Here is a 55,194-nt window from a genome sequence, read left to right as displayed (position 1 = left end):
TTTATTCTGGACCATGCAACAGAAGCTACCTTTGCCTGATACTATTGATGGACTTTTGTCAATGCGTAACTCCTATAGAATCTCTTGAATCGTATCTGGTTGGATTGCCCATACGGGATCACCTGGCAACCAACCAGGTGGGGACAGCAGGAGCAACCCCACATACATAGCAGTGGCGATCCACAATAACCAAAAAATCCAGTTTTTAGGCTGAGGGGGAACTGATGGCAAAGATGTAGATGGATCAATCGATGAGGGGGGTATAGATGAATCTTTCATAGCTACTCAGATATCTGACGGCCCAACCAATAACGCAGGAGTGGCGTAACCCAGCGGATGATAACAAATGCGATCTTACCTGGCTTGATAGTAGGCTCTACACAATCACGGGCATAGATGAGTTTGCCACTCTCAGGAGAAAAGCGATAGAAGCTCACACCGCGCCCATTGGGAAATGCCATACCACTAAGTTCTACGTGCCAGATGACACCTACGGCCCGATCGTCTCCGGTCACATCATCAATGACAAACTGCAAATCTTCAGGCACGGCCTGGCATGACTCTTCAAATAATCCCTGGACCGCCGCTCGGCCCATAAAGGTAGCAGAAAAGTTTAAATCCTCGTAGGTGCATTGTTCATCGACCAGGGCAATGGCCTGAGGAATATCCCGATGATTAATGGCTGTGTAGATTGCTTGGATTGTAGTAGCAGCTTGACTCATAAAGTTATGTTAACCCTTGTCCACCTTCAGAATAAGGGATTTGCCCTAGGGGAAATGACAAGTTTCAACTTGGATGGGGTGTCACTTTGTCCTCATTGCGCTATAACAACAACGTGAGTTGTTTATAAATGCACCACATGATAAGGATATTGACTATTCTTCGAAAATCTTCCTGATGCCTCACTGTGATTGTTGTCACAATCATCTGTGATTGTTGTCAAAATTCTCCTGCGTATTTGAAAACCCTATTGTATTTAGGGTTTAGATGCTTAGGAAGAACTTTAATCTTCTTGAAGCTATCCTGAAATCTTCTGAGGATTACTATCATTTTATAAAAGAGGTTAAGTGTTTTTGCCAGAATGGACTTAATCGTTTGTGATGAGTCTGTCCGAATGTTCCCGCCGTTTAATCAAAACTCCCATAGGCGACAATCTCGTCGTAAGTCCAGTGTGATAACTGATGTAGTGACATCTACTTCTGAAACCCCTGATCAGCTCGTAGATGCAGGATTAGCATTAGCGAAACAGCAGATACATAGGGAGGCCATTGGTTATTTTGATAGGGCCTTGGCTCTGAGTGCTAACCACCCTCGAGCTCTTAAAAATCGAGCTTTAACCTATGTGCATTTGGGGCAAACCCGAGAAGCTTTGGTAGATCTAGATCGATTGATTGATTTGGATCCTCAAAATCTCTGGGCCTATGCCAATCGAGCAATTATTTTTCGTGATCTGGGTCACTATGGTAATGCCGTTGGTGACTTTGGCCATTTGATCAAGCATGATCGACCCAAGCGTTGGCAGTGGCTGATTTCCCGTGGAACCACGCTGAAGCTCATGGGGCATTATGACGAGGCGTTGCAAGACTTTAATCTCTCTCTGAAGTTAAAGCCTAATAACAGCTGGGCTATCAGTGCCCGTGATGAAATGATGCTGCAATCGCGGCACTACTCTTAGTCAGTGGTCAATTTCATAGACCACTGACTAAGAGTAGCCGATAAGGGCTCAAAGCCTGGAAACAATCAGCTAGGTGGAAATTCTCTAAGATGTGAGCAAAATTTTCATAGTAAAGAGTCTGAAAATTTTGCTACAGCTGATGCAATATGACACAGAAGAGATTTTGAAGAGGAATTTATGTTGTGTATTCGGCGTTGATTTTGACATAATCGTAGCTGAGATCACATCCCCAAGCTTTACCAATTCCTACTCCACTGCCTACACTAATTTCAATTTGGACGGGATGGGCGAGGGCTTCAGTCGCGATCGTGTGACGCCCGCGAGCCTGTTCCTCAGTGGTTGTGATGTCGTTAGACTGAGCAGAATTTTGTAGAATTTGTTGGGCGAATGCTTGTGAGCTTAGGTCTGAGCATTGCTTGAGGTAGGTGTGGGCAGCAATGGGATCAAAATTGTGGGGTTGACCGTGGTCGAGTAAAACAAATTCTCCCAAGGAAATCGTTAATTGGGATTGATCAAGGGAGACACCGGCTCGACCTATGGCCCCTGCAATTCGTCCCCAATTCGGATCGCGACCAAAGATAGCTGACTTGACCAGGGAAGAACCGGCAACGGTGCGAGCAATTTTTCGAGCATCTTCATCGGTGGCAGCTCCAGCGACATTGACTTCGATCAGGCAAGTGGCTCCCTCTCCATCACGGGCAATGCTTTTGGCTAGGTAAATGCATAGCTCGGTCAACATTGCTTCTAGCTTGTCAGCATCGGGGCCTGGCGATGTGATGGCTGCTGTGCGTGATTGACCATTGGCTAGGGCAATCACGGTATCGTTAGTACTGGTATCGCCATCAACGGTGATTTGATTAAAGCTGCGGTCCACCGCGCGTGCCAACATACTTTGCCAGAGCCCCGGTGAGATGGCTGCATCGCAGGTAATAAAGGACAGCATGGTGGCCATATTTGGGTGAATCATGCCTGATCCTTTAGCAATGCCTCCGATACGCACAGGGCGTTCGTCGATGGTGGTTTCCAAGGCATAGGTTTTGGTTACCAGATCGGTGGTTACAATAGCCTTAGCTACAGCATCGTTTCCCTGTTCAGATAGTTGTGCTACAAGCGTGGGTACATGAGCCAAAAGGGGATTCATTTTAATCCGCTGACCAATGACTCCGGTGGAGGCGATCAGTACTTGATCGAGGTTAGTACCAATGCCCTTAGCAGTAGCCGTTGCCATGGTCACAGTATCGTCCCAGCCTTGCTGGCCAGTACATGCGTTGGCCTGACCTGAGTTACAAAGGATGGCTCGGGCGGAGGGTTGGTTTTCTAGCTGCTGTTGGCAAAAGTCGATACAGGCGGCACGTACCTGGGATTGGGTATAGACGGCGGCTGCGATCGCATCATTTTCTGACACAATCAGCGCCAAATCCGGCGCACCCGATGCCTTTAGCCCAGCACTGATTCCAGCGGCAGTAAATCCCTGGGGTGCAGTTACCCCACCTGTAATCACTTGCCATTGACTATCACCCTGTCCCATCGTCATGTCCTTGTCAAAGCTATTTGGTTACTTTATCGAGAGCTATCTGAGTGTATCCTCAATGCCTACTTTTCCCTATCAATACTTTAGAAGGAGATCTTTTAATCTGTTGATGGTGTTTCTGGCAACGACTCCTCGACCAATAAATCACCTAGCACATTGTCATAACTATCAATCGCAGTGTTAAGCTCTTGACCCTGTTTTTCCAACAATGCCAACATGGGGGTAAGACTTTTATCTGGCAAAAGACAAAAGTGATCAATCACAAACTTTAATGTGGTACCCAGCTGAATGTCTTCTCCCGCTAGCGGTGCCAAAGCCTGGGGTCTGATCTGAATCTGTTCTCCATTACGAGAACAGTCTCTCACCCACCAAGCAAGAAACTCTAATGTGAGCCAGCCCGCACGATCATAGGACAAAATCACATCTGTATTAGCCCAGGCTTCATGGGCCAATCCCCCTTGGGTACGACGTAGGAGCGCATGGGGGAGATCTCCCATTTTTCCTGGAAGTTGATAATTCTCCAGTGGTATTTTGTCCAATGGTTTTAAGCCTGTATTGACTTCCAGCACTCCTCGAAAACGATAGAGTGCTTGGTGGAAAGATTTCACCTGCTTTGGATAATCATCAGCCATAAAAATCTCTCTTCTAGATTAGAAGACCTATAGATTAGAAGACCTATGGTCTACCCCATCATTTGATTAACAAAGTTGGTGTAGACTTCTCCCTTGAGAAATTCAGGGCGCTCTAAGACCTGTTGATGAAACCCAATGGTGGTAGGCAAACCCGTGATTGCACATTCTCTCAGAGCTCGTTTCATTCTCTGAATGGCCGTATCGCGATTGGGGCCCCAAACAATCAGTTTTCCGATCAGAGAGTCATAGTAAGGAGGAATGTCGTAGTCTGTATACACATGAGAATCCATGCGTACTCCAAGACCACCGGGAGCTAGATAACCATTAATACGCCCAGGGTTCGGTCGAAAATTATGATCAGGATCCTCAGCATTAATACGACATTCAATAGAATGTCCTTTGAGGATAATATCGTCCTGGGTGAATGACAATCGTTCGCCCTGGGCAATCCGGATTTGCTCACCAATCAGGTCAATCCCTGTCACCATTTCTGTGACCGGATGCTCTACCTGGATCCGAGTATTCATTTCCATAAAGTAGAAATTACCTTGGCTATCGACCAGGAATTCTACGGTACCGGCTCCCACGTAGTTGATAGCCTTAGCAGCACGTACGGCAGCATCACCCATTTTTTCCCGTAGTGCTGGATCAAGGGCAGGACTGGGAGCTTCTTCCAAGAGCTTTTGGTGACGACGCTGAATTGAACAATCTCGCTCACCCAAATGAACGACATTGCCGTAACTATCGGCCAAAATCTGAAACTCGATGTGACGCGGATTTTCGACAAATTTTTCTAGGTAGATACCACCGTTACCAAAGGCTGCTTCAGCCTCACCCTGGGCCGACAGAAAAAGCTTGGTCATATCCCCCGCTTCTCGAACCAGGCGCATACCGCGTCCACCGCCGCCTGCTGTTGCCTTAACCATAACGGGGTAACCAATTTCTGCTGCCAAAGCACTGGCCTGTTCCGGTGTATCTAATAAGCCTTGGCTGCCAGGTACCGTCGGCACCTTGACTCGTTGCATGGTGGCTTTGGCTGTGGACTTATCCCCCATGGCCCGCATCGCGGCTGCCGATGGACCGATAAATACAATTTTGTGGTCAGCACAGATATCTACAAAGCGATCATTTTCAGCCAGAAAGCCATAGCCAGGATGAATGGCACTCGCTCCTGTTGTCATTGCAGCAGCAATAATATTAGGAACGTTTAGATAGCTACGACTGCTTGGGGCTTCACCAATACAGATGGCTTCGTCAGCGAGCTGTACATGGAGAGCGTGGCGATCAATGGTGGAATGAACCGCGACGGTTGCTATTCCCATTTCCTCACAGGTGCGCAAAATTCGCAGAGCAATTTCACCTCGGTTCGCAATCAAGATTTTCGAAAAGCGCATCGGCCAGCCACTACCCTAAGGAAACTTTTATCTATGTGCATCATATGACGGAAGCTGATCGTACCACGCAGGCTATTTTCCCTAGGATAGTTGAACGAAATTTGGCAGATAAAATCTCATCCTTCGAGGAGCTGTTTATGGTTTACTGTTATATGCTGTTAGGCAGCTCCTAGCATATCTGCGGATGTGGTGGAATTGGTAGACACGCACGCTTGAGGGGCGTGTGGCTTATGCCATGCGAGTTCGATTCTCGCCATCCGCATTAATTTATTCAAGCGTTCTAAGCCATATCAGCCTGTGTTGCCTATGTGCTGTTGATGGGCTATGACACTTAAAAGCTTTAATACCTTTGGGGACTGTTCAAGCAGCAAATATCAGCAGAGCTCAAGTCAAGCGTATATCATGAAAATACTCATGAATTTTTGTAAACAGCTTTGACTTCAGCGCTTGGACCGTCGGCTCCCCAAATCACCGGCTGGCATTCTCTAGATATGCTATGGCAAGGGGATGAAACAGTTGTCAAGAGGGGTCTCCCCCATGACCAACTATCGCCAGCATGGCAGATTTTGATGTTGGGGGATGGATCTCCCACACGTCATCTACAATTGCTAACGCGTGAGCCCACCGAGGTTGATGTCATCGAAATGTCCCTAGTTGGCATGGCAAATGATGGCGCTCCTGATGTCATCAGCTATGTGCCAGGGCCTCGACTCAGACGACAGGTATGGTTGCGAACGGCTTCTGGTCAGAGATTGGCCTATGCTACTTCTTGGTGGGAAGCCAGTCACGTCGATGAGTACCTAAAGAATCGCTCCTTGCCGATTTGGGCTAGCTTGGCTAATTTGCGCACCGAGCTTTATCGCGATATTCAAGGTGTTTATTATGGCTGGAATCCAGCATTAGAGACTGCATTTGGTCAGAAGGGGCCATTTTGGGGGCGTCATTATCTATTTTGGCATCATGGAAAACCCCTTACTCTGATCTATGAAGTGTTTTCACCGTATCTAATGCGCTATTTAGGTCCGATGCGTTCATCCTTGTAGGGGCGTTGCATGCAACGCCCCTACACCATGCAGAACTAGCAACTATTTAAATCACATGTCCCCTGGCACCTCCATAGCAGAATTACGTATTGTGCTAGTTGAACCCGCTGGTCCATTAAATGTTGGTTCGGTGGCGCGGGTTATGAAAAACTTTGGTCTATCTCAGCTTGTCTTGGTTAATCCCCAATGCGACCCCTATAGTGACGATGCGAAACAAATGGCTGTGCATGCTTACGAAATTATTGAAGCGTCTCAAATGGTTGACAGTCTGCCAAAGGCACTGGTGGGATGTCAGCGCGCCATTGCAACCACTGCCCGCAGCCGAGATTTGCAAACACCACTCGAATCACCGGAACTAGCTCTACCGTGGTTATTGGAGTCATCACCAACAGCCTTAATCTTTGGACCGGAGGATCGCGGTCTCAATAATGATGAAATGCTTCATGCCCAACGCTTTATTAAAATTGCCACCCGTCCCCCTTATGAGTCTCTAAACTTAGCTCAAGCAGTTGCCATTTGCTGCTACGAACTGTCCCGTGTGGGGCAGCGACCACAGCCTTTAGGGAATGGCCCAGCAAGCGTTACGACAGCTACGCTAGATCAGCTAGACGGGTATTATCATCACTTGGAGTCGATTTTGTTAAAAATCGGCTATCTTTATCCCCATACAGCTCCAAGTCGTATGCGAAAGTTTCGACAACTGGGACATCGAGCTGCCTTGTCTGCTCAAGATGTTGCCATGCTACGCGGTATCCTACGGCAAATAGACTGGGCTACTGGCGATCAGGAAGCTGACCAATCAGGGTCCGATTTAAAAGTCCCTTAGCTGTGCTTTCCAGCAGCGGGCAACCATAGCAATATGTGTTTACACTTATGACGGATTCACAGCAGCCTTATTCGAAATCACGCCGACAGCAACGCCGACAGAGGCGATCTAAATCCTCTCCCTTGGGGGGTGGTAAACCAAGGACAGATAGATCTAAACGATCACGTGCCGTAAAACTGCCTCAAAACTCGACACAATCTGATCCGGCGACTGGCATGTTTGGCAATATGGTCGATCCGTCTCGCCATATGCGTCGTACTCGTCGTGGTTCTCGCTCTACTTGGCCACCTCAGCCCAAGTCCTCTTTTTTCCCTCAGCTACCCAAACCTTTGGTCTATGGTATTCGCTTACTGATTATTGGACTAGGGGTAGCAGCTATTGCCGGTACAGTACTATCTGTGCTCACACCTGCTGATGAGCAGTTGATTAGGGGGACCGCTGCCGAAACTCAGTCGGCGGTAACGGCATCTGCCGATGTTGACGATACGGTGCTGGTTCGTACTCAGGAGCTAACGACGTTAAAAGCCAAACTAGTTGAGCTGCAGGATCTCATTCCTGAACTGACACCAACTATTTATGTGTTTGATCTAGATACAGGCAACTATGTAGATGTTGCTGGTAATGCTGCTATTCCGGCAGCGAGTACCATCAAGTTGCCGATCTTAGTGGCCTTTTTCAAGGCTGTGGATGATGGTCGGATCACTGTAGATCAAGCTATGGCGATACAGTCGGGCCAAATTGCTGAAGGCTCTGGTGATATGCAAATACAACCGCCAGGGACACGGTATACCGCCTTAGAAGTGGCTACTCAAATGATTATCAATAGTGATAATACAGCTACTAATATGATGATCGATCTATTGGGTGGCGCTCCAGCACTGAATCAGCAGTTTGTTGATTGGGGGCTCGGTGCTACGGTCATCAACAATCCACTACCCGACATAGAAGGAACCAATACAACGAGTGCGCAAGATCTAGTACGTATGTTTGCCCATCTACATAAAGGTGAGATTGTTAGCCTGCGTTCCCGTGACCGAATATTTAATATTTTACAGCGTACCTACAATAAGAAGCTGCTACCCGCTGGTGTGAGTGAAGCGACTGTTAGTTATAACAAAACTGGCAATATTGGTGAGTTGCTGGGAGATGTGGCACTAATGGATTTACCCAATGGGAAGCGGTATGCGATCGCAACCTTGGTGCAGCGTCCCGATAACGATGGCCGAGCCCGAGAACTTATTAGGCGAATTTCCCAGACGGTTTACCAGACGATGAATAATGCGGTGCCCGTGCTCAAGCCTGTTGCCCCCTCTACTGAAACGGCACCCTCCTCTATTCCCCAGTCCGATAGTGCCCCCCCAAGTTCCCAAGAATAAGAGCCAAATAACGCCTAAATATCCTTTGTAAGCCTAAGTATTCCAGAAAAAATAGTGTTAATACAGTTGACAAGATAGACGTCTTTGATACACTCTGTCAGACAAGTTCGGGGGTTTAGTAGTCCATCTACACTCTGATACCTGTCAGCGCTAGAGAAATTAATGGTCCACACCCCTGTCGATATCAACGAGGTAAAGCAGTTAGCTGCAACCGGGCACTTTCGCTCCATTGCTCTGTGGCTTAACTATCCATTGGTACCCCAATCTATTTATGCCCGTGTTCAAACTGACAAATTCCCTGGCTATTTACAGATTTTGCTTGAGTTTGAGCGCCCTCCAAAGCAAGATGCGCTCATTCGATTAGTTTGCAATCGCATTTGTAGACTGGAGTCTGGCGTTATTCGTGGTGTGTATGTAGTGGGACGCTTGGTTGGTACCGATCAGCCCCTATGGCAACAGCGAGTAAAGCTGAGGCAACAAAAAAGTTTTCCTCAAGAATCTCCAAAAACACCAGTAGAACAGCCAAAGCCTCCCGAAGCCGTTGCCACCTCTCCGGTTGAAATACTTACCGCGACCAACTATGGCGGTGAGACCTTAAAAGCAGTTCCATCTTACCTAATCCCTAAGGAGTCCCATCCTCAGGAGCGGCGACGGCGACCCAATCGGAGTAATACCCCCTCCCCCTTAGTGCACATCCGTCCCGCTGATATCGACAGTGACCAAACTGCTGCTCAACGACGAGAGATCCGTCGTCGGTTTGCTCCCAAGGAAATCATTGAGCAACAGTTTAAATATATGAGAGCTATCGTGGTGACTGGCTCGGCGGCAGCAGCCTTTATTTTGGGTTGTATGACTGAGACTGTGATGTCTCAAAGAGGTGAAGTTACTAAAAAGTCAGAGCCTACCCTGCCCACATTTAAAAACGATGGTTGGCGTCCCCTGAACAATGTTGAGGCTCAAGAGATTGCCTATCGGTCATCTATGCGTGGCTCATCAGTATCTGCGGCACTAGAACCAGTGGCCGTCATGTCCCATGAGCCCAACAGTGATCCGGAGAATCCCACAGTCACACTCATGTTTGGCGGAGAAGTTCCGGTGGGAGAGGTTCCGCTCCAAACACCTGAGGCAGTTGGGCAAGTGCTGGGTGATTTGGATATGTTTCGAAAAGCTGATGTAGCCATGGTAGGGCTGGGTAATTCTCTAGCAGCTGCGGATACATCTCTTCAGGAAAGCTACTTTGATCGATCTCGTCCTGAAGCAGTAGATGCTCTACGTCAGGGAGGTATTGACATTGTCGGGTTAACCGGAGTCCAGACAATGGATTATGGTCACCAAGGCCTTACCGAAACGTTAAAAACGCTAGATAGTGCTGGAATTTATCGCGTAGGAGCAGGCCGCGATCAGCAAGAGGCTCGCCGCCCCGAGGTGCTCGAAGTCAAAGGACAGCGAATTGCTTATTTGAGCTATGCCCCTGACAGCGATGATGCCGCAACCCTAGGTAAAGCAGGACTTAATATTCAAGAACGAGATAGCATCATTGAAGATATTGCTGCTCTACGTGAAGCCGTAGATTGGATCGTTGTTAATTATCGGTGGTATGGCGATCTAGATATTGAGCCCAACACACAGCAAGTCAATTTATCCAGATCGGCAATTGATGCTGGTGCTGACTTAGTTGTTGGCTATCATCCCGATCAGATACAGGGGGCTGAGCTATATAAATCGCGTCCCATTGTTTACTCCCTGGGAGATTTTGTCTTTCACGACACCCCCTTAGCTGATCACGACACAGCTGCCCTGCGGGTATCCCTACGGAATAAACAGATGAAGGTTGAGTTCCTGCCTATTCGCATTAAGGAAGCTCGACCTCGACCAGCTTCCGGAGAAACAGCCAAAACTATTCTTAAACAAATTCGTCAAGCGTCTGATGCTTTACCTTTTCCGTTACAATTTCCAACAATCTTAGAAGTTGCTCCTCAAAAGAGCCCTTTGCTCAAGCCAGATAAGCCTGTAGCTCCGATCAAAACTCTGGGTGAGTTAGAACCGGGAACGCCAGTTAGTCCGGTTGATACCAGTGGGGATATGACTCCTGAATTAGATATTTTCGAGCCAGAGCCTTTTGAATGGGGGACCTTTGAGTTAGAGAATGAAGATATTAATGACTTAAATGGTTCTGAAGCAGATGGCTTTAATGGTTTTGAGGCAGATGGCTTTGAGTCAAATGGCTTTGCACCTAACACCCCAGATGCTGATTTAGAAGGGGGTTATGACGTTATTGCTCCTCCAGTATATGAACCAATTGATAGCGTGCCTAAGCGCAATGAACTGCCGACTAACCCCCTAGATACTTTTAATACTCAGCCTGATGAGTATGAGGTTAATTTATCGGCCCCCGATGATCTAGATCAAGTTGCCGAGCCGATACAATCGACACCTCTGCCCAAGGTTGATACTGTCCCCCAGACATTGCCCGATGCAACATTTATTGATGATGGAGCTGATGATGGCATCGATGCTTCTGGTATTGACGACTTAGTACCTGAGCAACGTGATGATACCCTCATCCCCGCCGAGAAAACTTTGCCAGGGTATGATGTTTTGGAAAATTGGGGAGAGAAATCATCACCCCACAAAGAATTTAATCCTATTCAGGAGCATCTAGATAGCTTAGAACCCAATGGTTCAGCTCATTCTGATAGCCTTTTGCCAGCAGTTTCTGTAGATGCTGACAATGACAGTCATGCTGAAAAAAGCACGGCCACAGAAGCTATTTCTCCCCACCATGAGCCGTTAGTAGGGCCATTGAGTCAACATTTACCAGATTTTCTTCCTCAGGCTGATAATTCAGCACCATCCTAATGGCTATATAGCAAAGCACTCTAAGCCTGTTGGTCTATGTAAAATTCTGTAGAAAGCTGATATTTGGACATGGTGGTCTGATGTATCAGTTTTTTTCTATAGGTTTCACATATAAATGTCAATCCCCATTAAACCAATAGCTTTAAAGCCTTCAAAGACCTTCCTAGCATAGCTTCTAGGAGATTTAGATTACCCCATATATAGTACCTTTGAACTCAGTATTTTTATCTTTTTGGATACAAGGGGTTTACCACTTCGTAAAAGATTCAGGTATACTTTTACTTTCCGAATAAATCCCTGTAGAAGTCTTCAAAATACGGGTAAGCGCTTAGCTTTTTGCGATAAAAGACACATTCTTGAGCCGTTTTATACTGATAGTGTTTAGGGGCTCAGAAGAAAGAACGTAGGCAGGTCAATCAAAATATACCGGCCTTGGATTTTGTAATCTTTGTGAGATTTATAACCGCTATGGGAAGGGCAGGAAAAGCACTTAAACATGTACTAACTCAGTACGGAATTAGTCAGAATCGTTTGGCTGTAACAATGGGCGTGGCCCGTTCAACAGTCAATCAGTGGGTTAATGAGGTTAGCGATCCTCTGGCAGACTCTGTGCCAGAGATCATTATTGCTCTAGAAACATTAGAGCCATCCGCCGCTAGTATTTTTGTGAGCATGTACTTGGAGCGTGGCGCTGAGGCCGCCGCTGAGCGCTGATAAATACTATTTTTGATGCGCTAAGGAATCCAGGTAGGATTGATGCCAGAAAAGGGAAAAACCTGGGGCTCGACTGGCTGTGGTTGTTTTTTTAAGCGCGCGTCAGACGTTTGGTAGAGCGGTAGTAACCAAATCTTTGCGGTTGAGATCGCAATGCCATCGTTTGCAATTGCTGAACTGTCTGCATCGACACTCGGTACGATTTCATCAAATAGTAGAGCCAGACCATCAGGGGCGAGGCTCATATGGGCAGACGGCTGAGGCGGTAGTGTCCACAATTCATCGATTTGGTCAGTTTTTAAATTCACCGCTGAAATTGAGGGTTGCACCTGATACGTGTCGCCCTCCAGTAGCTGACTGGTTAAGCAAAATAAGAGTTCATTGGTTGGGTCAAACTGGGCATCCAAAATCGACCCTGTGACGTTAAGCAGGGGTTTTTCATCCCCCTGGTTTGATACCCAAAATAAGGTCTGGGTGTAGCGTTTTTCTGGATCATCCTGGTTAAAGCTCACCATGGCAGCTGCTGAGCCATTGGCAGCCACATCCATGACCAATCCATATTGGGGCAAAAAGTCTAGTATGTCCCCACTTTGTTCATTTTGAGCATCACTTAAAGCAATAATAGCCGTGCCCTCTCCCTGCTGTAGGAGCAGGGACTGACTATCAGGTGCGATGATAAAATCCCCGCCAGGCTCAGTTTCCAGACGGCGGGGTTCCTTATTTTCAGAAATTACCCAAGGACCGAAGTCACCTGGGTTACTGCGACTGACCCGCTGGGCAACAATCGTCTGTCCATCGGGGGATAGATCAAATTTCAAATTTTGATAGTCATCACTATCCAACACTGTTTCAATTTGACCACTGGCAGCTTGGTTAAGTCCGGTCGTCACCGTGTATAGTTGCTGATTTTGCAGGGTGTTTTGACCACGCTCCACAGCTGCAAATAAGATGCGATCGCCCTGGGTATAAGGCTTATAGTCCATCACAGTCCATTCTTTTGGAGTCAAGGCTGCTTGGGACTGAGTACTCAGGTTGTATAGCATCAAGCGTCCCTGCTCTTCGCCATTAGTACCAATGTAAGCAAAGGCTCGTTCGCGCGACTTAAAGCTAGCTTCAAAGGGAGCGAACTTAGCCTCTTTTCCACTAAATCGATCGCTAGCTTTGGTTAAGGAAACCTTAAACTCATTGCCGTAGGGAGCTGGAAAATTTAGGGTATAAGCCATACGTCGCCCTGCCCAGCTAAACCTACCAGGCAGGGAAGGCTCAATGGTGAGGTTTTTCTCCACACTGTCCTGATCCATGGGACGACTAAATGTCATCAGAAAAGCAGTGTCCTCTGCGCCAATTTGGCGATTTTTCCAGCTAAAGTTCCTGACCTTTGAGGCGGCTGGGCCACCCAATAACACCATGCCACCAATAAAAATAGCCAACAGCACTATTAGGGACTGGGATAAACGGTCGATTGGTTGACGACGGGGAGTGCTCATGCAAACGAACTGACTAATATTCGTAGGGATTGCGGGGTTCGGGAATGGTTTCGAGTTTGGTTGGTTCGATGGTTAGTTGACGCTGACCATTGATGGTAGCGGTTACCATTTTTCCTTCTATTTCCAGCCAACTATCGGGTGCATAGGCTTGACGGGATACGGCTAACTGTACTGGTAAACCAACTGGATAGGCGTCAGCCGCGCAGCAAGTTAGAACAAAGCGAGAGACCATTAAATACTCTTCGGGCCATTCCTGAGGATGAATCACGAAGCCTGATAATTTAACGGCTTGGCCTGTGTAGGCATCAGGTTCTGGATAGACATTCAATGTACGGATCCAATCGATCACTGTCCGCTCCTCTGAGGCGGTTTGACGCACAAAGCGTTGAGGTTGAGATCTCGTCAGCGTCAAGCTGTCTGATACCCCCCGCTGTATAGCTGTATCACTGGCAAAAGCTTGGGGTGTATAAGTCAGGGCGACTACGGCAATGGTTAATAAAATCAGGCTGCTCAACTGGGGTGGTAACAGGGTGGTGTGACCGCCGCCACTGTAGGAGGGTCTCCGTTTACCTTGGGTGAGCTTAAAGACAGCCAACCCCAGCAGCACAATCCCTGCTCCATTTGCTAACCACATGTAATCAGGGTGGAGTAGCAAAAATAGTTTGCCCGTCAGCCAATATCTGAAAAAAGCTAGACTCCACGCAGCCAACACGAGGGCATCCAATAGCTCAGGTCGATACCAAGGAGCTCGATCGCGTTGTTTGGGAGTTTTGGGGCCACGGGGGCGTTTAGCTGACATAGAAATTTATAAATAAGGTCAAGATAAAACACAGCTGTGCTGCCAACACAAAGATGTAGAAAATCGCCCTGGGTTTAAATACCGTTAGTAATAGACCAATATTCTTTAGGTCGATCATGGGGCCAAATACTAAAAAGGCCAGCTGGGCTCCGGTGGTAAAAGTGGCGGCAAAAGATAGGGCAAAAAACGAGTCCACCGTGGAACAAATGGATACCACTGCTGCTAGCAGCATCATAGCCAAAATGGAGGTAATGAAGTTTTGGCCCAGAGCTAAAATCCAATCCCTGGGGACAGCAACCTGAACAAACGCGGCAATGGCACTCCCCATAATCAACACAGCCCCCAGTTCTTTCATCTCTTGGACCATATTGTCCAGCACCAGCTGCAACTTAACCGACACAGGTTTAGCGGGACCGCTAGCGATCATCTCTTGGGTAACTGGGTCGTCCATCTTGAGCGTCGTCCCACTGGACTGCATCAAGAATGTGCCTGAGCGAAGTAGGGGGCTAGCTGGCTCAGCCGAGCGAGGTTTGGGCATTTGTCGTGCCACTATCGGTTGCAATAATGGGCGCATATCGCGCTGATGGCTAAATACCCAAGCAATGGTGACAGCAATGAGTAATGTAAAGCCCACCCTGAGAAAGACAATTTCAGGCTGACCACGAAAGGCAACCCAGGTTGCCCAAAATACGACTGGGTTAATAGTGGGAGCAGCCAATAAAAAACCCACTGAAACCGAGGTGGGAGCGCCTTGCACGATTAACCGTCTAGCTACGGGTACATTGCCACATTCACAGACGGGGAAAAAAACGCCCATTAAACTACCCGCCAGAGCTCCTAACAAAGGACTTTTAGGCAATAGCTTGATTAGCGTACGTTCATTGACAAAGAACAACAGCAGGCTAGAAAACGCTACACCAATCAATAGAAAAGGAATGGCCTCCACTAAAAGGCTGAAGAAAAGCGTCAGGCCATTGCTAAATTTCTCCATGGGCAGGTTTTAGATACCGTTGAGGACCCTACAATTGGTCAACCATTCTACAAGAAATAAATGATTTATTGCCTCAGATTTTATGGGTATGGGAATGATAGTGATTGCTTACCAAAGAGAAATTTGACTGACACTGATATTGCCAGAGAAGCAAACGTCAACATCCGCACCGGGGTCTCGTTGGCGATCTTGGTACCCACCTGTATAGCGAAACTGTTCTGATTCTAAGCTAGATGGGGTAGGCAGAGGCTGGGTACACACTGGACAAAAAACAATTTCGGGTTCGGGTTTCCCCGGTTCGACAGAGGGTAAATTCACATTCCAAAATTGGCCAGGTGCTAAAGCTCTCTCCAACAAAATAGCCAAAACACGAGCCGCACGTTGAGCCGCAACTTCCCAATCAATCGATGTATTTCGAGCCTTGTAATGGGAAATGGAAATGGCAGGAATTCTAAGGAGGGTGGCCTCACGGGCAGCAGCTACGGTCCCGGAAACATAAATATCGGCACCAAGGTTGCCACCATTATTGATGCCCGATAGCACCCAACCCAGCTGAGGATAAAGGTGATGTGCCACACGGGTACAGTCAGCGGGGGTTCCACCAATGGCATAGCGTTGTTTGGCCTGTTGCTTGACAGAAATAGGCCCCCCGCGATTAATCTGATGGCTACACCCGGACAGATGTTGATCAGGCGCAACAATTCCTACGGCGGTTTGCATCGGGACATTTAGATGGGACAAAGCCTGATGTAGGGCTTGAATGCCGGGAGCATTGATACCGTCATCGTTGGTTATAGCAATCGTATTAGGACTCATCACAGATTAGCTTCACCCGAAAACACCAGGACAGCCGATCCAGTCATATATATATGGTTGTCAGAGGTAGACCAGTCGATCTGGAGGGGACCGCCCGGTAGTTCAATCGTGGCTTTGCGATCGCTCTTACCGTTCAATACAGCTGCCACCAAAGATGCACAGGCTCCCGTACCACAGGCTAGCGTGGCTCCAGCCCCCCGTTCCCACACCAGCATTTTTAGATAATCAGGACGCACTATCTGGATAAACTCGGTGTTGGTACGTTGAGGAAAGACCGGATGGTTTTCAAATAGCGGTCCAAGTTGAGCCAATGGGACAGCATCGGTATCTTCAACAAAAATGATGCAGTGAGGATTTCCCATGCTGACGCAGGTCACTTGATAGCTATGATTTGCGACCGTTATCGGCTGGTCGATAACCTTGTCGCCAGCCTCAGTCAGGAGAGTAGGGATATCTCCAGCTAATAAGCGTGGTTGACCCATATTGACGGTAATCTGACCATCGGTCTGGAGCGTCGGTACAATTTTCCCTGCCAGAGTATTAATGGTGTAGCTATAGGGTGTGACATGGCCATGCCCAGCCTTAGTTTCTAAGTACTCTAAATACTTCGCCATACAGCGAATGCCGTTGCCGCACATCTCTGGCTCTGAACCGTCAGAGTTAAAAATGCGCATAGTGTAGTCTGTTCCTTGCTCACCCGGCAGGGCAAAGATGACACCATCAGCACCGATACCAAAGTTGCGATCGCACAGTTTCACCGCCTGTTCAGGCGTCAATAAAGGTGACGATTGATGCCGATTGTCCAACAAAATAAAATCGTTACCCAGCCCGTGATATTTACTAAAAGGCAGACCCATGGCGTATGGAAGTTGGAGGTGATGTAGAACTAACACGCAAGCGTTGTACCGGAAGTAGTATAACCGGGTACGTTATTACTGTTTCATCCACGTTTATCCACGACTGCCATGGCTACCGAATTTGACACAGGTTTACCCAGCATTCGCCAAGTACAGACATTTATCCGCGACCAAAACACTGTTGAAATTAAACTACTGACCGGTGACGTCTTCACCGGCATTGTGGTTTGGCAGGATATCCACGCGATTTGTTTGAGTATTGAGGGGGAAACGTTACTAGCTATGCGTGCAGCATTGGCATATATCAAGATTGCGAATTAGCTCAAGCGGATCGCAATCTTATTCATTTTTAGTCTAAACCGAGGCTGCTGGATCTAAAGGAGCTTCGGTTTTAGGTTTATTTCTACTTTTCAAGTATTAAATTGCTATTTACAGACATCTGATTTTAAATATTCCAGGCTTTTTAGTAAGTTAGCCTAACAACCTAAAATTGAGGACTTCATATATTAGCTTTAATTTTCTCCTCGGCAGAAATTCTAGGTTGCCATTTATACAAAAAACCGGCATCAACTTAACGCGGAACATTTTCTGGAAGATAGTAGTTGGTAGTTAGTCGTTAAACTCCAGGCAGGGAAAAACTATCAATCAATAACCTCTTACTTCCTTACCTGATCAGATTTTCCCGGCTTACGCAGATACCCCAAAAAACATTATCGAAAGAATGATAAAGCCCAGCGCTATATCTGCATAGCATCGAATTAGATACTTACTGAGATCTTACTTGAGCAGTATTTTTGCTTTTATTTATTAATTTTTTTCGATAGGTTGTTCGTGCTTCTATCCACTCAATGTGTTTGCTTAGGCACCTCCGGGAACAATAACACCAACACAATCCTTGGAGGCAGTTTTCCAGGGTTCAACAAGGGTTGCTCAACCACATCCAAGTTGGAAACTGTAGTTTCTTCTACGATGAAATTTCAGTTTTGGAAGTGGATAATGTGTAGTTGCTGATAAATCAAATTTTCTAATTGATTAATTGATTGGGACATTTGCATTATCCATTGTTGCTATAAACTATGGCTTCTGGAGACATTCTCTAATCAAGATATTCTCTTCCAAGACAATGGATTTAATACTTGAAATCTATTTTCTCATTAGTCCTTAATAAATACAGTATCTTTTGACTTATTTATTACTTTTGAGAATTATAGTTAAGTGCATTTTAAATACCCATCAGCAATACCCAAGACTGTTTACAGAGATATGCAACGGAGCCATTTGACAGGATGAGCAGTATTGAAAGAATCGTTGAACAAGCATTGCAGGATGGCTATTTAACTCCTGCAATGGAAGCGGAGGTAGGTCGTATCTGCGACACGGCATCTGAGCTTTCTATTGAGGAGTATATGGCCCTTGATCGACTCATGGGCTCACTCCTGACTGGCGAGGTTGTAGCGGTTCCTCGCAAGCAATTTATTAATGTGATGGAAGAGCTTGTGCTGACTGAAGCCATTGCTCGTGTTGCTGAAATTGAGGCTAGTAATGATTGCAGTCTTGATCTAGGTGATATAGCAGCCTATGCTCTCAATCGATTACCCCCTCTCTATGCAACGACTGAGGAAGGTGCTGCCTATCAGCGAAATAAAGCTCATGAAGAACTTGCCGAGCTCATTTCTGATCAGGTAAAAGACGCTATTTCCAATAGTTTGGACCGCCCTGACTTCTTCCCTGAGCGTGAGGGTATCAAGCGCTCCAGCGATGGTTTCTTAGGTCAGATGAACGACCTACTTAAGGACTATGCCCACAAGTTCGAGCCCGCTCAAGCTGCTTGATGTATCAAACGTGTAGATAAATCCTCAAAACAACCAACATGCAAAAGCGTCGCTGTTAGCGACGCTTTTTTGTTTCTTTAGCCAGGTAGCCAAGTAGAACTAGCTGACTCAGCGGAGTCGAATCCAGGCCCTACAAAGGTCGGTATACCCGATAGTTCACATTGGGGAAGATATTATCAATCTCCTCTACTTTTTCTAGCCAACCCGAATCAATTTTGCCTGCCATGATGTCCTCTCGCAGTTTGTCAAAGCGGAGCAAGTGAGAACGAGTGCGTCGTACGGCATAGGGCACCATGGTCCCGGTACGCATGATAAATGCCCAGTCAGAAGATTGTGCCAGGAGCAGTTCTCGTGCTGCTTGGTTAAGGGCACGCCACTCTAGCTCATCGGCAGGCTCACGACGAGCCAGTTCAACCATCCGTTCAGCTGCTTTGTGCAGGTGAGGATAGATCCAGGAGTTAGTTTCATTGAGCCAGTACTCGTGGAAACCCTTGTAACCCCAACTGGACTGCGAGGGCCGACAGACCTGCTGGGTGGGATTATCTTTGAGATAATCCGCCAGGTGAGTCATTTCATAGGTATCTTGGTCAAACCAGGTCTTACGGAACAGATAATCAATAAACCAAGGACCTTCGTACCACCAGTGGCCAAATAGCTCAGCATCATAGGGTGAAATTACGATGGGCTTGCGCTGCATCATGCCATGGAGATTGGCAATTTGTTGCCCCCGGTTGTGCATGAAATTGCCCGCGTGCTCAGCAGCTTTTTCCTTAGCCCAGTAGGGGTCATACCAGTCTTTATCAGAGAGGCCTAGGTTTTTGCCCGTAATCTTGTGGTACTTAATGCCCACGTTCTTACGCTGGCCGTTAGGCATGATATAAGGCTTGATATATTCATAGTCTGCATCCCAGCCCAGGTCACGATAAAATTCACGATATTCTGATGCGCCTGGATAGCCAACTTTAGAGGACCATACCTGTTGAGATGATTCGTGATCGCGACCAAAGGCAGCTACGCCGGTTTCAGTATAAATGGGAGCGTAGGCTCCAAAGCGAGGACGGGGACGAGCATACAGAATGCCGTGACCATCGGTGAGGAAGTACCGAAGCCCCACATCGGCCACCATGCGTTCTAGACCTTCGTAATAGGCGCATTCTGGCAACCAGATACCGGAGGGGGGGCGGCCAAAGTTTTCTTCATGGCTTTCGACGGCGACTTTGAGCTGTGCCCAAACGGCCTCAGGGTACATCTTCATCAGCGGCAGATAACCGTGGGTAGCCCCGCAGGTGATGATGTCTAGGTTATTGCTATCGACATACTGTTTAAAGGCAGATACCAGATCCCCTTTATGGTCCTCCCACACCTGGCGCGTGTGGTTAAACTCATTGGCGTAATATTCTGCTAGATACTTGACGTGACCATTGTGCTCATTGCGTTCAATTTCTCGTTCGGTCAGCTCTTCAAGATTTGTCAGATGCTCATCATAACGTTCTTGAAGGAGTGGATCTTTGAGCATCGACACCAGGGGAGGTGTCATACTCATGGTCATTTTGAAATCAACGCCATCTCGCTTAAGACCATCAAACATGGTCAACAGCGGAATATAGGTTTCGGTAATTGCCTCAAACAGCCACTCTTCTTCTAAAACAAAATCACTCTCTGGGTGCCGAACGAAGGGTAAGTGGGCATGTAGAACCAGAGCAAGATATCCGAGAGACATAGGGCAACCTTCTTATGAAAAATGAGCTTATAGAAAATTCCTAGGCTGGCCTGAGCCGTCTAAACATGAAGCTTCTAAACAAAAAAGCCCGAAGATTTTAGGACGGCTAAGGATTGAACCACCGTCAGAGAAGCCAACGGGGAGCCAACTGTGACGAAAATGTCAGAGATTGCAAATTAAATCTTTACACTAATTTAAGCATCTCCTGAGCGCTGTAGATCAAATGAAATAAGTCAATGTATTCAATCCGTTCTGCCCATACAGATGGCTTTACTGTAAGCCTGAGTGGGAAATCGCTTCAGTAGTAATTATGTCTTTTTGTAAATAAAAGACTTGACTCTGATGCTATCAGTTATTCGTTCATTTGCCTCAGTTGAGCTAGCTGTTGTTCCAAATCAGCTACCTGTTTTTGTAACTGTTTAACAGTGCGATGCATCTCCGGCAGGCGATTGTAAATGGCTGATGATTTTAAATAGGTGCGATAAGGACTGGCAGGGGTACCCATCATCACACTGCCAGCAGGAACATTGCTATGTAGACCTGCTTTTGAACCAGCCTGAGCCCCTTTGCCGATTTTGGCATTGTTAGCGACCCCCACTTGCCCGCCCAAGATAACGAGCGGCTCTAGCTCTACACCACCGGCTAAACCAACCTGGGCAGCTAGAACACAGTTATCGGCTAGCTGGCAGTTATGGGCGACATGGACCAGGTTGTCTAACTTGCTATTACGACCAATCCGAGTTTCGCCCACAGCAGGCCGATCAATGGCTGTGTTGCAGCCCACCTCCACATGGTCTTCTAGGATGACGATGCCGGATTGGTGCATTTTTTCCCAGCCCTGGGCGGTAGGAACAAAGCCGAAACCTTCAGATCCAATCACAGCTCCTGCATGGATAACACAGCGTTCGCCGACTTGAGCTCGTTCGTGGATAACGCAACTGGCATGGAGTGTTGTGTAGGCACCTAGCGAGGCTTCTGGGTAGATGACGACCTGGGGATGTATGCAAACGTTGTCGCCGATGATGGCTCCCGCGTGAATGACCACATAGGGGCCAATGGCAACGTTATTGCCAAGGATAGCGGTGGGGTCAATGATGGCGGTGGGATGAATGCCAGGGGCTAAGTGGAAGGGCTGATAGAACAACGAGATCGCGCGAGCAAACCCCAACCTAGGTTCCTTGGTGCTAACCCAGGCAAGGCCTTTTTTAGTGACTTGTGCTTGAAGAGACTCATCAACTGGCAAAATCAGCGCCGCATTAGCTGTTGACTCGATATAAGGAGCAAATTTTTTGCCCTCAACATAGCTAATAGTCTCTGGCTGAGAGTCTTGTAAGGCACTCACTCCGACGATATCAGGATCTAACTCTGGCTGAGAGTCTAGGCTCGATGTCTCAGCAATCCCTAGCTGATCTACAATGTCGCTGAATTTCATAGATGCCTCGCTCCCTCGGTCTTCAGCGTCAGGCTATCAAAAAACATCTAGCATTGCTGATCCTCGCTCTAGATTCCTCTACCAGGTCAGTCTCATGGCAGCTGTTTCAGATTGCCTCCTCATCTCAATCGACAACAGTAGCCTGCTCTAGAAAAGCCACACATTCAACATGGGCTGTTTGGGGAAAGAAATCTGCTGGTTGGACCATTTTTAGCTCATAACCCTGGTCGCACAAAACTTTCAAATCTCGGGCTAGGGTAGCTGGGTTGCAGCTCATATAAACGATTCGGGTTGGGCTGATTTTTGCAAGGATATTTAAGACGTTGCGATCGCACCCCTTACGCGGCGGATCCAAAACTATCACATCAATAGGGCTAGATTGCTGAGCACTGATCTCCAGTAGCAAGTTTTCCACTGCTCCGGCAAAGAACTCTGTATTTTTCAACCCATTCAGTGCAGCATTTTGCTTTGCCTGGGCCACAGCTTCTACTTGAGACTCAATCCCCACACAGCGCACTGCTTGCTGTGCCATGGGCAAAGACAGGGTGCCAATACCGCAGTAAGTATCAATGATAGTTTCATTACCCTGCAAATTCAGTTGATCCAATACGATCTGCACCAAAGCTTCTGCTTGAGGCGTATTGACCTGAAAGAACGTAGTGGGTTGAATTCGTAACCGTAAACCCAAAAACAGTTCCTCCAAATAGGGTTGACCCGCTAAACAGCGAGTCTCGTCGCCAAAGACCTTATTGGTTTGCTCTGGGTTGATATTTAGACATACCCCCACCAGATTTGAATGTGTGGCTAGCCATTGTTCTGCCTGTTCTTTGATCTCTGGAATATAGCCCGTTGTAACCAGGGTCAGCATGGCCTGGTCGGTATGCTGACCCACCCTTAATGCCAGGTTCCGTAATCGACCTTGGTGTTTTTTCTCGTTATAGAGGCTCCAGCCCCTAGCCTTGATAGCGGCCTTAACATCAACCAGCAGAGGATTCAGGGCCTCATGTTGAATAGGACACTGATTTAAATTCACAATTTGGTGCGTGCCCTTACGGTAATAACCCGCTTTGACCGCACCACCATTCCCTCGGGCCAATGGATAGGTAGCCTTATTACGGTATCCCAGTGGCTGTAAAGTAGCCAAAATGGGCTGCATAGGGATTGCCTTAAAGCCACCAATGCGTTCTAACGCGGACCGCACCTGCAGCTCTTTGGCCTGTAGCTGTCGAGGATAGGCAACCGCTTGCCATTGGCAGCCTCCACATTTGTCGGCCACGATACAGACAGGGCGGATTCGATCAGGTGAGGGCTCAATAATACTGAGGCGTTTACCATGACCATAGTTGGGTTTAACCCGAGTCAGCCGTACCTGCAGCCGATCCCCCGGCACCGTATTGGCAACGAATACAACTCGATCTTGCCAACGGCCCACACCGTCACCGCTGTTGGTGAGAGCATCAATGGTTAGGACAATGACCTCTCCCTGTTGCCAACGAGGTGCATGGGCGAGTGAAGTCATTGTGCTGTCTACCATGGAGGAGGTTTGCATCAGTAATTCGATTTACGATTGCAATCGATGAGCTTCACCGAATGAGCTTTTAATTCTATGGCAACCACAAAAAAACGCGACACCGTCGACCATGCTTTTTGTAAACTCTCTTAACATAGCTCTCAGGCTAGGGAACATGACCAGTTATTATTCAAAGGATAAAAATCCTTTGGACAGGGCAAAGTAATTCTTTCCTTGTGTGCCCTAGAGTCGATACACTGTAATTATTACGAGTCACCGCATTCACTAAGCTATGTCTGTCGTTAGCCAAGTAATTCTCAATGCAGATGATGAACTGCGCTATCCTACCAGCGGCGAGCTAAAGGGTATTCAAGATTTCCTTCAGACAGGTCCCCAGCGCCTAACCATTGCCCAAAGCCTGGCTGAAAATGAGAAAAAGATTGTTGATCAAGCCAGTAAAGCTCTTTGGCGACGTCGCCCTGACTTTATTGCCCCTGGTGGTAATGCTGCTGGCCAAAAGGAACGAGCCTTATGCTTGCGTGACTATGGTTGGTATCTACGCCTAATCACCTATGGCATCATTGCAGGCGACAAAGACCCGATTGAAAATATTGGCATTGTCGGTGTTCGTGAAATGTATAACGCATTGAACGTACCAGTCCCTGGAATGGTAGCTGCCATTGAGTGTCTAAAGGATGCGTCCCTGGCACTATTGACTGAGTCTCAAGCTGCTGAAGCTGCTCCATATTTTGATTACATCATTCAAGCGATGGCTGGCTAACGACTTAAAAGTTAGTGTTGTCCTCAGTTTGACAGTTTCTACTTTGAATAATATGAAGGAGGGAGTACGTTTGATCTTACTCCCTCCTTCATATTCGATATGCTAAGGACACTATCACTAAGTAATGATCGATATGGTGTCTGTTAATCAACTTCACCGTGGCTGCAAGCTAGGCACTGTGGTGAAGTCAAACTCCCACTGTGACTATGTGGTGCAGTTGAATACGGATAAGGATGTAATCGAGCCACCTGTAGCCAGCGATTATGGCTTTGGTCAGTTTGTCTCGCTGGAGACAGACCAAAAGCACTGGGCCGTAGGCATTATTTATAACTCACAGCTATTTAATCCTGCATTTTTAAACAGCGGCCCACAGCTCACGAGTACACCCGACCCATTATTTACACCAGATCTGATTCAAGAAACTAAAACTCTGCTCAATGTGGTGTTAGTAGGGAGCTTATCCCGCCAGGATAAAGGGACCTATTATGGGCAGCATGGGATTCCCAGGAACGTAGTGCCCGTAAGTACGCCGGTTTATTGTATGGATGCCAAAAGCCGTCATCAATTTCATTTGAGTGCCGACAAGCGCCCCCAATTTAGATACTACGGACATCTGCTCAACTGTGGCGGAGCCTTTGCGAACCAGTTAACTCAGCAAATCCTGACTGAGTTGAGTACCTCAGGACTCTTTGATGGTGAGGAGCAGCGTGCATTACAAGTTCTCTGCAAAGAACTCACTTGGAAGAATACTTTGGGAGCAATGAGGTGATTTTCTAATGTCAGAATTCACGGACAACAGTGATGCTCATCAAAAAAAATGTGATCAAATGTGATCATAATCACAGGTAAACGATGACTTAGATCGCTATCACCCTTTGGTAAATTCAGCATACTAAGGATGACTCAACTCTAGCCGAGTCATCTACAGGGAACACACAACCAGCCGATAGAACTCGCGGGAGTTCTGTCGGTTTTTTTTTGAGGGAATAGGGAATAGAGGCGTAGGGAATGGGAAATAGGGTTTAAAATCAACCCTTGTCCACCCCTGCCCATTTATTTCTATTCATGTCTACGACTGCACCCACCCCGATTCCGTTTTCCGCTGAGGAAATTTCTTCTGAAGGGTTAAAACCAGGCGAATATGATGAAATTGTCCAACGCTTAGGGCGTCATCCAAATCGATCTGAGCTGGGTATGTTCGGTGTGATGTGGTCCGAGCACTGTTGCTACAAGAATTCTCGACCTTTACTAAAGCAGTTTCCGACCGAAGGGCCGCGTATCTTGGTGGGGCCTGGGGAAAACGCAGGAGTGGTAGATGTGGGCCATGGTCAGCGACTGGTATTTAAGATTGAATCCCACAACCATCCATCGGCAGTCGAACCGTTTCAAGGGGCTGCCACGGGGGTAGGTGGTATTTTGCGCGACATCTTTACCATGGGGGCAAGGCCGATTGCGGCGCTAAATGCTCTACGATTTGGCACCTTGGATGATCCCAATACACGACGAATTTTTTCAGGTGTGGTCTCAGGGATTTCCCACTATGGCAATTGCTTTGGTGTGCCCACCGTAGGGGGTGAAATTTACTTTGATGGGGCCTATGCGGGTAATCCCCTGGTGAATGCCATGGCCATTGGGTTGATGGAAACTGAGGAGATCGTAAAATCTGGAGCCTCTGGTATCGGTAATCCAGTGCTCTATGTAGGTTCCACGACTGGGCGTGATGGCATGGGTGGGGCTAGCTTTGCCAGTGCTGAGCTAACGGATGAGTCAGAGGCTGATCGTCCGGCAGTACAGGTGGGGGATCCGTTCCTTGAAAAATCCCTAGTTGAGGCCTGCCTGGAAGCGTTTAAGACTGGGGCAGTTGTAGCTGCCCAAGATATGGGGGCTGCAGGGATTACTTGCTCTACGTCGGAGATGGCGGTCAATGGCGGTGTTGGTATTGAGCTAGACCTGGATAAAGTACCTGTGCGGGAAACGGGGATGGTGCCCTATGAATATTTACTATCGGAATCCCAGGAACGAATGCTGTTTGTGGGTGAAAAGGGTCGCGAACAGGAGCTAATCGATATTTTTGAGCGCTGGGGGCTGCATGCGGTGGTGGCTGGTGAGGTCATCCCAGACCCCATCGTGCGGATTCTATTTCAGGGAGAGGTGGCGGCTGAGGTGCCTGCCTCTGCCCTGGCCGATAACACGCCACTATATGAGCGGGAGGTCTTGGCCGAGCCCCCTGCCTATGCTCAAACTGCTTGGGCATGGCAAGAAAGTAGTTTGCCTGATTGTACTGCTGCAGGCCTTGATGGACAGCCATGGAATGATGTGATGCTGGCCCTGCTGAGTACACTGACGATTGCCTCAAAGCAGTGGGTGTATAACCAGTATGATCACCAAGTGCAAAATAATACGATCATGTTACCGGGGGGGGCTGATGCGGCGATTTTGCGGTTGCGCCCTCTGGAGGGGGACACTGGGTCCAGCAGTAACTCTGGTGTTGCTGCCACCACTGACTGTAATCCTCGTTATGTGTATCTAAACCCGTATGAAGGTGGACTGGCAGCTGTGGCTGAGGCAGCTCGCAATTTGAGCTGTGTGGGGGCAGAGCCGATTGCGGTGACGGATAATCTCAATTTTGGTAGCCCAGAAAAGCCGGTGGGATATTGGCAGCTGGCGGAGGCTTGTCGTGGTCTGGCGGATGGCTGTCGTGAATTTAATACACCCGTAACTGGTGGGAACGTATCTCTGTATAACGAAACAGTTGATGCCGATGGTGATCCTCAGCCGATATATCCTACTCCAGTGGTCGGTATGGTCGGTGTTATTGATGACCTGGATCAGATTTGTGGCCAAAGTTGGCAAAACTCTGGTGACCAGATCTATCTGCTAGGTACGCCCTTAGGAGACAGTACTGATGGCACGGTGACCTTAGGTGCTTCGGAATATCTCAAGGTGATCCATGGTCAAGTGGCAGGACATCCCCCCAAGGTCAATATTGCTCTAGAGCTGAAGGTGCAGGCTGCTTGCCGCCATGGTATTCGGCAAGGCTGGATTACGGCGGCCCATGATTGTGCGGAGGGAGGGGTTGCGATCGCACTTGCCGAATCTGCCATTGGCGGTAATCTCGGAGCTACGATCACGCTGCCAGATACCGAACAACGCTACGACGCTCTCCTATTTGCCGAAGGTGGAGCCCGGATTATTGTGACTGTAGCACCTGTCCATCGCGCCGTTTGGGAAACGTATCTCAACGCTCAACTCAATGACCAGTGGAGTGTTATTGGCACAGTGGCTACTGCCAATACGCCGCTCACGATCCAAACATCACAATCTGAATCCTTGATCAATCTGGCCGTTGCCACCATGAACGATAGCTGGCGCTACGCTATAGAAAGAGCGTTAGACGCTTAAACAACTCTGATTAATCTGACAGAGGAATAGACCTGCATCCTACTAAGGATGCTAGGATCGTACTGATTAAGAAAATATTAAGTTCAGTTCCCTCAAGCCTTCTATCCGGTTTCTCGACCCGCTAGCGTCTTGGGCTCATAAATACTGGTTGCTTCTTTTTGCCGTTATTAACGCTCAGTGGATTCACGATGCCTCTTCCCTCTGATACTTTTGCACACCCTGCTTCTGTGAATGTTCGCCCTGACAAGCCTGAAGAAGCTTGTGGTGTATTTGCCGTTTTTTCTCCCACAGACGATGTCGCAACGCTGACCTACTTTGGTCTATATGCATTGCAACATCGCGGGCAAGAATCAGCTGGCATTGCCACCTTTGATCATGGCAGCATCAATGTCCATAAGGATATGGGGCTAGTTTCCCAGGTCTTTGACGAAGAAGTACTACAACGTCTTCCTGGTCAGTGGGCGATAGGGCACACACGTTACTCCACCACTGGTTCTAGTAAAGTGGCCAATGCCCAGCCTGCGATCCTATCCACCCGTCTAGGAGAAATGGCGCTTGCCCATAATGGCAATGTCGTCAATGCTGGTAAGCTGCGCGAAGAACTGCTCCAGCGTAACCACACTCTGCTTACGACGACCGATACTGAACTAATTGCATTGTTTATGGCTGATGCCGTTAACGCTGGCAAAGATTGGATTGCAGCGGCCATTGATGCTTGCGAACGCTGTGAGGGAGCCTTTAGTCTGACCATTGCCACACCAGAGGGAATTTTGGCAATTCGCGATCCTAATGGCATTCGGCCTTTAGTGCTAGGTTACTTTGGTGGCGATGACCCCGAAAATGGTCCAGGTCAGTATGCCGTTGCGTCAGAGACCTGTGGTTTGGATATTGTCAATGCCCACCACATTCGTGACGTTCAGCCTGGCGAACTGATTTGGATCAACGAAACAGGAATTAAGTCAGTCCAATGGGCCAAACCAGAACGTCGTCTATGCATTTTTGAAATGGTCTATTTTGCTAGGCCTGACAGTGTATATCACGGAGAAAGTCTGTACAGCTATCGTAAGCGTTTAGGCAATATCCTGGCTCAAGAATCACCGGCAGATGTGGATCTGATCATGCCGGTACCTGACTCAGGAATTCCGGCGGCCATTGGCTTTGCCGAAACGTCTGGCATTCCCTATGCAGAGGGATTGATCAAAAATCGCTATGTGGGACGTACTTTTATTCAGCCGACCCAAATAATGCGCGAGGCAGGCATTCGCATTAAGCTAAATCCTCTACGGGACGTGCTGGAGGGCAAACGAATTTTGTTGGTTGATGACTCCATTGTGCGAGGTACTACCAGCCGCAAAATTGTCAAAGCCTTGCGGGATGCAGGGGCAACAGAGGTGCATATGCGGATTTCCTCGCCACCGGTCACCCACCCTTGTTTCTATGGCATTGATACGGACAGTCAAGACCAGCTAATTGGTGCGACAAAGTCTGTCCAAGAAATCGAAGCCCAAATAGAGGTCGATTCCCTTGGTTATCTCAGCTGGCAAGGCATGCTCGATGCCACCAGACAAGATACCAGTACATTTTGCTCGGCCTGCTTTACCGGGGCCTATCCAGTAGAGATTCCTGAAATGTTTAAACGCTCAAAATTGATCTTGGAAAAAACACCAGTCAAGGCCTGAGTGAAGTTAGTTGGCCTCAAAAACGTTAGCTAAGTCGAATTTTCGCAAAGCGATTGCAACGACAATAACCTAACGTTCTCAAGCCAGAGAGGATTCTGATCGATACCAATGTCAATACTGACAGGCACCTAAAATACTTCTGGGGGAGCATCAGATGTGCCAATGGCTAATTCTTTTTTACTCTTTTTGAGCTTTTTCCAGAGTTGCTTAATTTCTAAATAAGCTTCATTTGAGGTCAGCTTGCCGTTCGTACCCAATGCGCAGATATAATCAACGTCAAACCCCATACTGTGTAGTGCAGTTTTACGATTAACCACAAAAAAGGCCCCGCAATGCGGGGCCTTTTTTTAAAGGACTAAGCTAAATAACTTAGAACTTGAAGGTAGAACGGATAGCACCATAAAGTGCATCATCGGCACCATTGGGCTCACCATAGATAACAGCAGGAGTCAGAGTCCAGTACTTGTTGATCTTCATGGCGTAGTAAGCCTCAGCAACTTCGTCTTCATCGAAGTCCTGAGTGTAGTAGATACCAGCAGCATTACCAGTACCCAAGAAGTCAGATACTGCAATACCAGCCTGCCAGCTCTCGTCACCATCTTGGTCAGCGTAGTAACCAGCAACTTCAAAGCCGCCGAAGTCAAGACTTAATAGGCCAGCAATGATGTCCTCAACGCCATTGCCATCACCATTCTCGCCATTAATATAGGTAACAGCAGCATCGATCAAGCCATCGCTCAAGTAGTTCAACTGAACAATGTACTCATAATTGTCAAAGATACCTCTATCAGCATCTTGACCCCTAGCAGTTGCGTAACCAGCATCCAGAATGATGTTGTCAGTAAACGCAATATTTAAGCCAGCTCCAAACGAGTCACCAGCGCCCTCAACACCAGACTTATCGTAGAAGAGAGGACCACCAGCATCAGCAACCGAAGGACCATCGAAAGGAACGATAGTGCTAGTTACAAAGTCATCAGAGTTTGTGCTGTTAGCAGAGATGATAGCGGAGATACGACTACCGATGGGGAAAGCGTAGTAGACATCATCTAGAATGACGCTATCATCACCAGGGCCGCTCTGGTTAGCCAGACCACCTTCAGCCTGCCCCAAAGAGCGAGTACCGCCGCCACCACGATCACTAGACTGAAGACGAATTCGCAAACGATCTTCACCAGTAAAACTAGTATCAAAGTTTAAGCGAGCACGATATTCAAAGGTTGTTTCCTCTTCATCATCAGGTGCATCAAAAGGAACTACCAAGTGGGCGTCCAACTGACCCTTGAGTTTAGTAGTCGTAGAGAATTGATTAGCTTCTAGCTCAGCTACATCAGCTTCTAGAGTGTCTACGCGGCCACGGATAGTTGCTAGCTCAGCAGCAAACTCTTCCTGCAAGCGACGGATAGTGTCAAGGTCACTACCTTCAGCACCACCGATTAGCTGAACGATTACGTCCAAACAAGCGTTCAAACCAGCAGCAAACTCATAACGAGTCATTGCACGGTTGCCACGGTAAGAACGATCAGGGTAACCCTCAAGGCAACCGTACTCTTCTACCAGGCGCTGCAATGCAGTGTAAGCCCAGTCAGAAGGCAGTACATCAGATAGCTCGGAAACACTGGTAACCTGAGCAAGCTGGATAGACTCAGAGTTGCTTAGAGCATCAACACTTACAGTCTCAGCAGTCTCAGCAGCGATACCAGTACTGGATAGGACAGTCCCTAAAACAATAGGACTAGCCACTAGGGCTTTCCAAAAGTTAGACATTATTTAATTCTCCTCACACCTTAGACGATAGGCTGACGATTCAGCGAAATTGCTGGAAAACTCAGGCTATTACACACATTAAAGAAGCAACATCACGTATCAAAGTACGTAAAAATCTCTTCTAGATGACATGCTAGCAGATCCTTCAAGGAAGAACCAGTAGAAATCAGTAACTTACCGATTGGCCCAAATGGGTCAATTAAGTAAGCCTGGTTCGAGCTGCCATCGTTGCACATGCTCTTCTATCCAGTTAGATTTTTTCCCTGAATTGTGACAGTTAATTTGCTGACCCAGTGTGAAGAGGCAGAGGTTTAGAGAAAGCTTTTAGAATGTAGAACTTTCCAGGATATGAAGTTCTGCATAGAGAGCCAACGATTGATCATTCACATCTCTATGCAGAAGTTAATGTCTATGTGTGTTTCTAAGGCGTGATTAAAATTTAAGGATGGGCTCTAACTCATCACTAGAGCCCATACACAGCATCTAAGAGAATGTCTTAGAACTTGAATCTGGAACGGATTGCACCATACCAAGACTCGTCGCCAGTAGCATCAAATTCGCCGTAGATGACAGCAGGAGTCAGAGTCCAGTACTTATTAATCTGCATAGAGTAATAAGCTTCTGCAGTTTCGTCATCACCGAAGTCCTCAACGTAGTAGATACCAGCAGCGTTACCAGTACCTAATAAGTCGGATACAGCAACCCCAGCCTGCCAGCTCTCATCACCATCTTGGTCAGCGTAGTAACCACCTATCTCGAAGCCACCGAAGTCAAGGCTTAGCAAACCAGCAATGATTCCGTCAGCGCCATTACCATCGCCACTTTCACCATCCATGTAGGTGACAGCAGCATCGATCAGGCCATCGCTCAAGTAGTTCAATTGAACGAGGTACTCATACTCGTCGAAGATACCCTTGTCTGCATCCTGACCACGACCAGTTGCATAACCAGCGTCCAGGATCAAGTTGTCAGACAGAGCAACGTTGAAACCAGCAGCAAAGGCACTTCCACCAAGGCCTAATTGATCGTAGAACTGAGGACCACCGTAATCAGCAACGGAAGGACCATCGAAAGGCACGATAGTGCTGGTTACGAAGTCATCGGAAACGATGCTATTTGCCGCAACAATACCGGAAATACGGCTACCAATGGGGAAGCTGTAGTATACGTCGTCAATCCTAACGTCGTTGACGAAACCACCAGAACCAGCTGCAGCAAATCCACCAGGAACGCCGCTCAGAGCGTTATTAGCATCACCAAATTGAAGACGAGTACGCAAACGGTCCTCTCCAGTGAAGCTAGTATCCAAGTTCAAACGAGTACGATACTGGAACGTCGGCTCATCTAAATCGCCAGGCCCATCAAAAGGAACTACCAGGTGAGCATCCAACTGTCCCTTCAACTTAGTAGTTGTGGAGAACTGGTTAGCTTCTAGCTCAGCTACGTCAGCTTCTAGAGTATCAACGCGACCGCGGATAGTAGCTAACTCAGCAGCAAACTCCTCCTGCAGACGACGGACAGTGTCAAGGTCGTCACCACCACCGATCAGCTGAACGATTACGTCCAAACAAGCATTCAAACCAGCAGCAAACTCATAACGAGTCATGGCGCGGTTGCCACGGTAAGAACGGTCGGGATAACCCTCAAGGCAGCCATACTCTTCTACCAGGCGCTGCAGTGCAGTGTAAGCCCAGTCAGAAGGTAGAACGTCAGATAGTTCGGAAACGCTAGTAACCTGAGCCAACTGAATTGATTCAGAGTTGCTTAGAGCATCAACGCTGACAGTCTCAGCAGCTTCGGCAGCAATATTGGAACTAGAAAAAACCGCACCCAGAACAAATGGACCAGCCATTGCGGCCTTCCAAAAATTAGCCATTACTTGTTATTCCTCACACCTAATTGACGAGACTAATAGCCACTTCTTAAGAAGATTAGCTATCAATTGAAATCTCTCAAAGCAAAACTAACAGGGAGTTTTGCCTCAATTCAGTGTATTTGCATACAGAATTCTCAGAAATATTTAACCTGCATTTAATGCAATTTTAATGTGTTTAAAAGAATACTCTTTTTTGGCAAAAATTCTTATTTGTCATACATTTCATGTAAGATTTGCATATTTTTTGACTACACGAAGCGTGTATTTATTCAATATTAAAAACTGTCTTTTTAGAGCTTGATTTTGTATTTTGAATAAAATTCATGCAGGTTTTGCATAATTCCAAGATGCATTCTCTGTGTATTTAATTGGTATGAAAAGCTACGTTTCTATTGATGAGCCTTTCTATTATTTTGTCTGAGTGCATCGTTAATTGACACGTTTCGAGGACAATTAATGTATTAATTGAATGACTGAAACCCTCTACTCACAGTGATCAGAAGGTTATTTTTGATTAAAAACAGCCATTTATTTCCTGGTGTTTAGCTAAAGCCTTTTCAAGGTCACAAAAAATTTTGACCAATCACATTGAGCAATTGACCAATGATGTGAGTTGAAAAAAGTTGTTAGGTAACCTGCTTGTTTCTTAAGTTCTATTGGGAGTAGATCTTTGTAGCGGAAAGAAATCGTTAGTGCAGGTTGGTCCAGTGTCGCAGTTGGAGATGCCCCAGCGTCTCATGGCAAACGTCTTGATCCGCTAGGGCGTTAGCGAGGCAAATCAGCAAACTTAATGATTCTCAGGGATATGGAGTTGACCTTGTCTTGAATACTCTGAAGGACCTCCTCCTAATACATGGAGAAGGTCCTTCGGATTAAAGACCTTGAATCGATATGCAGTTGATTAGCCTCTAAATACTGGAGGAGGAGTTATTGCAACGTTGATAGCGTTTTTGCCATAGCAAAATCTTGCTGAGTCAGTCCTCCTGCATCGTGGGTTGTCAGGCTAATGGTGACCTTGTTGTAAGAAATGTATAGGTCAGGATGATGCCCAGCGGCTTCTGCAGGTGCCACAACCTGATTAACAAATTGGACAGCCTCTATAAAGTCTTTGAAGGATAACGTTGCCTTGATAGCATTGTCTTCCAGTGTCCAGTCAGGTAATGCAGCGAGTTGGGACTGGATTTCGGCAGGAGAAAGAAGGCCAGACATGGTTAAAAGGAAGAAAGTGGCGAATATTGATGCCTCTTTAAAACTATCCGCTCCTATCAGGGAAGTGCATGGCAACTTCTTGATAGGAGCGGTCTAGTGGGGTCTTAGGTTGAAACCAGACTGCCGGAAGGAACTCTAGCGGGTCAGTTTCAAAATTTTGAAGCTGGTTCTAGAGAACAGCCCCGGCACACAGCCGGCTCACGTCAACCTGAAGACCCATGCGTATACAACTACTTTCACTCATGGGCATCACCTCCTTATCCCTAAACGGTTTTTAATACCAGGAGCACTTAGTGCTAGCTGAACTATAGCATAAGTTTTAAATATGGGGAGAGTTCAAATCGCCAATAAAAAAGCCCTGGCCCAATGGGCCAGGGCTTTTTTATTCATTACTTAGGCAGCTTATAGTGCATTACCGCGAGGCAGTACCTCTTCGGGGAATACAAACTTCTCGTGGGGCTGGTCCTGAGAGGCCATCCACGCACGAATACCTTCGTTAAGCAGGATGTTCTTGGTATAGAACGTTTCGAATTCAGGATCTTCCGCAGCGCGGGTTTCCTGAGAGACAAAGTCGTAAGCACGTAAGTTCAGTGCGAGACCGACGATGCCAACCGCACTCATCCAGAGACCGGTGACCGGCACAAACAGCATGAAAAAGTGCAACCAACGCTTGTTGGAGAAAGCAATACCGAAAATCTGAGACCAGAAGCGGTTTGCCGTCACCATCGAGTACGTTTCTTCCGCCTGTGTCGGTTCAAAGGCACGGAAGGTGTTGGCTCCTTCGCCGTCTTCAAACAACGTGTTTTCAACCGTCGCTCCGTGGATCGCACACAACAGGGCTCCACCCAGGACGCCCGCCACACCCATCATATGGAAGGGGTTCAGGGTCCAGTTGTGGAAGCCTTGCAAAAAGAGCAAGAAGCGGAAGATAGCGGCTACCCCGAAGCTAGGGGCAAAGAACCAGCTGGATTGGCCCAACGGATACATCAGGAAGACCGATACGAACACGGCAATGGGAGCCGAGAACGCAATGGCGTTGTAAGGACGCAGTCCAACCAGGCGAGCGACTTCGAACTGACGCAGCATAAAGCCGATCAAGGCGAAGGCTCCATGGAGAGCGATAAAGGCCCAGAGTCCGCCGATTTGGCACCAGCGCACGAAGGAGCCTTGAGCTTCTGGTCCCCACAGCAGCAACAGGGAATGACCCATGCTGTCTGCGGGCGACGAGACGGCGACCGTCAAAAAGTTGGCCCCTTCGATGTAGGAAGAGGCGAGTCCATGGGTATACCAGGACGTCACAAAGGTGGTGCCAGTGAGCCAGCCGCCGATGGCCAAGAAGGCACACGGGAACAGCAGCAAACCGGACCAGCCCACGAAGACAAATCTATCGCGCTTGAGCCAGTCATCGACGACGTCGAAGACGCCCCGATTGGCTCCAGCACGGCCCATTGCAATGGTCATCTCAAATCCTCTAGTTTGATTTCTAAATCAGTAAAGACAACAACTCTGCTCATCATGACGAGTGAGGGCACAAAAATAGAAAATATGTAATCCACAGCGTGGAATAATGCCGTAATTGATTCGCTCGTCTTTATGAGTAGAGGTTTACGTATCTTTACCATTTTTCTTATTATAGGTTGATCTTTATTGAAGACGCTGTGATTTTTGCAATTGGTATTTTCTCTTAAGATTTGCTTGTATAGGTCTCTAGTCAAGTTATTGATGCCTTACTTGTGGGTCATTTTTGCCATACTAGAGACTGGACCTATCAGACAAATCATTCTTTACGCATGTACATAGTTGAACTTTCACTGAAGCATACAGCCCTACCTATGTCGGTCCAGAAGAAGACGTTAGAGGCCGCAGAAGAAGCTTACGCTAAGGTTTTGAATGCGCTAAAAACTGGTCAGCCTGTGCTCTTCGAGTTAACTTGCGATAAGCAAGAAGGCAAGAAACTATCGGTTTTGGTAAGCGAGTTGGCTGCGGTTCAAGTTTACGAAAAGTCTGGTGGCGCGTCCTCCTCTGGTAAATCAGCTGGTTTTTTTGCAATGGCGAATGATTAGTTCCTAATAGGAACTGAGAATTTAAGTACGACTGAGAGTAGGGGGTGGGTTGGTGGACGTTATCCGACTACCAGCTCATTCTTTTAAACCTGATAGATCATTTGTGCTACTAAGTTTTTTTGATTTTGAACATGGATCAGTCCTGCGCGATCGCAATTGACGATTTGCACTTCAGTTGGGACTCAGGAGCATCGGTACTGGCCGGATGTTCACTACAGGTGAAACCAGGAGAGTTTTGTATGCTCCTGGGTACCAACGGTAGTGGGAAATCCACACTACTAAGGTTATTAGCTGGGCTGTTGGATATCCCTCAGGGCAAGATTCATCTACAAAAACCGGTAGGGTTTGTGTTTCAGAACCCTGATCATCAACTGGTGATGCCTACGGTGGGAGCGGATGTAGCTTTTGGCTTAGTGGATGAGAACCTGGCCTATGAAGACGTGCGTCAGCGGGTAGACGAGGCTCTGATAATGGTCAATTTGCTCCAGCTCAAGCGCAGGCCCATCTATGCGTTGAGTGGTGGACAAAAGCAAAGGGTTGCCATCGCAGGGGCTCTAGCTCAAAACTGTCGAGTATTACTTTTTGATGAGCCTACGGCTCTGCTGGACCCGGATAGTCAGCTAGAGCTGGTGGCTCAGGTACGTGATTTGGTAAAACAACAGGGGATAACGGCCCTGTGGGTGACCCATCGACTGGTGGAGTTAGACTATTGCGATCGCGCTATCTTGCTTGAACAGGGTCGGGTAGCCACTGAAGGCGCACCAGAGCAGGTGAAGCAAGCTCTGCAAAATTTACACTTAACCTAACGTTATCGACAAAATCTTTAGGACAGATTGTTACATGGGTATCGAACGTTAAGCTAGATGAATCATAGACTGAGCTTATAAGTTACCCAGGCACCTGCAGATGAACGGTTCTCCCTCGCAAGCAATTTTATTGGTCGATGGGTATAACGTTATTGGTGCTTGGCCAGATTTAATTGAATTGAGAGATTTTCAAGGGTTGAATGCGGCCCGTGTGAGTTTAGCTGAGACGCTGGCCAACTATAGTGCCTATCAAGGGTTTGAAACTTTACTGGTTTTCGACGCCTATGGTCAGCGCCAATCTCACCGCGTTGAAAAATTTACACAGCATTTAGCCATCCATTACACCAGCTTTGGCCAAACTGCTGACAGTTATATAGAAATTTCCTGCGCCAAGTTTCGTGATGATGTTCGCAAGTTTGAAAAACGATTAATTGTGGCCACATCTGACCGTGCTCAGCAGCTGACTGTGGTTGGATATGGAGCTGAGTGGATGTCAGCCGCTCAATTGAATGCAGACGTAAACCTTTCCGCACAGAAAGTCAAGCATCGTCAAAAGCCTCAAAAACAGTCTAAGCAACGCTTCCTCTCCAAATCCCTGAATCCGGATACGCAAGCAAAATTGGCCAGATTGCGCTCTAATTTAACTGAGTCATAAGGCTAGGGACTATCTCTAAAGCGTCTCTGGATCGAAGTTGCAATCGTTATGTGGAATTATCTTTGAGATTTTTCTAGGAAAGATTAAAAAGCCACTTGCGCAACTGCTATAAAATTGCCTATATTGATAAAGCTGAATAATCCTCAGTAGCTCAGTGGTAGAGCGGTCGACTGTTAATCGATTGGTCGTAGGTTCGAATCCTACCTGGGGAGTTTAATCTAAACCACGTTCAATTTGAAACCTGTAGTTTTTCCCACGGCAAAACTACAGTTCTGGACGTGGACAAGGTTTATATAGGATGAACTGGCTTACGTTTCTAACAATTTCTTAGGGGTGGAATAACCTTCGAAGTTCTAACTAGTCTCGTTGCAGCTGTTGGCTATTGCCAAGTAACTTGATGCCAATCTGGGCTGTTACGGTTATTAGGTCTAAAGGTATAACGTGAATTAAACCTTAAGGTCTCGATCATGTAACTGATTGTAGCGATATTATGTATTTGGGATAAAATTTGTCTCCCGTTTTAAATTTATTATTTTTTGAGGGGAGCAAGTTTAGCAGCCTACATTTAGGCTTCTAGAAATCCATATAACAAACATCTCTGTTTTTAAGATGCCTCGTATACTTGTCATCGACGATGATCCTGCTATTTCTGAACTGGTGGCAGTTAACCTAGAAATGGCTGGGTACGACGTTAGTCAGGCAGAGGATGGAGTTAGGGGCCAAGCACTAGCTGTGCAGCTCCTGCCCGATCTCATCATGCTTGACTTAATGTTGCCTAAGGTGGACGGCCTTACCGTTTGCCAGCGTGTTCGCCGTGATGAGCGGACAGCAGATATTCCAGTGTTGATGTTAACGGCCTTGGGGCAAACCCAAGACAAGGTTGATGGGTTTAACGCAGGTGCTGATGATTACCTCACTAAGCCATTTGAGCTAGAGGAAATGTTGGCACGAGTTAGGGCGTTGTTGCGACGTACTGATCGTATTCCCCAGGCTGCAAAACATAGCGAAATTCTTAGCTATGGCCCGTTGACATTGGTGCCTGAGCGGTTTGAAGCAATTTGGTTCGAACACACTGTTAAGCTGACTCACTTGGAGTTTGAGTTATTGCACTGCCTTCTGCAGCGCCATGGTCAAACTGTTGCTCCAAGTGAAATCTTGAAAGAAGTTTGGGGCTATGACCCGAACGACGATATTGAAACAATTCGTGTACATATTCGCCATCTACGAACTAAGTTAGAGCCTGATCCACGTCATCCTAAGTTTATTAAGACCGTTTATGGAGCGGGTTACTGCTTGGAGCTGCCTCAGGATGAACAAGTCTTTTCTAATCGCGCAGCTAGCTAGGGTGACATCAATTTAAGCGAGCATTAGGAGAAGGCGTTTTAGTGTTTAGGTTTTATAGACTGCTGTACATTTGGAAGTATGGCACTATAGCATCATCATTAGTAGATAACAAAAGGGAGCCGGTGGGCTCCCTTTTTTGATATACGAGGGTATGACGAGGGGTATATTTTGTGTGGATATCAAAAAATGCGCGTAGAAGGAATCTTCTACGCGCATTTTTTGATTATTTTACTTGGCTAAAGTCTACAGGGTTTAAGTTGAATGACTGTAGACTATCCCCCTGAGCTACTTAGTGATAATCGGCTCAACAGGGAAGTACTCAGCTGGTGCAAGCGCATTACCACGAATCAAACTACCAAGGGTTTTGGCCGTTATCTTCATCTGGGTAATGGGATTTGCAGGGACGACAGTCTTATATAGGTAGCTGTCAAATGTGAGCTTCTGAACGTCTATATCAGCACACATTTCAACAAAGGCTTCGCGAGTTGCGTCAGACCGATAGAACACTCGCTGCAGAATATCAAGTACCAGGTAAGTAATACCGTACTGCTTGTCCCAGCGCTTAATGTAAGTCTTTAGCTCTGCCTCAGTGAGGGCTCGCTCACCACTATTGGATAGTTCAACAATGGTTTCTGCACACATGCGGCCAGACTTAGCAGCGAAATAAATACCTTCACCAGAGGACTTGGTTACGGTACCGGCAGCATCACCAACCAGAGCTACGCGACCAACTACACGACGAGGTCTGGGATGTTCAGGAATTGGATGAGCTTCTACCTTAATGATTTCGCCACCTTCGAGACGCTTAGCTGCACGTTCACGAATACCTTTTTGTAACTGTTTGATTTTGGCTTGGTTGACCCGCATGGTGCCAGTACCCACAGCTACGTGGTCATATTTCGGAAATACCCAAGCGTAGAAGTCAGGAGAAACATCATCGCCGACGTACATTTCTGCCAGCTCTTCGTAGTAAGCCATCTTGTCCTCGGGAATGCGGATGCGCTCTTGGAATGCGATCGCATAGTTATAATCACCCGCATCAATGGCCCGAGCTACGCGGGAGTTGGCACCATCGGCACCAATCACCATATCGACCTGAAGTGTTTTGGCATCACCTTGAAGCTTGCCATTGGAGTGATCAGCGTAGTGCAGGGTATAGGGATCCTTGTCGTTGTTAGGCATCTCTAACTTGTGCACAGTACCGTTGATAACTTTTGTGCCAAGCTTTTCAGCCCGTTCGCGCAAAAAGCCATCCAACACCTCACGACGGCACATACCAATGTACTCATCATCCTTGAGGGTACTGCCGATATTAACCTCAACGTTTGAGGGGGAGATCATCTTCATCTTGCGTACGCGGCGGTCAATGATCTCAGGGGGCAAATCAAATTCATCAACCATGCATAGGGGAATCGCGCCACCACAGGGCTTGGCGTTGTCTAACTTACGCTCAAATAAGTAGGTTTCAATACCTGCTTTTACTAACGTCTCAGCAGCAGAAGAGCCTGCCGGACCGCCTCCAACAACCGCAACCCGAAGTGCCAAGGTGTTTTTCTCCAAATCGATTAAAAGCTATGAGTTGTATGCTATCACGCAGATTTAAGACCTCAAGAAACACTCCTATGGATGTAACAAAAATGAAACAGACTGTAGCAGAGCGCATTGAAATGATCCCATCGCCAGTCATATGGGCGTTCTGTTTTGGGTGAGTTATCGCCTCTTTTAGGAGGTCAAAATTCGCAACACTGTATCAATAGAAGTGACTATAACGTCTAGTTACACAGTAAAGATGATGTCTAGTTAAACATACGTATAGCGCTATCCTTCAAAAAGGGTGAGGCAGATTTTTTCTACTGATCACGCCCTCTGTGTAACCAGACGTTGTTCTTTCAGTGGCATCATGCATACCCCCGATATGAGGCAAGCTCCCGATTGTCCATCCTCATTAGCTGAACCAGCTAAAATGGCGGAACTTTGGGCGAGAAAGTATTTGGGAAGCTTGGAGGCTCGTAGTCAGTCTTGGGCGAATGGTTTTGAGGTTAAACCCCGCATCGTCATTGCGAGGCGATTAGTTTCAGAGTTGAGAACAGCCAGTGCTAAGGCCTGGCATCTAACCGAATCCCTGCTTGCCTATGAAGTGCAACGACATGGTATCAACGCGACACTGATAGATCCGTGGAAGGTTTCAAAAGATGTCCATACAGTCTACGTAAAGGCGCTGGCAGCCTATGGCAAAGAAATTTCTCCCCAGCGTTTATCCGTCAAGATTTCGGGAGCGTTAGGAAAACTCCGACAGCGATATACCGCTGTAGATCCTAGGCTCATTGGGTTTGTCAGTATGCAGTTTCACTACTGTGGAAAAATTCTGGTAGACAGTGCACCCAGTATCGAACGTAAAATTCTGATGTCCTATTTTAAGGTGATTGATGATCACCTTTATATGCCACTCCAGCGTGCTTATAATGCCGCAGCACATTATTCCTATGGAGATGAACGCCTAACGGTGATTCAAACTTTATTGCCCCACATTACGACCATTGCCAAGAATGTCGTTACTCGGGTGAATCAGCTCTACCCCAATTATTGCTCCTATACCGATCGGCTAAATAACCCTTTAGTACAGATATCCAGCATTCGCGATGCTGAAATGTTTCAGGTTTACCTCTGGACTTGTGTTTTAGAGCAACGGTTTGACTCTATCCAGGAAGAGCTGTTTCCCCTGTGTGTCATGCTCTATCCCACCCTAAAAGTGAATTGGGAACTGGTGAGGCAGATGTTACATCTACTAGCGCGCGAGTTTAAAGACTATGTAACCCACAACCAGATGTTGTTTTACGCGCCCTATCAAGATGCACTCTGGGAAATGTTTTCACCCAATATTTTCCCAGACATTATTGAATTGGATTAAGGCATTGAATTTAGATTAGGGCGGCAACGATAGCTGACAGATGTTAGAGCCCTTGAGAGTGTTTTCTAATTGACATGACACTTGGGTCCTGACACTAACGATGTCGCTAACGATGTTTAGGCTGGAGCCGTGTCTGAAGAATTAACAAGATTCCCACCCCAGTCACGGTGCTGAAAAGTAACCACAGCCAAAAGGGATGAGCTAGGCGATTATCCAATGCCCATCCCCCTAAAGGAGGGCCAATCAGGTAGCCGATGGCCCAACACATGGAATTGACAGATAAATAAACCCCTCGTAAGTGAGCAGGGGCAATGTCCACGACTAAGGCTGAGGCGATGGGAGTGTAAGCTACGGTACCCAGGGCCATCGCTGTCAAACCTATCAGGACAAATATAATCGGGCTGATGAGCTGTTGTCCGACTAGCCAAGTACTGCAGAAGGTAATGGCCCAAAAGAACAGGGCAATTATGAGGGCATGGGGTTGGCTAAATCGCTTCAGCCAGCGAGCTACTGGTAGCTGAAATAGAGCGGTTAAAACAATAGCCCAGGTGAAAATGCCTCCCACAGCGGCATGGTTATCAAGGTGGGTAAAGCGATTGAGGTAAAGGGGCAACGTGCTTTGGGCTTGGGAGAGATAGAGAGTGAAGAGGCAGTTGACAATGACATAAATTTGGAGAGTGCGATCGCAAATCGCCACTCGCCATCCCTGCCAAAAATTCTCTGAAGCAATTTGTGTACTCAGGGTTTCCGTAATGGCTACGGCCACAATGGCGTAAAACACGATAAATGTAATGCCATCCAGAGCGAAGAGTACTCGATAAGCTTGAAAGGCGGCAATCACTGCACCACCAAGTACCACCCCTGCACTCAAACCTAGACTGTCAGCTAGACGCACAATGGCAAAGGCCTCATTGCGATTCTTATCAGTCGTCAGATCGGCGACTACGGCTTCGGTGGCAGGCCAGTAAAGCCCCACGCCTAGGCCCATGAGCAAGTTAGCAATAACAAAGCCAATAAACCCATGGGTAATGACAAAGCAGCCATCGGCTACAGCTGAGATAGCTGCTGATAGGAGTAGCGTTTGTCGTCTACCCCATCGTGGCGAATCGGCCATGGATCCCCCCGCAAATCGGCCGATCATGCCTGATAAAGACTGGCTGCCTAGACCTAGACCAATGGCTGTGGCTGATAGGCCCACATCATCAGCAAAAAATAATGGTGCGTAAAACAGAGTGAAACCTATGCCTAGCTGGGACAATAGACGGCCAGCGGCGAGAATCCAGAGGCGGACATCCAGTTTTGGAAAAAGTGTCACGGTGAGTAGTTAATGGTGAGCTTGCTACTGTCACAGCGTTGCTTGAATAGTTAGATTTTCTATGGAATGACATAGAAGTAGGCAAACTTGATGACTGGTGATGGTTAACTCTTTTTTGGCGCTGATGGCAAGGCTGCTATCCATCGTGAATCACACAAACCACGTTAAGCGTCTATATCATGCAGCCCTTATGCCCAAAGAACTGATCTTGGTCAAGTCCAAGGTTCACCATAATGCGAGTAGAGAGTTTAAAACCCCGGAACATTTGGCCAAGCTTAAAAGGGTTGCGGTTGATGCACTGTCAGCAACTTAAAGAGTTTTGAGTTTTTACGGTTAAGTTTTCCTTGCAGACAAAATTCGAAAATAAGCTTTGGATTCCTCGGGTAGAATTCAGGGTGCCTGCTCAGTTAGGCTGAATTTTCCATTAGTTGAGTACTTGCAACGGTTATGGCAGAAACAGTTCCAGCGGATCGGCGACAGCGGACTCAGGAGTTGCGATCGCAACTGCAAAAGGCTAGCTATGCCTACTATGTACTGGATGCCCCTGACCTACCTGACGAGGTTTACGATCGGCTCTATCGTGAGCTACAGAAGTTAGAAGAACAGTACCCGACTTTAGTGACACCTGATAGTCCTACCCAGCGTGTTGGCGAACGACCAGCTAGCCAGTTCACTGCCTTGGAGCATAATATTCCGCTATATAGTCTCGAAAATGCCTTTGATATTGACGAGTATCGTCAGTGGGAAGTGCGTTGGCAACGACAAACACCGGATATAAATGAGGCCCCCGTCGTTGCTGAACTCAAAATTGACGGCAATGCCCTCGCCCTGACCTATGAAAACGGTTTGCTAACTAGGGGTGTAACCCGAGGTGATGGCATTAGCGGAGAAGACATCACTCAGAATGTACGTACTATTCGCTCGATTCCCCTAAGGTTACAGATCGATAATCCTCCCCCACGGGTAGAAGTGAGAGGTGAAGCCTTTATCCCCAATGATGTGTTTGATCGGATTAATGCTGAGCGTCAATCCAAAGAAGAAGCGCCCTTTGCCAATCCCCGAAATGCCGCAGCCGGCACCCTACGACAACTGGATTCTCGAGTTGTAGCGCAGCGTCGTTTGGACTTTTTTGCCTATACACTTCTTTTGCCCGAAGGAGACGGTGGTTTGTCTGTGCCCCAAACCCAGGAAGGAGCACTCAATACGCTTCAAAAACTTGGGTTTAAGGTGAATCCCAACCGTAAACTTTGCCCTACAGCGATAGATGTTGCCCAGTTTTATGACTATTGGGACCAGGCCCGAACAAAGCTGCCCTATCTGACCGATGGTGTCGTGGTAAAGCTCAATGACCTGGCTTTACAGAGGCGTTTAGGATTTACTCAAAAATTTCCTCGCTGGGCCATCGCGCTTAAATATCCTGCCGAAGAGGTGCCAACCATTCTCAAAAATATGTCTGTGCAGATTGGCCGTACTGGTGCCGTTACCCCCGTGGCTGAACTCGCACCAGTCCAGCTAGCTGGGACGACCGTTTCCCGCGCTACGCTTCACAATGCCGATCGCATCGCTGAACTCAATCTCCATAAGGGGGATACAGTCATCGTTCGCAAGGCCGGGGAAATTATTCCAGAGGTGGTTCGGGTACTATCGAACCTGCGGCCAGAGGGGGCTGAACGTTGTCAGTTGCCAACCCACTGTCCTGAATGTAATGAGACTCTGATCAGGCCAGCCGATGAGGCGGTGACTCGTTGTATCAATCCGTCCTGTCCAGCGATTGTGCGAGGCGATCTGATTCACTGGACTAGCCGTCAGGCCTTGGATATTGCAGGATTAGGTGAGAAATGGGTACAGCAGTTGCTAGAGCAGAAACTCGTTAATTCTGTTGCTGATCTGTATGAGCTGACCGTAGAAGACTTACTGCCTCTAGAACGTATGGGACAGCAGCTAGCGCAGAAACTGGTAGACGCTATTCAGGCCTCCAAAGCACAGCCCTGGTCACGGGTTTTATTTGGTTTGGGGATTCGTCATGTGGGCGCTGTCAATGCGCAGCTGCTGACTAAGGAATTCTATACAGCAAAGCTTTTGACGGTGGCGGATCCGAAGCAAATTGAGGCCGTTTATGGGATTGGTCCAGAAATTGCCTATTCGGTCCATGAGTGGTTTCAAAGCGCTACCAACCAACGGCTAATAGAACGGTTACGAGCCGTGGGTGTGCAGTTAGAAGGTCCGCCACCAGCAGCAGCACCGACGGATCTGCCCATGGCGGGAAAAACCTTTGTACTCACGGGTACCCTACCCACCCTTAATCGCAAAGAAGCCAAGGCAAAGATTGAGGAATGTGGCGGTAAAGTGACTGGGTCAGTTAGTTCAAAAACAAGCTATGTTGTGGTCGGTATAGATGCCGGATCAAAGCTAGCTAAGGCTGAAAAACTCGGTATTCAACGTTTGAGCGAAGAAGACTTGCTAGCGTTGCTGAAAAACTCGGCATCCCCTTAAGTACGTTTTTGAGAGGCATTGCTGAGCCTGAGAGTGAGTGGAGTAACTCACTAATAACGACAGGTTGGTTCATGTTGCCAACCAGTAACGGATTTCTGGGTGTTTCCTGACTGCGAATACAAGGTTGTCTATGAAAAAAGTCTGTTTATCAGCTGTGATCAAAGGTATCCAGCGATTAACCCTGGGGCTCGGTACAGTCTTGGTAACGGCCCTACCCGGTAAAGCGGCGGAGCGTATTACATTTGCCTTTGGCCCGGTTGAGCGCTCTATAGAGCTGGCAGATTTAGAGCGCTTGGCTGATGAGGGGGTGCTCAGTGAAGATCTTGCCTACTACGCAAAGTTTTTACCCGATGACTACGATATCAATGAGCTGAGAGAAGCCTTGACCTGGCGGGTGGAGCAGGATATCGACACCATTCAGTTGGATGTGGTGTTGCTAGATCGATTTTTCTATACCAGTCAGGGGGAATACCTGCTCAATATTGCAGCTGATTTTATTCGTACTGAGGGACGTCGTAGTGACTTGCGTGCATTGCGGGGAGCTATTTTAGTAGCTGCTGGTGATCCAGAAGAGGGCTTGACAATATTGAATGCGGTACGTCGGTTTCCCACTGAGGAGATGCGTATTGAGTTAGATCGTGGCTTGGGTTTGTTGCGTGAGATTAATCGAGCTGTTTATGAAACGGAAGCCTCGATTGAATTGTTAGAGCGTTTAGGGACTCCCCTGGAGGAACTGTCTGCGGCGCAACAGGCACGTCTACGCTCCCTTACTAATCAGGCCCGGCAGGGTGGGCGTTACCAGGTAGATCGGCAAACGCTGTCCGCTAATTCTCCAATGCCTGCGGATATTTATGTGCCAATGCTGCAAGGACAGCGCCAACGAAATCGACCCACGGTGATTATTTCCCATGGATTGGGCAACGATCGGACGTCCTATGCCTACCTGGGACGACATCTGGCATCCCATGGGTTTGTGGTGATCAATGTTGAGCATCCTGGTAGTAATGCAGCCCAAATTAATGCGCTACTGGTGGGTAAGTCAGCTGACGTTGTTGCTAATGAGGAATTTATTAATCGTCCTCAACAAATTTCTGCGCTCTTGGATTATCTAGAACGAGAGGCCATACAGTACGGCAGTTTGATAAATTTTGCCCAGGTAGGATTGGTGGGACAATCCTTTGGGGGCTATACGGCGCTGGCATTAGCGGGTGCCCATCTTGACTTTGAGGTGCTGCGCGAAGCCTGTCCTCCCAGTTCTCTGTCATTAAATGTGTCCTTACTGCTCCAGTGTCAGGCAGGCCAGCTGGCCGATCCTAGTGAGACCATGCTGTCATTACAGGATGATCGGATAAGGGCTGCGATCGCAATCAACCCCATCACCAGCGTACTCTTTGGCGAAGAAAGCATGGGCCAGGTGACTACCCCCACCATGATCGTCTCTAGTGGGGCCGATACCGTGGCTCCGGCTCTCCAGGAGCAGCTAGTGCCCTTTACCTGGTTGAACCAGCCTGAACGTTATCTACTGCTGATGCGTCAGGGGACCCACTTCTCCACGATCGCGTTGACTGAGACCGGGAGTGAAGCCTTTGATCTACCCACCGAGATTATTGGGCCCGATCCAGCCCTAGCTCAAGATTATCTAGAGGCGTCTAGTTTGGCATTTTTGACCCAGCATTTGACTGGCGATACGACCTATGGACAACTCTTAACCCCGGAGGGGATTGCACAACTCAACCAAGATCCGATTAAGCTCACCTTAGTCCAAAGTCTTACCGGGCGATCCTTAGTGGAACAATTGGGGGGGCCTCCGCGTTCGGCCGCAGATGCAATAGTCACTCCAGCAGAGCCTGCGATCTCAGCACCAGACGTCCTTTTAGATGAACCAGAACCTACATTTTCTGATCCATCCTCCGCCCCGTCCCCTCAGGTGCCCTGATAGGATGACGTTGAGTGCTTCATTATCTTTACGATCAGTCTATGCCCGATGGCTTTCTTAACCTTCATAAACCTGCCGGATGGACATCCCATGACTGTGTAGCCAAACTACGTCGCCTTCTCAAAACCAAGAAAATTGGTCATGCTGGCACTCTCGATCCAGCAGCAACAGGAGTTTTACCGGTTGCCGTTGGGCGAGCTACACGTTTGTTGCAGTACTTGTCCAGTGATAAAGCATATCGAGCCGTTGTACAGCTAGGAACCACAACTGATACAGACGATCTAGATGGCGCTATTTTGACTCAGATGTCAGCAAGCCATCTGACCCAGGCTAGGGTGCTTGAGCAGCTGAGCAACTTTCAGGGGGAGATTGAGCAGATCCCCCCCATGTATAGCGCAATTCATGTCAATGGCCAACGGCTTTATGATTTGGCCCGTCGCGGTGATGCCGATACGATGGATGTTCCCAGCCGTCCTGTCATTATCCACAGCATTGATGTATTGGACTGGCAGCCAGGTGAATCTGCCCACATCACTCTGGATATTGCTTGTGGCACCGGTACCTATATTCGTTCCATTGCTCGCGATCTAGGTCAAGCTTTAGGGGTAGGCGGTACATTAGCGTCACTAATACGTACTCAGAGTAGTGGTTTTACCCTAGATACCAGCATTGCCTTAGACACCGTTTCGGAACAACCGAATCACATAGACCTGATTACTCCGGCGTTGGTGATGGGTCATTTACCGAAGATAGTGCTTTCTCCAGAAGCAGCTCGGCGTTGGTGTCTTGGACAGCGTTTGGCCATTGAACCTACCGTGGCCCTGGAACAGCCTCTACGAGTTGTAACCGAAACCCGCCCATTTCTCGGGATTGGTGTATTCCGTCTCAGGGACGATCAGCCATACTTTGCACCCAAAATGGTTTTTGAGCAGGTTGGCTAATAGTTGTCTCCGATCATTCCAAGAGAGCCTATTTTTTACCTTGGGAGAATTTCTTGGTTTTCCACGTTCTGACGATGTCCTTGGGCAAATCTCAGTGAATATCCGTAGCCGCGAGGCAGGATATGTAGATATTAAGGAAACCAAATCAATATGAGATGTGTCTTTTGACTGTGCATCCCCGTAATTTTTACTAGTTGATTTTTGTTGTTCACTAGGTAAGACAGCCATGTCTAACTGGGGTTCCTCCTCTGCGCTAAAGCACTTTCAAATAGGTGAAACAATCTTCTCTGAGGGAGACCCCGGAGAATGGGCTTACATCATTGAGTCAGGACGGGTAGAAGTTGCCGTCAACGTTGATGGCCAACCGTTTCCGCTGCGAATATTAACCACGGGTGATGTCCTGGGTGAAATGGCTGTGATGGATACAGCCCCGCGTTCAGCTTCAGCTAAAGCGATTGAAGAGACGGTCTGTGTTGCTATTTCGAGTCATCAGATTTCGGAACGTGTGCAAGATGCGGATCCTGTCGTACAACTTTTGATGAAAACATTGCTGCATCGAATACGCAACACGCCACAAGTTACCTCATCACCGCACTTGCGTATTCCCAATGGCAAAGCCCCCCAGTCACCCGCAGAAAATGATCAGGTGCTCGATAAAATGCGCCTGGAATCAGAGCTGCGAGCCGCTCTGGATAATCAGCAGCTACGTCCCCACTATCAGCCGCTGGTAAATATTCACACTTGCCAAGTCCTTGGATTTGAGGCCCTGATCCGATGGTTTAGTCCCACCCGTGGTCATGTATCACCGGGGGAATTTACCAGCATTGCCGAAGAAACGTCGTTGATTATCCCCATTGGTCGACAAACCCTAAAACAAGCTTGTCGTGATCTGGCACAGCTCCAGACCATGTCTCCCGACAGAGTTTTGTTTATGAGCATTAATGTTGCTCCCCGGCAGCTAGCTGAAGCTGATTTTTTAGCTGAATTGCAAGCTATTATCGACCGCTATAAGCTACAGGCATCTCAAGTCAAACTTGAAGTGACTGAGCGAGTGTTTATGGAAGATCCAGTGGCTCTGAAAACGCTGCAATGCTGTCGTCAGGCTGGATTCCATATTGCGCTCGATGACTTTGGTACGGGGTTTTCGAGTTTGAACTATCTCACCCGTTTTGAGGTGGATGGCTTCAAAATTGATCGAGCATTTGTCCGAGAAATTATTACTAATCCACGTACCCAGGTGTTGTTGTCAAGCATGTTGACCATGGCCAAAGGGTTAGGGATGCAAACGGTGGTAGAAGGGATTGAAACCCTAGAGCAACTGAAAATGCTACAGCGGTCTGGCTGTGACATTGGTCAGGGGTATCTGTTTGGTAAACCGCTACCATTTCGTGAGGTACAGCAGTTATTAAATAAGGAACTCGTTTACAAGCCAATTAGGTCGTAACGACCTGGCTGTTCGACTAATAGCATCGTCGATTGTCCACTGCCTCCATCTGTGAGAGCCACCAAAGACTGTTCTTGCCTGATATCACTGTATAAAATCTCGCCAGTATTGGAAAAAATAATGGTCTTCCCAGGAGTTAGGGCTAATTCTGATGGTAGTCCATGACTAATGGTGAAGAGATGTTCTGTTGCGCCATCGCCAACTAGATTGAGACTAGCGTAGTGCAGATGGGGATATAGCTGGGTCATCTGCTCACTTGAAAGACCAAGGTGTTGGCTAATTTCCTGGGGAATTAGGGGATCTAACCCAGCTGTAGCGAGAGATTGATCAGCAGTAACTGACTCATTATTGGTGCTGACTGGGTTAGCGGCTGTAAATATCGCTGGCATTGGAGCCGTTTGCCAGGGTAAGGTGTTGAGCCACCGCAAACTGTTGCCAGTAGTCACCAAGGCGAGGCCTTCAATTTCTGGACCAATGGCCAATAGGGTAATGTCGGATCCGGTTGCTTTAATACCATGGACAGTGATGCCGCCCACGGGCTGATTTCCTCTAAAGAGCTGCACCTGGCGACGAAGAGATCGGGTTTCAGCCCAAAAGTTTGCGGCAGTAATGGATACGGGCGGGAGTCCCCAGCCTGAGCTGTCTTGGAGTAGCTGCACATTAATTTGGTACCAGGTTTGTCCTGGGACAGGGGTGGGTAGAGTTTGAGAGCGCAACCATCCCTCACCAGAGGTTGCCATGCTCTGGGCTTGTCCTACGAGACTGAGGTATCGTCCTGTCGTTGTCGTTGACGGGAGTGAGCCAACTGCATTGGATACATTAGCCGCTGAACTCACATTGGCCGTTGGACTATCGCTGCTAGCCTTTGAAGGCTCGACTTCGATCGCGGCAATGAGCGACTGAGTTTTTCCTACAGCCTGCAGCCGTTCTAGTAATTGTTTTGATCGAGTCTTTTTCTTGAGCCAGGCTTGTCCCGCCTCCGGTGATTGACGAGCAGTGACTAACAAGGCCCCCCAGATTTGTGTCGCTTGATCCCTGGGATGTACTTGAAGATGGGTACTGACTCCCCGCCATAGGGAATCAAATTCATACTCTAAACGTTTTAGGGTGGATTCATAAATGGCTGGATTATCTTCCAACGTAGTCAGCGCTTTATCCCACTGCCCATCCATTAAATAGGCCAAAATATGCTGTTGTTGGCTGGAAAATGTTTGCTCGGTTTGAGCCTTAGTGTGTTTAGCATGCAGCTCAATTAAATCCAGCTGGGTTTGGGCGGCTGATGACCAGTCCGGTTCTAGGGCTATTTTCGCAGACTGCATCATTTGCAGACTATGGGACCAGACTGCTCCCTGGGCCAGTTTCAGTGCTTTGTCATAAAGAGAGGGGCTCAGCAGGTCTGAGCTAGAGGGGCTCAGGTCTGAGCTAGAGGGGCTCAGGTCTGAGCCCTGGTCTGAGTCGTAAACAGATCGATAGAGCGATATTTCTTGCAACTGAGGTGGATTATTGGGCACCAGCTGGTATAGCAAAAAACTAGGCCGCAATCCAACCGTTTGATCGATAACCAACTGATGCCCCGTTTCACTAGTCTGCCATTGGGGCGGTTGATCGGTAGGGCTCGACCAATTGAGCAATCGGTGCAGTCGTTGAGAGTGGGACTGATAGCTCAAAATTTGACCGTAGCGCATGACAGTATTGCCATAGCGGCGCTGACCTTCTAACAAAAGCCAGGGGCCATCCGCTGATTGACTGGGCATGAGCTTGCCTGAGGATAGGGTCGCATCACTGTCGACACTGGCAACTTGAGACGCTGTACCTACCAAAGGATTGGTAATGAAGGATTCTTTCATGGGACGAATCGAGATTTGCTCAACTCGTTGGAGCTGATCACCCTGTACGCGATAAACCCACAATTCTTTAATAGCCTTATTGTCTTTATCCAGAACGGGATAGAACCAAGCTGTAGGCTCGTCGACATTGGGCCAGGCGATGGGGAGGCCAGAAGTGAGGCCTTGAGATCGCATCTCCGCTCGAATTTCATTAGCAGTCTGAGGAGCTGCTTCAAAACTGTTTACTAAGCCAGGAAACGCCGTCTTTAACCAGTTTGGACTGTAGGGATCAATAATCAACCTGGCCCCTGACAGGATTACAGCTACCAAGACAACCGCACCACTGCCTAAGATCAACCAGCTTAGCAATGACCAGGGAATGCGCCCTGACGCTGGACTGACCAAGAGTTTTACCTGGGTGGTGGTGGGTGAATTTGACCTGCTCAGACCCATGGGAATGTGTTTTAGATTAACTTCTGTAGAGGAGCTACAGTGCTAACAGTGCCTAGGAGGATAGCACTTGCTCGTATCTTTGACCGGCAATCTCCCAGGTATATTCTGTTTCAATCATGTGACGGGCATTTTCGGAAAGTGTTTGCCGCAACATTGCATTTTCAAATAGTTGCTCAATTGCCTTTACATAGTCTGCTGGGGTATTGGCACGCAAGGCCCGTAGGGGGACGCTGTCGCTATCTACCTGTAGCCCCTCCAATCCGCGATCGCTAGCCACAATAGGAATACCTGCTGCCATCGATTCCAACGTTTTGGTTTTAATACCTAACCCTGCGCGCAGGGGGACTATACCGACTGTTCCCCGATGAATATAGTCCGTGATTGATGGCACTCGTCCTGTTACAGTCACGCCTGGCAAATTGTCTAATTCTTTGACCACCTTGACAGGCCGTGCCCCCACCAGACTCAATGTTGCTGCAGGATACTGCTGGCGGACTTGAGGGAAAATCTCTTGGGCCAGGTAGCAGGCAGCATCAATATTGTGGGAAGAGTCCATCGCCCCAATAAAAATTAGGGACTGACCACCTGGGTCTTGGGAACGGTAGGTAAATGTCTCTAAGTCCACACCGTTAGATACAATGGTGATTTTCGCATCTGGAATCAGTTGCTGTAGCTGCTGTCGATCATCAGGGGTAGTTGCAATCAGATGAGTAAATTTACCGCAGTATCGCTTTTCATAGCGTGCCAGTAGGGGGAGGTACAGCCGATCTCGCCAAGCATTTTCTGACGCGCCCGCTTCTAGATGATTCAGGACCCAACCGTAGACAGAGCTATGGATATCCACCAGGGTTTTCACCCGTTGGCGAAACTTTGGGTGAACGTACATCTCATTGATGCTGTGCTCACAAATAACGCCTTCATAGGTACCCGCCTCAATCTGTTGGGTGACCCAGGTGTATACATCGGGTGAAAATCTAAATGACACATTGGGTGGGGTGGCGGTAATCGCAAACTGAGCTAAGCGCAGCGCTTGCTGCAGAGGATTACTTGGTTGCTTTGCATCTTGATTGGCCGATTGCGGAAAGGTTTTGACGTCATCCACCCATTGCTTGAGAGCGTGCACATTAGCCTCGGTGGCATTGGCCGTTTTGTGAGCCACTATGGTCACTTTATGATGGCGACTTAGTTGTTTAATCAAGTTAAAGGTGCGCCCCTCAGCTGCGCCGTGGTTTGGGGGATAGGGAAAAGTGTTGAGGGAAAGAACAAGCAGACGCATTACAAAAATTAGGTTGTAGGGGCTGGGCCTGTAACTGCCCTGGGCATTAATGGTTAAGAGTTTGGAGGGCGACAGGCCCTATACATTTATTGGACTAATCAGTTTCTAGCCAAGCGATTTCCGCAGCCTTGTCAGGGAGTCTTGATTCCCTCTGCCCCAAAGTACGGGCACGAAAGCAATAGAGTCCAATAGGCGTCATCGCTAAATCGACCAGATCAGCTTTACCGGTGATTAACTTGATGAGGCCGCTGGGAATTTCTTTCGCGATCCAGCGAGCTAGAGAATGGCGCACTTCACGCCCCATTAAAGGCCGTGTCAGCTTGATGCCATGGAGCTGATGTAAATAGCGATTAGAGCATCCGTAGCGATACCACTGTTTGTAGAGTTCTTTGAAGGTAGTGCGATGATGGTGTTTCACGACGGCGGTCTGTGCGTAATGCAGTTGCCAGTCCCCATCGCGCTGGAGCCGCCAGCAGATGTCAGCGTCACCGCCTGTGGTCATATAGGGACGAAATAACCCGATTTTTTCAAAGGCACAGGCACGTATGGCTACGTTAGCTGTTTGACCATAAGGACAAAACGAGTGAGCCAGAGTGTCCTTTTGGGACATGATGTTTTTCCGTTCGGCGTAGCATTCGAGCCAGGTGTTGCCAGGCAAAGCTTTTATTTCTCCGACACACAAACCTATCCGATCATTTTGAAATCCCTGTACTAAGTTTTCAATCCAGATGCTATCTGGGTAACAGTCGGCATCGGTAAAGGCCAAAATCTCGCCCGTTGCTGCCCGAATGCCGGTGTTACGAGCGGCGTAGGCACTTTGGATTTGAGTTTCGTTGAGATGCTTGAGGGTGAGTCCGGTTGCCTTGGCTTGAGTGATGGCGTTTGTGAGGATGGTGGGGGTGCGATCGCAGCTGCCATTATCTACCAGCAGATACTCCACCCGGTCTGCCGGATAGGTTTGCCCTAACAAACAATCAATCAAACCCGGTAAATCAGTTTCGCCATTGTAAATAGGCACAATGACCGAAACCGTTGGGAAAAAATTGGTGTGCTGGGCGGGTATTTCGTTGGCAACCATGGAAGCTTGGGGCATTGGTTCTCAACTCAATTTACAGTGACATCTACAGGTAGTTTTGCCACCAATCCGTCGAGAATTAACATAGGGTCGTTGGCCGTTTCTGACGATGAACAAACCGTTAGCTGAACTTGCTAATCTAGGGTCGAAGCCTGATTAAACTGAATTAATTTTGACAGTTCAAACAAAGTCAATACATCTAACGTCAGGGTTCTTTATGTAATCCTCACTGACCTCCAAGCCACTGATGAATTAGTCAACTAGGCGATGGAGTACTTCTTAATTAATAGCGGTCGGATCCCACCGTCTACTATCCACTGATTAACCCTGAGTTTTACCGTCTAGACCCCCACCCTATATCCGTAACTCTTATACTTAGATCTTGCAGTTTCTTAAGTCAGTCTCACGCTGAGATAGGCACCCGTCCGATATTGACCGAGATTCCCAACTT

The 55,194-nt window shown here is 47.8% G+C and carries 44 protein-coding genes and 2 tRNA genes; 23 read left to right on the top strand and 23 right to left on the bottom strand.

The features are described 5' to 3' along the window. Window positions 1-72: 72 nt before the first annotated feature. The gene (locus IXB50_RS16260) at window positions 73-279 is read right to left on the bottom strand and encodes a hypothetical protein (RefSeq protein WP_215610042.1); all 207 of its coding nucleotides are present in this window, start codon (window positions 277-279) and stop codon (window positions 73-75) included. Between the two features lie 2 nt (window positions 280-281). Continuing rightward, window positions 282-722 carry a nuclear transport factor 2 family protein gene (locus IXB50_RS16255; RefSeq protein WP_215610041.1) on the bottom strand — a complete coding sequence of 147 codons (441 nt, stop codon included), beginning with the start codon at window positions 720-722 and terminating at the stop codon, window positions 282-284. A 359-nt stretch (window positions 723-1,081) separates the two neighbouring features. Between IXB50_RS16255 and IXB50_RS16250 the strand changes: the two genes are divergently transcribed. Continuing rightward, complete coding sequence (locus IXB50_RS16250) at window positions 1,082-1,675, top strand: tetratricopeptide repeat protein (protein ID WP_215610040.1); 594 nt, start codon at window positions 1,082-1,084, stop codon at window positions 1,673-1,675. 175 nt (window positions 1,676-1,850) lie between these two features. Here IXB50_RS16250 and argJ read toward each other — a convergent pair whose 3' ends face one another. The 3 genes from argJ to accC form a co-directional block, all read right to left on the bottom strand. After that, window positions 1,851-3,203: a bifunctional ornithine acetyltransferase/N-acetylglutamate synthase gene (gene argJ, locus IXB50_RS16245; protein WP_215610039.1), complete on the bottom strand. Its 1,353-nt coding sequence runs from the start codon at window positions 3,201-3,203 to the stop codon at window positions 1,851-1,853. 101 nt (window positions 3,204-3,304) lie between these two features. After that, a complete protein-coding gene (locus IXB50_RS16240; RefSeq protein ID WP_215610038.1) occupies window positions 3,305-3,838 on the bottom strand; it encodes a hypothetical protein in 534 nt (177 codons plus the stop codon). 50 nt (window positions 3,839-3,888) lie between these two features. Continuing rightward, window positions 3,889-5,232 carry an acetyl-CoA carboxylase biotin carboxylase subunit gene (gene accC, locus IXB50_RS16235; RefSeq protein WP_215610037.1) on the bottom strand — a complete coding sequence of 448 codons (1,344 nt, stop codon included), beginning with the start codon at window positions 5,230-5,232 and terminating at the stop codon, window positions 3,889-3,891. A 180-nt stretch (window positions 5,233-5,412) separates the two neighbouring features. On the opposite strand from accC, the gene IXB50_RS16230 reads away from it, so the two are divergent. The 6 genes from IXB50_RS16230 to IXB50_RS16205 all read left to right on the top strand — a co-directional run bounded on the left by IXB50_RS16230 (window position 5,413) and on the right by IXB50_RS16205 (window position 12,050). Then, window positions 5,413-5,494, top strand: a tRNA-Leu gene (locus IXB50_RS16230). A gap of 229 nt (window positions 5,495-5,723) precedes the next feature. Next, window positions 5,724-6,275 (top strand): chorismate lyase, encoded by a 552-nt coding sequence (locus IXB50_RS16225; RefSeq protein WP_215610043.1) that lies wholly within the window; start codon window positions 5,724-5,726, stop codon window positions 6,273-6,275. Window positions 6,276-6,330: 55 nt separating this feature from the next. Continuing rightward, window positions 6,331-7,101 (top strand): RNA methyltransferase, encoded by a 771-nt coding sequence (locus IXB50_RS16220; protein WP_215610036.1) that lies wholly within the window; start codon window positions 6,331-6,333, stop codon window positions 7,099-7,101. A gap of 47 nt (window positions 7,102-7,148) precedes the next feature. Then, window positions 7,149-8,477: a serine hydrolase gene (locus IXB50_RS16215; protein ID WP_215610035.1), complete on the top strand. Its 1,329-nt coding sequence runs from the start codon at window positions 7,149-7,151 to the stop codon at window positions 8,475-8,477. Between the two features lie 162 nt (window positions 8,478-8,639). Further along, on the top strand, window positions 8,640-11,336 hold the full coding sequence (locus IXB50_RS16210) for a CapA family protein (protein ID WP_215610034.1): 2,697 nt from the start codon (window positions 8,640-8,642) through the stop codon (window positions 11,334-11,336). A gap of 468 nt (window positions 11,337-11,804) precedes the next feature. Further along, on the top strand, window positions 11,805-12,050 hold the full coding sequence (locus IXB50_RS16205) for a helix-turn-helix domain-containing protein (RefSeq protein ID WP_215610033.1): 246 nt from the start codon (window positions 11,805-11,807) through the stop codon (window positions 12,048-12,050). 20 nt (window positions 12,051-12,070) lie between these two features. Here IXB50_RS16205 and IXB50_RS16200 read toward each other — a convergent pair whose 3' ends face one another. The 5 genes from IXB50_RS16200 to dapF form a co-directional block, all read right to left on the bottom strand. Beyond that, a complete protein-coding gene (locus tag IXB50_RS16200) occupies window positions 12,071-13,537 on the bottom strand; it encodes a TolB-like translocation protein (RefSeq protein ID WP_215610032.1) in 1,467 nt (488 codons plus the stop codon). A 13-nt stretch (window positions 13,538-13,550) separates the two neighbouring features. Next, window positions 13,551-14,336, bottom strand: a complete 786-nt coding sequence (locus tag IXB50_RS16195) for a TIGR03943 family putative permease subunit (protein ID WP_215610031.1) — start codon at window positions 14,334-14,336, stop codon at window positions 13,551-13,553. Further along, on the bottom strand, window positions 14,326-15,327 hold the full coding sequence (locus tag IXB50_RS16190) for a permease (protein ID WP_215610030.1): 1,002 nt from the start codon (window positions 15,325-15,327) through the stop codon (window positions 14,326-14,328). The genes IXB50_RS16195 and IXB50_RS16190 overlap by 11 nt, the downstream gene beginning before the upstream one ends. Before the next feature lie 108 nt (window positions 15,328-15,435). Next, entirely contained in the window at window positions 15,436-16,143 is a 708-nt protein-coding gene (gene surE, locus IXB50_RS16185; protein WP_215610029.1) for a 5'/3'-nucleotidase SurE, read from the bottom strand. After that, complete coding sequence (gene dapF / locus IXB50_RS16180; RefSeq protein WP_215610028.1) at window positions 16,143-17,000, bottom strand: diaminopimelate epimerase; 858 nt, start codon at window positions 16,998-17,000, stop codon at window positions 16,143-16,145. The genes surE and dapF overlap by 1 nt, the downstream gene beginning before the upstream one ends. Before the next feature lie 108 nt (window positions 17,001-17,108). Here dapF and IXB50_RS16175 point away from each other — a divergent pair, with 108 nt between their 5' ends. Next, window positions 17,109-17,321 (top strand): Hfq-related RNA-binding protein, encoded by a 213-nt coding sequence (locus IXB50_RS16175; protein WP_215610027.1) that lies wholly within the window; start codon window positions 17,109-17,111, stop codon window positions 17,319-17,321. Between the two features lie 965 nt (window positions 17,322-18,286). Next, entirely contained in the window at window positions 18,287-18,832 is a 546-nt protein-coding gene (locus IXB50_RS16170) for a late competence development ComFB family protein (RefSeq protein ID WP_215610026.1), read from the top strand. Window positions 18,833-18,962: 130 nt separating this feature from the next. On the opposite strand, the gene IXB50_RS16165 is transcribed toward IXB50_RS16170, so the two are convergent. The 3 genes from IXB50_RS16165 to rlmD all read right to left on the bottom strand — a co-directional run bounded on the left by IXB50_RS16165 (window position 18,963) and on the right by rlmD (window position 23,503). Continuing rightward, window positions 18,963-20,552 carry a glycoside hydrolase family 57 protein gene (locus IXB50_RS16165; RefSeq protein ID WP_215610025.1) on the bottom strand — a complete coding sequence of 530 codons (1,590 nt, stop codon included), beginning with the start codon at window positions 20,550-20,552 and terminating at the stop codon, window positions 18,963-18,965. A 352-nt stretch (window positions 20,553-20,904) separates the two neighbouring features. After that, the gene (gene lpxD, locus IXB50_RS16160; RefSeq protein WP_215610024.1) at window positions 20,905-21,984 is read right to left on the bottom strand and encodes a UDP-3-O-(3-hydroxymyristoyl)glucosamine N-acyltransferase; all 1,080 of its coding nucleotides are present in this window, start codon (window positions 21,982-21,984) and stop codon (window positions 20,905-20,907) included. Window positions 21,985-22,108: 124 nt separating this feature from the next. Next, window positions 22,109-23,503, bottom strand: coding sequence for a 23S rRNA (uracil(1939)-C(5))-methyltransferase RlmD (gene rlmD / locus IXB50_RS16155; RefSeq protein ID WP_215610023.1), 1,395 nt, complete (start codon window positions 23,501-23,503; stop codon window positions 22,109-22,111). Window positions 23,504-23,786: 283 nt separating this feature from the next. Here rlmD and IXB50_RS16150 point away from each other — a divergent pair, with 283 nt between their 5' ends. From IXB50_RS16150 to purF, 4 genes are all read left to right on the top strand, one after another. Next, the gene (locus IXB50_RS16150; protein WP_215610022.1) at window positions 23,787-24,275 is read left to right on the top strand and encodes an allophycocyanin subunit alpha-B; all 489 of its coding nucleotides are present in this window, start codon (window positions 23,787-23,789) and stop codon (window positions 24,273-24,275) included. 133 nt (window positions 24,276-24,408) lie between these two features. Next, window positions 24,409-25,044 (top strand): hypothetical protein, encoded by a 636-nt coding sequence (locus tag IXB50_RS16145; RefSeq protein ID WP_215610021.1) that lies wholly within the window; start codon window positions 24,409-24,411, stop codon window positions 25,042-25,044. A gap of 296 nt (window positions 25,045-25,340) precedes the next feature. Continuing rightward, window positions 25,341-27,677 carry a phosphoribosylformylglycinamidine synthase subunit PurL gene (purL, locus tag IXB50_RS16140; RefSeq protein ID WP_215610020.1) on the top strand — a complete coding sequence of 779 codons (2,337 nt, stop codon included), beginning with the start codon at window positions 25,341-25,343 and terminating at the stop codon, window positions 27,675-27,677. A 188-nt stretch (window positions 27,678-27,865) separates the two neighbouring features. Beyond that, the gene (gene purF / locus IXB50_RS16135; RefSeq protein ID WP_215610019.1) at window positions 27,866-29,356 is read left to right on the top strand and encodes an amidophosphoribosyltransferase; all 1,491 of its coding nucleotides are present in this window, start codon (window positions 27,866-27,868) and stop codon (window positions 29,354-29,356) included. 128 nt (window positions 29,357-29,484) lie between these two features. Here the strand turns inward: purF and IXB50_RS16130 are convergent, their stop codons facing one another. The 5 genes from IXB50_RS16130 to psbD form a co-directional block, all read right to left on the bottom strand. Further along, on the bottom strand, window positions 29,485-29,673 hold the full coding sequence (locus tag IXB50_RS16130) for a DUF7219 family protein (protein ID WP_215610018.1): 189 nt from the start codon (window positions 29,671-29,673) through the stop codon (window positions 29,485-29,487). Between the two features lie 52 nt (window positions 29,674-29,725). Next, window positions 29,726-31,123, bottom strand: coding sequence for an iron uptake porin (locus IXB50_RS16125; RefSeq protein ID WP_215610017.1), 1,398 nt, complete (start codon window positions 31,121-31,123; stop codon window positions 29,726-29,728). A 496-nt stretch (window positions 31,124-31,619) separates the two neighbouring features. Beyond that, complete coding sequence (locus IXB50_RS16120; RefSeq protein ID WP_246564589.1) at window positions 31,620-32,975, bottom strand: iron uptake porin; 1,356 nt, start codon at window positions 32,973-32,975, stop codon at window positions 31,620-31,622. 951 nt (window positions 32,976-33,926) lie between these two features. After that, window positions 33,927-34,208, bottom strand: a complete 282-nt coding sequence (locus IXB50_RS16115) for a 4a-hydroxytetrahydrobiopterin dehydratase (RefSeq protein ID WP_215610015.1) — start codon at window positions 34,206-34,208, stop codon at window positions 33,927-33,929. A gap of 402 nt (window positions 34,209-34,610) precedes the next feature. Beyond that, window positions 34,611-35,669 carry a photosystem II D2 protein (photosystem q(a) protein) gene (gene psbD, locus IXB50_RS16110; RefSeq protein WP_215606943.1) on the bottom strand — a complete coding sequence of 353 codons (1,059 nt, stop codon included), beginning with the start codon at window positions 35,667-35,669 and terminating at the stop codon, window positions 34,611-34,613. A gap of 329 nt (window positions 35,670-35,998) precedes the next feature. Between psbD and IXB50_RS16105 the strand changes: the two genes are divergently transcribed. The 5 genes from IXB50_RS16105 to IXB50_RS16085 all read left to right on the top strand — a co-directional run bounded on the left by IXB50_RS16105 (window position 35,999) and on the right by IXB50_RS16085 (window position 39,076). Then, the gene (locus tag IXB50_RS16105; protein WP_215610014.1) at window positions 35,999-36,271 is read left to right on the top strand and encodes a hypothetical protein; all 273 of its coding nucleotides are present in this window, start codon (window positions 35,999-36,001) and stop codon (window positions 36,269-36,271) included. Between the two features lie 131 nt (window positions 36,272-36,402). Beyond that, window positions 36,403-37,077, top strand: a complete 675-nt coding sequence (locus IXB50_RS16100; protein WP_215610013.1) for an energy-coupling factor ABC transporter ATP-binding protein — start codon at window positions 36,403-36,405, stop codon at window positions 37,075-37,077. 100 nt (window positions 37,078-37,177) lie between these two features. Further along, window positions 37,178-37,732, top strand: coding sequence for an NYN domain-containing protein (locus IXB50_RS16095; RefSeq protein WP_215610012.1), 555 nt, complete (start codon window positions 37,178-37,180; stop codon window positions 37,730-37,732). A gap of 140 nt (window positions 37,733-37,872) precedes the next feature. After that, window positions 37,873-37,944, top strand: a tRNA-Asn gene (locus tag IXB50_RS16090). A gap of 397 nt (window positions 37,945-38,341) precedes the next feature. After that, window positions 38,342-39,076, top strand: coding sequence for a response regulator transcription factor (locus tag IXB50_RS16085; RefSeq protein WP_215610011.1), 735 nt, complete (start codon window positions 38,342-38,344; stop codon window positions 39,074-39,076). A 285-nt stretch (window positions 39,077-39,361) separates the two neighbouring features. On the opposite strand, the gene chlP is transcribed toward IXB50_RS16085, so the two are convergent. Beyond that, a complete protein-coding gene (gene chlP / locus IXB50_RS16080) occupies window positions 39,362-40,621 on the bottom strand; it encodes a geranylgeranyl reductase (RefSeq protein WP_215610010.1) in 1,260 nt (419 codons plus the stop codon). Between the two features lie 370 nt (window positions 40,622-40,991). On the opposite strand from chlP, the gene IXB50_RS16075 reads away from it, so the two are divergent. After that, window positions 40,992-41,984, top strand: coding sequence for a hypothetical protein (locus IXB50_RS16075; protein ID WP_246564585.1), 993 nt, complete (start codon window positions 40,992-40,994; stop codon window positions 41,982-41,984). Between the two features lie 106 nt (window positions 41,985-42,090). On the opposite strand, the gene IXB50_RS16070 is transcribed toward IXB50_RS16075, so the two are convergent. Continuing rightward, window positions 42,091-43,299, bottom strand: coding sequence for an MFS transporter (locus tag IXB50_RS16070; RefSeq protein ID WP_215610008.1), 1,209 nt, complete (start codon window positions 43,297-43,299; stop codon window positions 42,091-42,093). Window positions 43,300-43,746: 447 nt separating this feature from the next. On the opposite strand from IXB50_RS16070, the gene ligA reads away from it, so the two are divergent. From ligA to IXB50_RS16050, 4 genes are all read left to right on the top strand, one after another. Then, the gene (gene ligA, locus IXB50_RS16065) at window positions 43,747-45,792 is read left to right on the top strand and encodes an NAD-dependent DNA ligase LigA (protein WP_215610007.1); all 2,046 of its coding nucleotides are present in this window, start codon (window positions 43,747-43,749) and stop codon (window positions 45,790-45,792) included. Between the two features lie 130 nt (window positions 45,793-45,922). Next, window positions 45,923-47,728, top strand: a complete 1,806-nt coding sequence (locus tag IXB50_RS16060; protein WP_215610006.1) for an alpha/beta hydrolase — start codon at window positions 45,923-45,925, stop codon at window positions 47,726-47,728. Window positions 47,729-47,769: 41 nt separating this feature from the next. Then, entirely contained in the window at window positions 47,770-48,669 is a 900-nt protein-coding gene (gene truB / locus IXB50_RS16055; RefSeq protein ID WP_215610005.1) for a tRNA pseudouridine(55) synthase TruB, read from the top strand. A 226-nt stretch (window positions 48,670-48,895) separates the two neighbouring features. Then, complete coding sequence (locus IXB50_RS16050; RefSeq protein WP_215610004.1) at window positions 48,896-50,113, top strand: EAL domain-containing protein; 1,218 nt, start codon at window positions 48,896-48,898, stop codon at window positions 50,111-50,113. Here the strand turns inward: IXB50_RS16050 and IXB50_RS16045 are convergent. The 3 genes from IXB50_RS16045 to IXB50_RS16035 all read right to left on the bottom strand — a co-directional run bounded on the left by IXB50_RS16045 (window position 50,092) and on the right by IXB50_RS16035 (window position 54,761). Further along, on the bottom strand, window positions 50,092-52,392 hold the full coding sequence (locus IXB50_RS16045) for a hypothetical protein (RefSeq protein ID WP_215610003.1): 2,301 nt from the start codon (window positions 52,390-52,392) through the stop codon (window positions 50,092-50,094). The two genes, IXB50_RS16050 and IXB50_RS16045, sit on opposite strands and share 22 nt — an antisense overlap. Before the next feature lie 52 nt (window positions 52,393-52,444). Continuing rightward, window positions 52,445-53,668: a glycosyltransferase family 4 protein gene (locus IXB50_RS16040; RefSeq protein WP_215610002.1), complete on the bottom strand. Its 1,224-nt coding sequence runs from the start codon at window positions 53,666-53,668 to the stop codon at window positions 52,445-52,447. Window positions 53,669-53,762: 94 nt separating this feature from the next. Continuing rightward, window positions 53,763-54,761, bottom strand: a complete 999-nt coding sequence (locus tag IXB50_RS16035; RefSeq protein WP_215610001.1) for a glycosyltransferase — start codon at window positions 54,759-54,761, stop codon at window positions 53,763-53,765. Window positions 54,762-55,194 lie beyond the last annotated feature (433 nt).

Origin of the sequence: Leptothoe spongobia TAU-MAC 1115 (assembly GCF_018739885.1) — a bacterium.
Taxonomy (GTDB): domain Bacteria; phylum Cyanobacteriota; class Cyanobacteriia; order Phormidesmidales; family Phormidesmidaceae; genus Leptothoe; species Leptothoe spongobia.
The sequence above is the reverse complement of the archived record's forward strand: the minus strand, read 5'-3'. Positions and strand labels throughout refer to the sequence as shown.

What these genes read in the sequence shown, in the direction of transcription:
- IXB50_RS16205 (WP_215610033.1), top strand. Translation starts at nt 11,805, where the DNA reads ATGGGAAGGGCAGGAAAAGCACTTAAACATGTACTAACTCAGTACGGA.
- IXB50_RS16210 (WP_215610034.1), top strand. Translation starts at nt 8,640, where the DNA reads ATGGTCCACACCCCTGTCGATATCAACGAGGTAAAGCAGTTAGCTGCA.
- IXB50_RS16215 (WP_215610035.1), top strand. Translation starts at nt 7,149, where the DNA reads ATGACGGATTCACAGCAGCCTTATTCGAAATCACGCCGACAGCAACGC.
- lpxD (WP_215610024.1), bottom strand. Translation starts at nt 21,984, where the DNA reads ATGAAATTCAGCGACATTGTAGATCAGCTAGGGATTGCTGAGACATCG.
- IXB50_RS16195 (WP_215610031.1), bottom strand. Translation starts at nt 14,336, where the DNA reads ATGTCAGCTAAACGCCCCCGTGGCCCCAAAACTCCCAAACAACGCGAT.
- IXB50_RS16095 (WP_215610012.1), top strand. Translation starts at nt 37,178, where the DNA reads ATGAACGGTTCTCCCTCGCAAGCAATTTTATTGGTCGATGGGTATAAC.
- IXB50_RS16220 (WP_215610036.1), top strand. Translation starts at nt 6,331, where the DNA reads ATGTCCCCTGGCACCTCCATAGCAGAATTACGTATTGTGCTAGTTGAA.
- argJ (WP_215610039.1), bottom strand. Translation starts at nt 3,203, where the DNA reads ATGGGACAGGGTGATAGTCAATGGCAAGTGATTACAGGTGGGGTAACT.
- purF (WP_215610019.1), top strand. Translation starts at nt 27,866, where the DNA reads ATGCCTCTTCCCTCTGATACTTTTGCACACCCTGCTTCTGTGAATGTT.
- IXB50_RS16040 (WP_215610002.1), bottom strand. Translation starts at nt 53,668, where the DNA reads ATGCGTCTGCTTGTTCTTTCCCTCAACACTTTTCCCTATCCCCCAAAC.
- IXB50_RS16120 (WP_246564589.1), bottom strand. Translation starts at nt 32,975, where the DNA reads ATGGCTGGTCCATTTGTTCTGGGTGCGGTTTTTTCTAGTTCCAATATT.
- truB (WP_215610005.1), top strand. Translation starts at nt 47,770, where the DNA reads ATGCCCGATGGCTTTCTTAACCTTCATAAACCTGCCGGATGGACATCC.
- purL (WP_215610020.1), top strand. Translation starts at nt 25,341, where the DNA reads ATGTCTACGACTGCACCCACCCCGATTCCGTTTTCCGCTGAGGAAATT.
- dapF (WP_215610028.1), bottom strand. Translation starts at nt 17,000, where the DNA reads ATGGGTCTGCCTTTTAGTAAATATCACGGGCTGGGTAACGATTTTATT.
- IXB50_RS16085 (WP_215610011.1), top strand. Translation starts at nt 38,342, where the DNA reads ATGCCTCGTATACTTGTCATCGACGATGATCCTGCTATTTCTGAACTG.
- IXB50_RS16260 (WP_215610042.1), bottom strand. Translation starts at nt 279, where the DNA reads ATGAAAGATTCATCTATACCCCCCTCATCGATTGATCCATCTACATCT.
- IXB50_RS16050 (WP_215610004.1), top strand. Translation starts at nt 48,896, where the DNA reads ATGTCTAACTGGGGTTCCTCCTCTGCGCTAAAGCACTTTCAAATAGGT.
- IXB50_RS16190 (WP_215610030.1), bottom strand. Translation starts at nt 15,327, where the DNA reads ATGGAGAAATTTAGCAATGGCCTGACGCTTTTCTTCAGCCTTTTAGTG.
- rlmD (WP_215610023.1), bottom strand. Translation starts at nt 23,503, where the DNA reads ATGACTTCACTCGCCCATGCACCTCGTTGGCAACAGGGAGAGGTCATT.
- IXB50_RS16105 (WP_215610014.1), top strand. Translation starts at nt 35,999, where the DNA reads ATGTACATAGTTGAACTTTCACTGAAGCATACAGCCCTACCTATGTCG.
- IXB50_RS16035 (WP_215610001.1), bottom strand. Translation starts at nt 54,761, where the DNA reads ATGCCCCAAGCTTCCATGGTTGCCAACGAAATACCCGCCCAGCACACC.
- surE (WP_215610029.1), bottom strand. Translation starts at nt 16,143, where the DNA reads ATGAGTCCTAATACGATTGCTATAACCAACGATGACGGTATCAATGCT.
- IXB50_RS16145 (WP_215610021.1), top strand. Translation starts at nt 24,409, where the DNA reads ATGGTGTCTGTTAATCAACTTCACCGTGGCTGCAAGCTAGGCACTGTG.
- IXB50_RS16150 (WP_215610022.1), top strand. Translation starts at nt 23,787, where the DNA reads ATGTCTGTCGTTAGCCAAGTAATTCTCAATGCAGATGATGAACTGCGC.
- ligA (WP_215610007.1), top strand. Translation starts at nt 43,747, where the DNA reads ATGGCAGAAACAGTTCCAGCGGATCGGCGACAGCGGACTCAGGAGTTG.
- IXB50_RS16240 (WP_215610038.1), bottom strand. Translation starts at nt 3,838, where the DNA reads ATGGCTGATGATTATCCAAAGCAGGTGAAATCTTTCCACCAAGCACTC.
- IXB50_RS16200 (WP_215610032.1), bottom strand. Translation starts at nt 13,537, where the DNA reads ATGAGCACTCCCCGTCGTCAACCAATCGACCGTTTATCCCAGTCCCTA.
- IXB50_RS16100 (WP_215610013.1), top strand. Translation starts at nt 36,403, where the DNA reads ATGGATCAGTCCTGCGCGATCGCAATTGACGATTTGCACTTCAGTTGG.
- IXB50_RS16225 (WP_215610043.1), top strand. Translation starts at nt 5,724, where the DNA reads ATGCTATGGCAAGGGGATGAAACAGTTGTCAAGAGGGGTCTCCCCCAT.
- IXB50_RS16165 (WP_215610025.1), bottom strand. Translation starts at nt 20,552, where the DNA reads ATGTCTCTCGGATATCTTGCTCTGGTTCTACATGCCCACTTACCCTTC.
- IXB50_RS16115 (WP_215610015.1), bottom strand. Translation starts at nt 34,208, where the DNA reads ATGTCTGGCCTTCTTTCTCCTGCCGAAATCCAGTCCCAACTCGCTGCA.
- IXB50_RS16170 (WP_215610026.1), top strand. Translation starts at nt 18,287, where the DNA reads ATGAGCAGTATTGAAAGAATCGTTGAACAAGCATTGCAGGATGGCTAT.
- IXB50_RS16045 (WP_215610003.1), bottom strand. Translation starts at nt 52,392, where the DNA reads ATGGGTCTGAGCAGGTCAAATTCACCCACCACCACCCAGGTAAAACTC.
- IXB50_RS16060 (WP_215610006.1), top strand. Translation starts at nt 45,923, where the DNA reads ATGAAAAAAGTCTGTTTATCAGCTGTGATCAAAGGTATCCAGCGATTA.
- accC (WP_215610037.1), bottom strand. Translation starts at nt 5,232, where the DNA reads ATGCGCTTTTCGAAAATCTTGATTGCGAACCGAGGTGAAATTGCTCTG.
- IXB50_RS16255 (WP_215610041.1), bottom strand. Translation starts at nt 722, where the DNA reads ATGAGTCAAGCTGCTACTACAATCCAAGCAATCTACACAGCCATTAAT.
- IXB50_RS16175 (WP_215610027.1), top strand. Translation starts at nt 17,109, where the DNA reads ATGGCTACCGAATTTGACACAGGTTTACCCAGCATTCGCCAAGTACAG.
- IXB50_RS16125 (WP_215610017.1), bottom strand. Translation starts at nt 31,123, where the DNA reads ATGTCTAACTTTTGGAAAGCCCTAGTGGCTAGTCCTATTGTTTTAGGG.
- IXB50_RS16075 (WP_246564585.1), top strand. Translation starts at nt 40,992, where the DNA reads ATGAGGCAAGCTCCCGATTGTCCATCCTCATTAGCTGAACCAGCTAAA.
- IXB50_RS16250 (WP_215610040.1), top strand. Translation starts at nt 1,082, where the DNA reads ATGGACTTAATCGTTTGTGATGAGTCTGTCCGAATGTTCCCGCCGTTT.
- psbD (WP_215606943.1), bottom strand. Translation starts at nt 35,669, where the DNA reads ATGACCATTGCAATGGGCCGTGCTGGAGCCAATCGGGGCGTCTTCGAC.